The organism is Chitinophaga horti (assembly GCF_022867795.2).
GTDB classification, from domain to species: Bacteria; Bacteroidota; Bacteroidia; order Chitinophagales; family Chitinophagaceae; genus Chitinophaga; species Chitinophaga horti.
Map to the genome: position 1 here is coordinate 3,978,532 of NZ_CP107006.1, position 57,671 is coordinate 4,036,202.

The window sequence follows — 57,671 nt, forward strand, 5'->3', positions numbered from 1 at the left end:
GCGCCGCCGGCAATACCCATGATCAGCAACGCGGAGCCCAGTTTGGTAAAGCGGCCCAGTTTGTTGATCGCCAGTGGCCAGATGCCAGGCCACATCAACGAATGCGCAAAGCTTAACAGGATCATAAACGCTATCGATGTGATGCCTGTCGTTAACAATGCACCAATGGTAAAGACAACGCCCAGTATCGCAGAAATCACTAACCCGGTTTTCTGTGACATGTATTTCGGGATCGTGATAATACCGATGATATAACCTACGGTGAAGCCGATCAGGCTGTAAATACCAAAGTTGTTGGCGACGTCTTTGCTAATGCCGTTATACTCGCCGTAAAGCGTCAGCGAGTCGATCGCCAGCACTTCCACGCCTACGTATAGGAACAGGCAAAGCACGCCCAGCATCAGGTAAGGGATCTGGAAAACGGAGGTACGGCCGTACGAATCAACATTGGAAACAGTCGGCTTCTCTTCTTCCTCTGTATTAATCTCCGGAAGGTTCGATTTTCTTACCATAAACGCCAGCAGCAGCAGTACACCCGCCATGATGAGGTAAGGTATGATTACACGTGACGCCAGCAGGTCCAGTTCGTTCTCCAGTTCAACACCCGTTAAACCTTTGATCTTTTCGGACAGTTCGTTGGTATCGCTGAACAGCAATTTACCCAGTACGAGAATGCCCGTCATACCCGCGATCTTGTTACAAATGCCCATGATGCTGATGCGTTTAGCAGCGCTTTCAATTGGGCCTAAGATCGTTACATACGGGTTAGACGCGGTTTGCAACAGTGCGAGGCCTGTGCCCTGTACGAACAATCCTAGCAGGAACAGCGGGAAAGTACGCAGCTGTGCGGCCGGCACGAAGATCAATGAACCGATCGCCATGGTGATCAATCCGAGTGACATGCCCTTGGTAAAACCAATGCGCTTTAAGATGCCGGAAGATGGGATGGCCATCACGAAATAAGAAATGTAAAATGCAAAGGTGACGAAGAATGCCTGGAGGTCGGTTAATTCACAGGCTTGTTTCAGGAAAGGTATGAGTACACTGTTTAGCCAGGTTACGAAGCCGAAGATGAAAAACAACATCCCGATAATAAACATAGCTTGCTTGTAACCACCTGCGTTTGCGCCTGACGTGGCCGTTTTACTTGTCATAGATCCAATTTGGTTAATAAAAAGGTATAATTCTAGTGCTAGCTGCTAACTTAACTTTTAAAACCCGATTTTCATAGTTATTTTCGCTAAAACGTTTTTGCTTTAAGAAAATAAGGCATTACATTTGGATTTTTCCATGTTTCGAAAAAAAATATTTATACATTTATTGACTTTAAATTTCACAAAACTAACATTAACAGGACTATGTCGTCGACGCAGCAAGTTAAACGGGGTACTTCCCCGTCGTTCTTTGTGCTGGTAATGGTTTTCTTCTTTTGGGGCTTCGTTGCCGCCTCAAATGATATCCTGATTCCACTGTTCAGAGAAAAATTCAACATTCAAGGCTGGCAATCACAATTAGTAGGTTTCGCCTTTTACGTGGCCTACTTTGTAGGCGCGGTCATCTATTTCCTCGTTTCAAGTGCTATTAAAACAGATCCGCTCAACCGGATGGGGTACAAAAATGGGATTATCTACGGCCTCATATTTTCCGGCCTCGGTACACTCATCTTTTACCCGGCTGCAGAATTACAGTCCTTCCCGCTCATGCTTACCGGCCTGTTCGTGGTGGCGCTTGGTTTCGCTCTGCAACAGATCGCAGCTAACCCATTCGCTATCGCGCTGGGCGACCCGGCAGATGGTGCTAAACGTCTGAACCTGGCAGGTGGTATCAACAACTTCGGCGCCACCCTCGGCCCCGTTGTAGTGAGTGCGGCTATCTTCGGCGACATTGGTCCGGATGCTGCGAAAAACGCATCTATCAACGATGTAAAAATACCTTACCTGGTACTGGGCGCGTTGTTCGTACTGGTAGCTGTGTTCTTCAAAATTTCCAAACTGCCTGCTATCCGTAACGACGAAGCAGTGGAGAAAGGCTTGGGCGCCTTGAAGTATCCGCAGCTGGCATTGGGCATGGTGGCCATCTTCACCTACGTAGGTGTGGAAGTTACCATCGCCGCTAACCTCGGCGACTACCTGCGTCATACCCAACAGCTGGATTCTGCGAACATCTCACAATACGTTTCCCTGTTCTGGGGCAGCATGATGATTGGTCGCTGGACGGCTGGTTCCAGTGCCTTCAACCCATCACCGAACCTGAAAAAAATACTGACGGTCATTATTCCTTTCGTAGCTTTCGCAGTGTTCCTGGGTATTAACATGGCACGTGGTACAGATGTATCTGACCTGTATGTATATGCTTACTGTATTATCGCGCTGATCATCGCATTCTTCCTGAGTCAGGACAAACCTGCAAGGCAGCTGCTGATCTTCGCCAGCTTCGGTATTATCGCGATGCTGATCGGTTTGTTCACTACTGGTAAAGTAGCACTGTTTGCCTTTATCAGCGGCGGTTTGTTCTGCTCCGTAATGTGGCCTTGTATTTTTACACTGGCAACTGCTGGTTTGGGTAAATATACCAGCCAGGGTTCAGCCTTCCTGGTGATGATGATACTCGGTGGTGCGATCATTCCTGTATTACAAAGCCTGCTCGGCGGTGTAGAATGGATCGGCATTCACCACTCCTACTGGTTACCGGTAGCATGTTTCGCGTACCTCGCATTCTTCGCAATCAAAGTTAAAAACATATTAAAATCTCAAGGCATCGATTATGAGTCAGCAATTAGCGGTGGGCATTGATATTGGCGGCACCAATACGAAATTCGGCATTGTAGATCGCCGCGGTAATATTATTTCAGATGGCAGAATGCTCACCGGTGCACATCCGGAAGTATCGATGTTCATCGACGAACTTCACGGCCACCTGTCTAAGCTGATTGATGCTGCAGGAGGTATGTCACAAATAAAAGGTATCGGCGTAGGCGCTCCTAACGGCAACTATTACACGGGTAATATCGAATACGCACCAAACCTCCGCTGGCACGGTGTAATTCCTTTGGCCAACCTGCTGAACGAAAAATTCGGTGTACCTACCCGCCTCACCAACGACGCTAACGCAGCGGCCATCGGTGAAATGCAGTACGGTGCGGCGCGTGGCATGAAAGATATCATTATGATCACCCTGGGCACAGGCGTGGGCAGCGGTATCATCGCCAACGGTCAAATGATTTATGGTCACGATGGTTTTGCGGGCGAACTGGGTCACTGCATCGTAGTGCCTGGTGGCAGACTGCACCCCGGTACAGGTATGCGTGGCTCCCTGGAGTCATACGCTTCCGCTACCGGCGTAACCAATACGGCGATCGAGTTCCTCACAGAACGTACGGAAGAAAGCCTGTTACGTAAGTATCAGAAAGAAGAGATCAACTCTAAAGTGATATTCGATGCAGCTATGGCGGGCGACCACCTGGCGCAGGAAGTATATGCGTTCACCGGTAAAATACTGGGTGAAGCACTGGCGAATTTCGTGATGTTCTCCAGCCCCGAAGCGATCATCCTGTTCGGCGGCCTCACCAAGGCGGGCGACCTGATCATGAAGCCGGTGAGGGAACATATGGAGAAGAATTTACTGCCGATTTTCCAGAATAAAGTGAAGCTGATGTTCTCTGAACTGAGAGAAAGTGACGCGGCTATCCTGGGTGCAAGCGGCCTTGCATGGGAGATACAAGAATCGTAACTGATGTGAATATGCAAAACAGACGTAAATTTTTAAGCAGCGCCCTAGTTGGCGCTGCTGCCTTTTCACTGGGTTTGCCCGCAGCGGAAGCGCAGGAAAAAAAGAAAAGGAAACGTGCCGGCAAAGCTTCCGGCCCGATCGTGATATCTACCTGGGACTTCGGCCGCGCAGCCAACCGTGCTGCCTGGGATGTGTTGAAGACCGGCGGTACTGCGCTCGATGCGGTAGAAGCCGGCGTTAAAATACCCGAAGCAGATCCGAACAACCATACCGTGGGTTACAGCGGCTTTCCCGACCGCGACGGCCGGGTTACGCTCGACGCCTGCATTATGGACGACAAAGGCAATTGTGGCTCCGTAGCGGCCCTTGAGCACATTGTACATCCGATCTCCGTGGCACGCGCCGTGATGGAGAAAACACCGCACGTGATGCTCGTAGGCGATGGCGCCTTGCAATTCGCACTGGCACAAGGTTTTGAGAAAACGAACCTGCTCACGCCGGAGTCAGAAAAGGCCTGGAAAGAATGGCTCATTAAAGCGGAATACAAACCCGTTATCAACATCGAAAACAAATCGTACGACAAAGGTCCGTCGGCGTTCAATCCGCTGATGCTGCCGGGCAACGTATACAATCACGATACGATCGGCATGGTCGCGCTGGATGCCAATGGCAACCTTTCCGGCGCCTGCACGACCAGCGGCATGGCGTTTAAAATGCACGGCCGCGTAGGCGACTCCCCTATCATTGGGGCGGGATTGTATGTGGATAACGAAGTGGGCGCGGCTACCTCTACCGGTTTAGGCGAAGAAGTGATCCGCGTAGTGGGCAGCTTCCTCGTGGTAGAACTGATGCGCCAGGGCTATTCTCCCGAAGCGGCCTGTAAAGAGGCAGTTACCCGCATCGTGAAGAAAAATCCGGAACGCGCCAAGGGAATACAGATCGGGTTCCTGGCGCTCAACAAAAAGGGCGAGCATGGCGCTTACTGTTTACACAAAGGTTTTAACTACGCAGTATGTACCGGCGATACGGAAGATAAAAACATCCTCATCGACGGTAAACAATACTTTTCATGAAGATAACGCTTGAAATATGTGCGGCCTCCGTGGCATCATGCATAGCCGCGCAGGAAGGCGGTGCAGATCGTATTGAACTGTGCGACAACCTGCTGGAAGGCGGCACCACGCCCAGTTATGCAACGATCTCACTGGCGAGGGAAAAAGTGAACATCGCACTGTACCCTATCATTCGTCCGCGTGGCGGCGACTTCCTGTACAGCGACCTGGAATTTGAAACGATGAAACGTGACATTGCGATCTGTAAACAACTTGGCTGCGATGGCGTCGTAATCGGCATACTCACGCCGGATGGCAAGGTGGATATCGGGCGTAACAAAACGTTGGTAGCACTGGCCTGGCCGATGGGCGTTACGTTTCATCGTGCGTTTGATATGACCGACGATCCCATGCAGGCATTGGAAGATGTGATTGCCACCGGTTGCGAACGTATACTTACCTCCGGGCACCGCAACACCGCGATCGAAGGCGCTTCGCTGATCGCGGAACTGGTACAGAAAGCGGATGGTCGCATTACAATCATGGCAGGTTCGGGCGTACGGTCGACCAACATCGCGGAGCTGATCTCCACTACCGGTGCGCAGGAGTTTCATACCACTGCGAAGGCTTACAGCGATAGTGGCATGGTTTATCGCAACCCGAATGTTAGTATGGGCGGCATACCCGGCGTACCTGAGTATGGTATTTCCCAGACACAGGCAGCGGAGGTGAAACTCATCCTGAGCATCGCAGGCGAAACAAATAATTAATAATACATCCTACAGATAGGCTTGCAGGCCCGTTCATTCACTGGACGGGCCTGTTGCTTTATATCATCACGCGGCGACCTCCTCCGGTAGGAATGATTACTGTCGGCATGCATCCCTGTTGGTAAGGTAATTGCAGTACTAATGAGACGAGCCGCCGGCCAAGCGGCTACATTTAAACTCAACGCACATGAAAAAGTTCACTATCCTGCTTTTTACCCTCGCAGCCAGCTACACACATGCCCAGCAACGGATCAAAGTATTGACGTATAACATTCATCACGGCGAGAATGTGAACGGTGAACAGCAACTGCAGGGCATCGCAAACGTCATACTGGCCACCGACCCGGACCTTGTGGCTTTGCAGGAGGTAGATAGTGTAACCAATCGCTCACGCAAGGCCGATCAGCTAAAGGAACTGGCGGCACAAACGGGCATGTACATTTACTTTGGTAAGGCGATGAACTTTGACGGGGGCGGTTACGGTACAGGCATCCTGTCTAAGTTCCCGATAAGGGAGCGATATACGTTGGCCTTACCTGGCAATGGCGGCGGCAGCGAGCCACGCGCGGCGGCAATTGTTACGGTTCGTGTACCCGGCAAGGATAGTTTACTTCAATTCGTCAGCACCCACCTCGATCACCTGGATGATCCTGCGGCACGCTTACAACAGGTAAATACGCTTTTACAGCACCTTAAAACCGGTTACCCGGCCATTATCGCAGGCGACTTTAACGCGCATCCCGAAGCGAAGGAAATTGCGCTGTTGAAAGCGCAATTCACCGATGCCACGCATCAACTGGGTGGCACCTGGCCATCTGCCAAACCGGAAAAAAAACTGGACTACATCTTCCTCCACGGGAAAAATAAATGGGAGGTCAAAAATGCAATGGTAGTCGGCGAAGCCATAGCGTCCGATCACCGTCCCGTACTTTGTGAGCTGGAACTGAAATAATTTTTATACAGATGCGGTAGTTCTATATTAACCAACCCGCATCTCCCGCTAAAAAAACTGCTTACGTTAGCAGTCTGAAAACAGCTGATTATAAGGCAGATACATCCAAATGTGCGATGATCTGCCTTTTTTTATGTGATATGCAGCTGGTACTATCTTCTCCCTATGTCAGCATGGGCGTAATAAATACGCTTTCCTTACCCGTTATTAAACGTTTTAGCCTGATCTTTTTAACACTTCAATCTTTATCTTAGCCAATTATTAATAACCAACGGCCTTCAATGCAGGCAAAACTTTGTTAAGATGAAAAAATGGCTGGTCGCGCTTACCATGGGGTTAGCGTCTGTTGCGCAGGCACAGGAAAAAGATTATTCCACGATCGTAAATCCCTTTATCGGCACCGGCGGTCACGGGCACACGTATCCTGGTCCCAGTATGCCTTTCGGCATGGTGCAGTTAAGTCCGGACACCCGTCTGAAGGGTTGGGACGGCTGCTCGGGTTACCACTATTCCGACTCCATCATTTACGGCTTTTCACACACGCATTTGAGCGGTACGGGCATCGAGGATTATTGCGATATCCTCTTAATGCCTACCACCGGTAAATACGAGTGGAATAATGAAAAATATGCCTCTCCCTTCTCTCATAAAAACGAAAAAGCACACGCGGGCTTTTATAGTGTTAAGCTGGACAAGTACAATGTAGAAGCCTCGCTCACGGCGACTAAACGTGTGGGGCTGCATAAATACCAGTTCGCGGCCGGCGCTAAAGAAGGCAACGTACTGCTGGACCTTTACCATCGCGATATCGTAAAAGACTCGCATTTGAAAGTCCTGAACGACTCCACCATCGTGGGCATGCGTCGCTCCACCAGCTGGGCGCAGGACCAGGTAGTATATTTCGCACTGAAGTTCTCCAAGCCATTTAAAAAGCACGTGGTGGCTTTAAACGATGCAGAGAAAGGTGCGTTGAAAGAAGCGCAGGGTTTGAACATCAAAAGCTATTTTACTTTTAACCTGGACGGCGCACCGTTGTACGCGAAAGTGGCCATCTCCGGTGTAAGTGAAGAAGGTGCGATGCGCAACCTGGACGCCGAGCTGCCGGACTACAACTTTGCCAAAGTGGTAGCCGACGCCAAAACCGCATGGAATAAAGAGTTAGGCAAGATCGAGATCAAAGGCGGCACACCCGATCAGCAGGTAATTTTCTACAGCGCATTATACCACGCCTGCCTCAATCCAAACCTGTATATGGATGTGGACGGGCAGTACCTGGGCACCGACAAAAAAGTACATAAAGCAGAAGGCTTTGAGAACTATAGTGTATTCTCTCTCTGGGATACGCATCGCGGCTTACACCCGTTGATGACCATCATTGACCCGAAGCGTACCAACGACTGGATCAATACCTTTCTGGCGCAATACAAGTACGGTGGCATGCTGCCTGTATGGGAACTGAGCGCGAACGAAACGTTCTGCATGATCGGTTACCACGCGGTGCCGGTAATTGCAGATGCATATCAGAAAGGCATCAGGGGTTATGATGTAAATTATGCACTGGAGTCCATGAGAAGCTGGGCCGAAAGCGATCGCTTTGGCATACAGGATTACATTCGCCAGGGTTACCTGAATACAGAAACACAGGCTGAATCGGTATCCCGCACGTTGGAATACTCGTACGACGATTGGTGTATTGCACAAATGGCGAAGGGTATGGGTCAACAGGATGTTTACAACACATACATACAGCGGGCGCAATCTTACAAGAACTTGTTTGATGCATCCACCGGCTTCATGCGCGGCAAAACGGGCGGCAGATGGTATTCGCCCTTTACGCCAACCGAGGTAAATAACTTCTTTACAGAGGCGAACAGCTGGCAGTACAGCTTCGCCGTTCAGCAGGACGTGAGCGGACTGATGAAACTGCAGGGTGGCAGGCTACCGTTTACGGCTAAACTGAACAAGCTGTTTACGACGAACGAAAAGCTTTCTGGTCGTGAGCAATCGGATATTACCGGGTTGATTGGTCAGTATGCTCATGGCAACGAGCCCAGTCACCACATTGCTTACCTGTTCAACTATGTTGGCCAGCCTTACCGTACGCAGGAACTGGTGCACGAAGTATTAACGGGCCTGTACCATAACCATCCCGATGGTTTAAGTGGCAATGAAGATTGCGGTCAGATGAGCGCATGGTATGTGTTAAGCTCCATGGGCTTCTACTCCGTAACGCCGGGCAGCGGCATTTACGCGATCGGTACGCCACTGTTCGACGAGGTAAAAATCAACCTGGAGAATGGCAAAACATTTACCGTGAAAGCGAACAACAGGAGCGCCAAAAACTTCTACATCGCATCTGCCCAGCTGAATGGCAAAGCTTACAACAAAAGCTACTTTCAGCATACAGATATTACCGATGGCGGCACACTGAGTTTTGATATGAGTGCTACACCGAATAAGGTATGGGGTGCTACAGAAGTGCCCGTGAGCAGCATTACCGATGAACTGATCGTTCCCGTTCCGTTTGTGGTCGCAACATCCGACAGGTTTAAGAGCGCAATGCCCGTAACCCTCAAAACCGTTGAACCCGGCGCGGCGATCTATTACACACTCGATGGCAGCCAGCCTACTTCGGCTTCCAAAAAGTACGTGGCACCCATCAGCGTAAAAACATCCTGCACACTTAAAGCGGTGGCCTTTAAAAACGGCAAGTACAGCAAAGTGGCGGAGAACGAATTCCATCGCATTCCCACCGATAAAAACATCACCATTCTTTCCAAAATACACCCGCAATACACCGGCGGCGGCAACGATGCGCTGATCGACGGCATTCGTGGTAAAAGCGACTTCAGACTGGGTGGCTGGCAGAGTCATTACCCTGGCAACCTCGAAGCCGTGATAGACCTGAAAGCGCCACGTAAAGTGAACAAACTCGGACTGAGCGTGCTGCAGGACCTGGGCGTGTGGATCTGGTATCCTACGCAGGTGGAGTTCTTCAGCTCTGCGGACGGTAAAAATTTCACCTCCCTGGGTGTGGTGAAAAACAACTTCTCCGACAAAGAATACGGCTCGCATCTGCAGGTGTTAAGTCTGCCGGTAAACCTCACTACCCGCTACATTAAAGTGGTGGCGCAGAACCATGGGGTGATACCTGACTGGCACCCTGGCAAGGGCGAACACGGGCATATATTTGCAGATGAAATCATTATTGAGTAGTTTGTATTATTCCAGAAAACACGCATTACCACAACGCAACTTACTATGAGATTAAACGCATTTTTTAACGTCATGATGCTGGCCACTATACTGGGAGCAACTGCCTGTAGCGACAGTAGCCAGAAAGCGCCGAAAGGCACACTGGCCGTTATTCCGCTGCCGGCTTCCATGAAGCCAACGGCAGATTCATTTTTGATTGACAAACAAACAGTGATCGTCGCCACGGGTGCGCAGGCACAAACGGCTGCGCTGTTCAATGCTTATTTAAAAGAACTCACCGGCTACGAGCTGAAAGTGGCCGAAACCGGCGACAAGAACGCGATCATCCTGAAAGCAGGTAATGATACCAATGCGAAGGAAGGTTACAGCCTCGAAGTGAAAGCCGACCAAGTATTGGTAACGGGTAACGATGCTGCCGGCGCCTTTTACGGCGTACAAACGCTGATACAACTGCTGCCCGTAGAAAAAGGCAATTCGTTGTGGATACCCGGCGTAACCATCAAAGACCAGCCCCGCTTTGCCTACCGTGGCATGCACCTGGACGTTGGCCGCCACTTCTTCCCGGTGGATTTCCTGAAGAAGTACATCGACCTGCTGTCTATGCACAAAATGAACACCTTCCACTGGCACCTCACAGACGACCAGGGCTGGCGCATAGAAATCAAGAAATATCCGCGCCTGCAGGAAGTTGCTTCCAAACGTAAAGAAACCATGGAAGGCCACTACAACGATCAGAAGTATGATGGCAAACCTTATGGCGGATATTACACCCAGGCAGAAGTGCAGGAGGTGGTGAAATACGCGGCCGAGCGTTATGTAACAGTGATCCCCGAAATAGAAATGCCCGGACACGCACTGGCCGCATTGGCAGCTTACCCGAGCTTCGGTTGTACCGGCGGCCCGTACGAAACAGGCACCCGCTGGGGCGTACTGGATGATGTGTTTTGCGCAGGCAACGATTCGGTGTTCCTGTTCCTGCAGGACGTGATCGATGAAATACTGCCGCTGTTCCCCAGCAAATACATTCACGTAGGTGGAGATGAAAGTCCGAAAGTACGTTGGGAAAAATGCCCGAAATGCCAGAAGCGGATTAAGGACGAGCATCTGAAAGACGAGCATGCGCTGCAAAGCTATTTTATCCAGCGTATGGAAAAATACATCAACAGCAAAGGTCGCCGCATCATCGGCTGGGACGAGATCCTCGAAGGTGGTTTAGCGCCGGATGCTACAGTAATGAGCTGGCGCGGAACAGAAGGAGGCATTGCTGCCGCGAAACTTGATCATGATGTGATCATGACGCCTGGGAGCCATGTATACTTCGACTATTATCAATCCAAAGGCAAAAACGAACCAGTGGCCATCGGCGGTTATTTGCCGGTAGAAAAAGTATATAGCTTCGAACCTGTACCCGATGCCAGCCTGCTGGACCCATCCAAAGCGAAATACATCATCGGCGCCCAGGCTAACCTGTGGACGGAGTACATTAAAACGCCTGAACACGTAGAATACATGGTTTATCCACGTGCCTGCGCGCTCTCCGAAGTACAATGGACACAGCCTTCGCAGAAAAACTACGAAGACTTCCTGAACCGCCTGAAAGTGCACCTCAAGCGCCTCGATATTAAAAAAGTAAACTACGCGAAACATATTTTTATGGTGAAGGGCGTGGTAGAAAATGATGCAAAAGGCAAGATGAGCATCAAATTGAGCAGCGAACTGGATGGCGGCAAACTGGTGTACACGCTGGACAGCAGCGCACCTACTGCTAGCTCCACCGCTTATACGGGGCCGGTTGCCATCACGAAAAGCGGCACCTTCCGCGGTGTCGTGTTGCAGGACGGCAAGCCATTTGGCGATGAGTTCGAGCAAACTTTCTCCTTCAACAAAGCCACCGGTAAAGCGGTTACATTAAAAACGCCCCCGAATGAGAAATACAATCCGGGTAGTCCGTTTTCCCTTGTGAATGGCATACAGGGTGTGGAGAAGTTTAACGATAACCAGTGGACGGCCTTCCAGGGCGACTTTGAAGCAACGGTAGATTTGGGCGACAGCATCAGCATTTCCCGCCTGGGCCTCAGCACGCTGAAGTACAACGACCAGTGGATTTACGAACCAAAAGAGTTGATCTTCTACACTTCCGGCGATGGCCAGCAATGGAAAGAGGTCGCGAAAACCAGTTCGTTCCCCGCCAAAGGCATCAACAAAGTGCGTTTGGGTGTGAATAATGTGAGCGCGAGATATGTGAAAGTAGTGGCCAAACATTATGGCAAGATCCCGAAAGGCGCACAGGGCGAAGGTAACCCAGCCTGGCTGTTCGTGGATGAGATCGTGGTGGAATAGTATTGTAAAATATATTTTGATAAGGGGGCTGGCCGAAAGGACCGGCCCTTTTGATTTTCAGGGCGCTGTATGATGATGGCGGCACCTGGTACCTGTCGTATAGCCATACGAAGATTGTCGTAGCAACGTATAAGCCGCGCCCCTCAGCCTCATGGCAACATCAACGCCAACCGGTAAAAGGCAGGAACGGCAATGCAGATGACCTTGGGAGAGTACTCGCAACATCGGAGAGCAACCGGCACAAGGCAGGAACGGCAATGCAGATGACCCTTAGTGGGTACTCGCAACATCGGAGAGCAACCGGCAAAAGGCAGGAACGGCAATGCAGATGACCCTTGGTGGGTGCTCGCAACATCGGAGAGCAACCGGCAAAAAGGCAATACCCACAGTCGCAGACGCACACAGGAAGGGCCGGCCAAAGGCCAGCCCTCACTCCTCTTTGCTAAACTGATTCGTAACTATTTATTTACCCACAGCGTCCACTTGTCATCAAATTTGTACCACTCGCCTTTAGGGCCTTCCCATTTCCACTCGGGTACTTCTGCCCATTTCTCGCCCTTGTCGGCGCTCCACCATAGTTTACCGTCGCCTATTTTGAGCCATTTGCCGTCCTTATCGGCCCACATGCCACTTTCTACAGCCGCCCATTTTTTACCATCGGCGCTCCACCACAATTTGGCACTTTTGTCCAGCTTGTACCAATATGTTTTGCCATCCATTTTACCTTCCCAGATGCCGTTCGGGCTTTTCTTGAAGTCAGCAACGGATACTTCTTTAGTAAGATAGGTCATCGCTGCTGTTGGCGCTACGTTTACGGCAAGCAGCATACAGATCGCTGAAGCAGCGAAAAACAACTTTTTCATCGGATCAAATATTTTAAAGTAGATTAATAAAAGTGATGTGAAGGAGCAATACGCCATCCGGAAAATGGCATGTTGCGGCCTGTGTTCTTTTCTCCTACTGCCAGGTTTCCGGTCTGGCAGCCAGTACATGCATGTTTGCTGAGGGGAGGTACTTTAATAAACGACACTTATTGCCGGTTGGATTGCAAAACCATGCAAAGTTGTTTTAGCACCTGACCTAGTTTCATTCAAATAATATTGATTTTGGTGAAATACTTTCTAAGTATATCGATGTATATTAAATAAATCTAAATTTAGCTAGAGAATCGCCTTATTTTCTTTAATTTTCCGGCTCGTTTTTTCAAACGCATATCAAAAACAAATACGTCATGACCATCAATCACCAGGAAATTGAACTGATAGACAGTTTCGAACAGATTGCCGTGGAGATACACCCTACCGCCAAAGAGGGTTCTAAAGCAGTCGCAGCTGAAATTGCGGCGCTGATCCGCCAGAAGCAGACAGCGGGCGAGCCATGTGTATTGGGCCTTGCCACCGGCTCTACACCAAAGTACCTTTATGCAGAACTTGTACGTTTGCACAGAGAGGAAGGCCTGAGCTTTAAAAATGTTGTTACGTTCAACCTGGACGAGTATTACCCGATCGAACCGGATGCGCTGCAGAGCTACAACCGTTTCATGAAAGAACAACTGTTCAATCACATTGATATCAAAGAAGGCAACTACCACGTTCCGGATGGCACTGTGCCCAAGGAAAAGATCAAAGCCTACTGCGAAGAATACGAGCGCAAAATTGAATCTGCCGGCGGCCTCGACATCCAGATACTGGGCATTGGTAACAATGGTCACATTGGTTTTAACGAGCCTGGCTCAAGCATCAATTCACATACCCGACTTATTACCCTCGACAACTCTACCCGCCTGGCCAATGCGTTCGACTTCCCGAACATGAGCCAGGTGCCACGTTTGGCTATCACCATGGGTATCAATACCATCCTGAAGGCTAAAAAAGTAATACTGCTGGCTTGGGGTTCTCATAAAGCCAAGATCGTAAGACGCTCTGTGGAAGGTCATAGCACCGACCAGGTTCCGGCTTCCCTGTTGCAGCAACATCCGAACACCAAGTTTGTGATCGATGAACAGGCAGCGCACGATCTTACCAGGAACAAAGAGCCATGGCTTACAGGCGACTGCGAATGGACGCCTGCCCTCATCCGCAAAGCCGTTACCGGCCTGGCGATGAAGCTCGACAAGCCTATTCTCATGCTCACCGATAAAGATTATAACGAGAATGGTTTGAACGACCTGGTAGTGCAATACGGTTCCGCATATGAACTGAACATCAAAGAATTTAACGCGATCCGCGATACCATTACCGGCTGGCCCGGCGGCAAACCTGGTCCGCAGTTGCCTAACCACCCGGAACGTTCAGAACCGGCTAAAAAGCGGGTACTGATCTTTTCTCCGCACCCGGACGATGACATCATCTCCATGGGCGGCACCTTCATCCGCCTGCACGAACAAGGTCATGACGTGCATGTGGCTTACCAGACTTCCGGCAACATTGCGGTAACCGATGAATTTGTACTTCGGTTTATCGACTTCGCTGTAGGTTTCGAAGGTATGTTCGATATCAGCAACAAGAAAAGTAACGAAATACTGGAAGAAGCGAAGGCATTCATCCGTTCTAAAAAGACCAGCCAGAAAGACACCCCGGAGATCCGTGCTATCAAAGGCCTGATCCGCCGTTGTGAAGCCAAAGCTACCTGCCGTTATGTAGGTTTACCCGATGGCAACGAACACTTTATGAACCTGCCCTTCTACGAAACCGGCCTGGTAGAGAAGAAGCCGATGGGCCCGGAAGATGTGAAGCTGACCGTTGACCTGCTGCGTAAACTGAAGCCTCAGCAGATCTATTGCGCAGGCGATCTCGCCGATCCGCATGGTACCCACAAGGTATGTCTCGACATCATCTTTGCCGCACTGGAAGAAGTGAAAAACGAAGACTGGGCGAAAGATTGCTGGGTATGGCTGTACAAAGGTGCCTGGCAGGAGTGGGATATCCACGAAATCGAAATGGCGGTACCCATGAGCCCTGACCAGATCGTGCAGAAACGCCTGGGTATTTTCATCCACCAGAGCCAGAAAGACGTGGTGCCTTTCCAGGGCAGCGATATGCGTGAGTTCTGGCAGCGTGCGGAAGACCGTAACGCCAACACCGCCGATCTTTACGACCGCCTGGGTCTGCAGAAATACGCAGCGATCGAGGCTTTCGTGCGGTATCACTTCATGTAACAGCTTGTAATTACTACAACATACCAACGCCTCTGCATCGCAGGGGCGTTTTTGTTATCCCCATACAGGCAACCACTACAACATACCAACGCCCTCTGCATCGCAGGGGCGTTTTTGTTATCCGCATACAGGCAACCACTACAACATACCAACGCCTCTGCATCGCAGGGGCGTTTTTGTTATCCCCGTACAGGCAATAATGTGTAAAGAATGTGCGTTGCACTATCACCGCATTGGTTAACTTTGAAATATGATGGCCTTGAACCTCTTACTTACCCTCGTAGCGGGGCTTGTAGCCGGTAGCCTGACTGGCTACTTCGTCCTCCGCAACCTTCTCCGTAAACACTACACCCCGAACAGTGAAGCCGAGCAATTACGCATCGCACTCGCCCAGCGTTTAACACGCGAGCAGGTGGAAGAACGATACGTATCGCGCGAGGTGTACGCCAACGTGCAAAACAGTGTGCGGGAAAGGGACGGGCAGCTCGCCAACCTGCAAAACCACATCTTCCAGAAAGATAACCAGATACTGGAACTGAGCACGCAACATACCGCCCTGCAAAAAGCAAACGAACACCTGGAAGATAAGCTGGACAATGCCAAAAAGGAGCTGGACTCCCTCCTGCTCAATGCCCGCGAACAGTTTAAAGTACTGGCCGAGGAAATTGTGAAAGAGAAAGGAAAAGACTTGTCAGACGCCAACCGCACTTCGATGGATGCATTGCTGAATCCTTTGAAGACGGACATCCTCAGCTTCAAAAAAACGATAGAAGATACGCGCAAAGAAGACATACAGGACCTCACTTCCCTCAAAAAAGAAATCGAATCACTCCAGAAAATGAATACCCGCCTGAGCGAAGATGCCCAGCGACTGGCAGGCGCCTTACGCTCCGACGTAAAAGTACAGGGCAACTGGGGCGAAGATCGTTTAAAGTTGATACTGGAAGCAGAAGGCCTGCAAAACTATATCGACTTCACCAACCAGGGCACCTACCGCGACGAGGAAGAAGGCCTGAACCGCCGCCCGGACTGCATCCTGCGCCTGCCGGACGGTAAACACCTCGTCATCGACAGTAAGGTGTCCCTGAACGCTTATATCGAATACTTTAACGCGGCTGATCCGGTCGTGAAGAAGGATTCACTAAAGCAACTGGTACGCAACATCAACGATCACATCGACCTGCTGGCCAATAAAAATTACCAGTCACTGTCCGGACTGCAAACCCCGGATTTCGTGTTTATGTTCATGCATTTTGAATCGGCACTTACACTTGCCATGAATGAGAGCCCGGATATATTTAACCGCGCACTGCAACGTAAGATCGTGATCATCACCCCTACTACTTTAGTAGCCACCATGAAGGTGGTAAAGCTGCTCTGGCAAAAAGAAAACAGGGTGAAAAATGTGGAGGAGATCTTTCGCCAATGCGGCTTGCTGTATGATAAGTTCGTGATGTTTACGGAAGAAATGCAGAAAGTGGGTAAAAGCATCAGCGATGCCGATCGCGCCTATCATGATGCGATGAACCGCCTGCGCGACGGCGCCCGTAAAAGCGATACGATCATCGGTAAATTCCAGCTTATACAGCAGCTGGAAGCCAAGACTACACGTAAGTTACCAGACAACATCCTGAATGGCATATCGATGCTGGAAGAGAATGAATAAGCTGAAAAAACAGGCATCGTATTAAAGCGCTCAACCCTTATCTTTATAGAAAATAAAGAAAGATGCAAACGATACTTGGGGCTAATGGGATAATAGGCAGGGAACTTTCGAAAGCATTGCAGCCCTACGCTTCTGTCATACGCCAGGTAAGCCGCAACCCTAAAAAGGTGAACGATACCGACCAGGTACTGGCAGCAGACCTTACCGACTACCAACAAACCGTGAAGGCTGTAGAAGGATCTGCGATCACCTATCTTACTGCCGGCCTGCCCTATAACCATAAAGTATGGCAAAAACAGTGGCCGTTGATCGTGCAAAACACGATCAACGCCTGTAAGATCGCCGGTTCCAAACTCGTTTTTTTCGATAACGTATACATGTACGGCCATGTGAAAGGCTGGATGACAGAAGATACGCCCTACCGCCCTTCCAGTAAAAAGGGAAAAGTGCGTACCATGATCGCGCAAATGCTGCATGATGAAATGCACCGTGGCGCACTACCTGTACTCATCGCCCGCTCTGCCGATTTCTACGGCCCGGGCGCCGATAACAGCGTACCTAACATACTGGTGCTGAATAACCTGGTGAAAGGTGGCAAACCGCAATGGATGGGTAAATCCACCGTGCCCCACTCGTTTACTTATACGCCTGATGCGGGCCGAGCCACGGCGCTGCTCGGCAATACACCATCTGCCTACAACCAGGTGTGGCACCTGCCAACCGATAAAAACGCGTTGACGGGCAAAGAATTTATCCGCATCGCCTGCGAACTATACGGCAAACAAGACGCGAAGTTTTCCATCATACCCGACTGGATGCTGCGCGTAGGTGGCATCTTCAAAAAAGAACTGGCGGAATTGATAGAAATGAACTATCAATATGAATACGATTACCTGTTCGACAGCAGTAAGTTTGAGAAAGCGTTTCACCTGAAGCCCACGCCTTATCGCACCGGACTACAGGAAACGATCAACGCACTCAAAAAGAAATAAAAAAAGAGGCTGCTCAAACGAGACAGCCTCTTTTCTTTACGAATTATTTATCAGGCAACAGCCGGCGGACGGCCAAGCTGGCGAATGAAACGGAAGTGAGAGATCACAGCGCTTGTCATAGTGGGCAGGCAGTGATATTGCAGGTTGAACTTTTTACACTCCGCCGCCACAATTTTGCTCAGCGCAGGGTAATGTACGTGACTAATACGCGGGAACAGGTGATGTTCTACCTGGTAATTCAGTCCACCTACATACCAGGAAATAATTTTATTATCCGGTGCAAAGTTAGAAGTAGTCTTAATCTGGTGTACCGCCCACTCGCTTTCGATCTGCGTATCTTCCAGACCCGCTGCTTCAAACTCAGTTTCCTCTACTACGTGTGCCAGCTGGAACACGATCGCAAGCGTAAAGCCAAGGGTAACGTGCATAGAAGCAAAGCCGATCAGCCAGGCTTTCCATCCTACCACAACGATAGGAATCACTACATAGAAGGCCACGTATAACACCTTACTCAGCCAGAATACCAGGTGATCGCTGTTTGACATGGTTTTCAGAGGCGTGGTGTTTACTTTCTTCGCAAAATACTTCTGAAAGTCGTTACCGAACACCCATGCAAAAGAGCTGATGGCATACATAAACGGCACATACAGGTGCTGGATGCGGTGTACAGGCACCCAACGCTGCGTTTGACAGTGGCGCATGAGCGGGCTCTTGGCAATATCGTCGTCGATACCGTCTACGTTTGTATAAGTATGGTGAATGATGTTGTGCTTGTGTTTCCAGATGAAGGAGTTGCCGCCGAGGGCGTTGAGTGTTAAACCCAGGGTTTCGTTCACCCAGTTTTTAGTGGAATAGCTACCGTGACAGGCATCGTGCATTACGTTAAAGCCGATACTGGCCAGGATGAGGCCCAGCAGTGCTGAAAGACCGACACCAAGCCATACGGGCATCGTAACCGTTAGCAGCACTACGTAAATCGCAATAGCCGAAGGAATGAGCACCGCTGTTTTGTGATACAATTTCCAGTTGCCCGTTTTCCGAAGTTTGGTTTCCTCGAAATAAGCATCTACCGACGCTTTAAGCGATTGGAAAAATACGGCGTTCTTGTTGTTGAAAGTAACTTTTGACATGTTTAACAGTTGCCCGGTCTTCTGCATAATTTTTACCGGCATTGAAAGATAGAATGGTTTAACTGATGGCGGTTTCTAAACTAATCCACAATTGCGAGACCCATAATTGAATGTAAGTTATGCATTTAAACGCAGATCCTTTGTACATCCCATCGAATTATGATTAATTTAACAGCGTTGTGGCGTTCGACTTAAAGGTTTAGACGCATATTCAATATCTTTACAAAGGAACTAATCGTTAGCCACATGCATATTCATTATTTTCAGCACGTACCGTTCGAAGGATTGGGTTGTATAGCAGACTGGATAGCCAGGAAAGGCCACCAGGTGAGCGCAACGCACTGGTATAAACAGGAAACGCCGCCAGCATTGGATGCTGTGGACTGGCTGATCGTATTGGGCGGCCCCATGGGGGTTTACGACCAGGACCGTTATCCCTGGCTGGAGGTGGAGAAAAACTACATCCGCGACGCCGTGGCGCAGGGCAAACGTGTACTGGGCATTTGCCTGGGCGCACAGCTGGTAGCAGCCGCGCTTGGTGCCAAAGTATATCCCAATAAAGAAAAAGAAATCGGCTGGTTCCCGGTACACTTCGAAAAGGCACACCCTTTGGTAGATTTTATGCCGGTTACCGAAATGGTATTCCACTGGCACGGCGACACGTTCGATTTGCCGGAAAATGCGGTCCGCTTCGCTTCCACCCCGGCCTGCCGTAACCAGGCCTTTATTTACGGAGAGCGCACCGTCGGCTTACAGTTCCATTTTGAAGCAACCGCCACCTCGGTGGATGACATGATCCATCACGGGAAGGAAGAATTGATAGAAGCAACGTATATTCAACGGGCAGAAGAGATCAGGGCTGGCAACGGGCACATCGCCATTAATAACCAGCTGATGTTTACCTTGCTCGACAGGATGGAAAAATAACAACTTATGAACGTACAGTTACTGATCGTAGGCGGAGGCCCCATCGGGTTAGCCTGCGGCCTCGCGGCACAACAGGAAGGGATTGATTATGTGATTATTGAAAAGGGCTGCCTGGTCAACTCGCTGTACCATTACCCGCTGAATATGACTTTCTTTTCCACCTCCGAAAGGCTGGAAATAGGCGGCATCCCCTTCGTGTCCATCAACCCGAAACCCACGCGACCGGAAGCCATGGAGTATTACCGCCGCGTAGCCACCTCCAAAGAATTGAAAGTGCATCTCTTTGAAGAGGTGGAAGGTGTAACGCCACAAGACGGCGGTTATGCCGTACAGACTTCCAAAACCACTTACCAGGCCAGGTTCGTCATCCTCGCTACTGGTTTTTATGATATTCCGAACTTACTGAACATCCCCGGCGAAGAACTGCCTAAAGTAACGCACTATTACAAGGAGCCGCACTTCTACGCCATGCAAAACGTACTGGTGGTAGGCGCCAACAATTCCTCTGTGGATGCAGCGCTGGAAACGTACCGTAAAGGCGCGCAGGTTACCATGGTCATTCGCGAAGGCGAGATTGGCCGCCGGGTGAAATACTGGGTAAAACCGGATATCGAAAACCGCATTGCAGAAGGATCTATAAAAGCTTACTTCCATTCGCAACTCAAAGCCGTCCGCGAACACGAGGTCGACATCGAAACGCCGGAAGGCATCGTCACTATTCCCAACGATTATGTACTGGCAATGACCGGCTATCAGCCCAACTTTGCCTTCCTGGAAAAGTGCGGGGTACAGTTATCGGCTGATGCTAAAAAGTATCCCAGCTACAGCGGTGAAACGATGGAGACGAACCTCGGCAATGTTTATCTGGCGGGAGTAGTTTGCGGCGGGATGGATACACATGTTTGGTTCATAGAGAACTCACGCGAACATGCCATCAGGATCGTGAACAATATTGCAGGAAAAATAAAAAGGCTGCCGGCATAACCAGGCAGCCTTTTCATTTTAAATTATATTTACTTCTCTCTCAAGCGATACGCCGAATTTACTACGCACGGTATCCAACACGTGGGTGGAAAGGTCATAGATCTCCTGTCCGGTGGCGCCACCATAATTCACCAATACCAACGCCTGTTTCGCATGCACGCCTGCATCGCCTTTGCGGTAACCTTTCAGTCCGCATTGCTCGATCAGCCAGCCTGCCGCCAGTTTATACCTGCCATTGGCTAACGGATAGGCCACCAGTTCAGGGAACGTAGCTTTCAGCGATTCGTATTGCGAAGCTTCTATCTCCGGGTTTTTGAAGAAGCTGCCTGCATTGCCGATCTCCGCCGGGTTAGGCAGTTTGGAACTGCGGATGTTGATCACCGCCTGGCTGATCGCCTGTAACGACAGGTGGTTAATTCCCATATGCGCCAGCTCCTGCTCAATGGCGCCGTAAGTGGTATTGAAGTGATGCTTTTTATTCAGCTTGTAAATCACCGATAAGATCGCGAACTGCCCTTTGTACTGGCGCTTGAACACGCTTTCGCGGTACCCGAAATCACAGGCGGCGTTGTTGAAGTTTACCACCGAATGATCATTCATGTGTAAAGCCGACAGTTCATAGAACGTATCTTTTATCTCTACACCATACGCACCAATGTTCTGCATCGGGCTGGCGCCTACGTTACCGGGTATGAGCGACAGGTTCTCGAGGCCGGACAAATTATGCTGAATACAGTATTGCACAAAGCCATGCCAGTTTTCGCCAGCGCCGGCCTTTACATACACATGATCCTCATCTTCCCTAACGGCATGTATCCCTTTGATCTCGTTTTTGAGAACGAGCCCATCGAAATCCTTTGTGAGCAACACATTGCTGCCTCCACCCAGGATCATGCGCGGCACATTTTTCCATTCATTGCTTTCCAGTATTTCGCGCAACGCTTCTTTAGAATCGAAGGCCGCGAAATAGCGGGCTTTGGCGTCGAGGCCGAAGGTATTGTAAGGTTTCAGTGAAACATTTTGCGCTATCGTCATAAAGGCGTGTTCAAATGTGCTATCTTTAGTAAACCGGACAAAGATAATTAACAAAACTATGTCACAAACAGCCATTGTGATAGGCGCTACGGGACTCACCGGCAGCAGCCTGGTAACCGCACTTCTGGATGATCCTGCGTTTTCCGTCGTGAAAACGGTAGGCCGCAAGCCGCTGACGCTTACACATCCCAGGCTACAGCAAATGACCCTCTCGCTTACGGATATACCGGCTTTACAGGGCGCATTGCTGGGCGATGTGATGTTTTGCTGCATCGGCACCACGATCAAAAAGGCGGGCAGTAAAAAGGCCTTTACGGAGGTCGATCTCGATATTCCCGTTCGATGTGCGGAAATCGCATACCGTAATGGGGTAAAACAATTCCTGCTCATTTCCGCGATCGGTGCCAACGCTGCTTCGCCTAACTTCTACCTGCGTACGAAGGGACAAACGGAACAGGGCATTGCCCGCACGGGGTTTGAGGGCGTACATATCTTCCGGCCGTCTATCATCCTGGGCGAACGCCAGGAGTTCCGGCTGGGCGAAAAGATTGGCGGCGCCATCATGCAGGGCCTCCGCTTCCTGTTACAGGGAAAGCTGAAAAAATACCGCGGCATATCCGCAGAAGTAATAGCTGCCGCTATGCAAAAAATAGCCCGGCAAAAAGTAAAAGGTACCCACATCTACGAATCAGACGAAATACAGGCCATTGCCGACAATACGCCCGCTACCTGATTTTTTATCTATTTTGATGCTCAGCATCTCTTGTTTAGTATGAACAAACTTATCTGCCAACTTGCCATCTTCCTGTGCTTCGCCTTACCTGTTAGTCTGCACGCGCAAACTAACCGCCACTTGCCAAGTGACTGGGAGCAAGCCAGGATGACGCTCACCACAATTACCGACAGCTCGCTCTTCCGCGACGATTTTACCATATTGCTACACAACGTAACCTGCGATTTTATACTCACGCCCCCCGAAGAAGCGGAAGGTGTTGGTTATTACCGCCAGGTGCACCGCCGCCTGCGGGTGAATACCCAAAAGGGAAGCGACAGTCTTTCGTCGATCGTACTCCCGCTCCTGCCCAACGAAACGATCGTATTTATGCGCGCCCGGGTGTTACGCCCCGGTGAGGAACCGGTAGAACTTTCGGGACGCCTGCAAGCTGCGGGTACCCGCCAGCACCCGACGTCGGTATTACAGATCGATCCGGTCCCGGTGGGCGGGGAACTGGAGTACGAGATAAAGTCGGTGGTAAGTAATGACCTGGCCGGCAGCGAATACATGCAGGCGGAATACCCTATCCTCGAAACGAAATTCACACTCCTCTTCCCTAAAAAATACCAGATAAGGACGGTGAGCCGCAATGGCTATCCCGACGCAGCACTCACCGCTGCAAAGAACCACCGCGTGTGGGAAGTCAGCACCGGCCTCATACCGGGCAAAAAGCAACACGTATTTAACTACTACCAGCCGCAATTGCAGGGCATCCAGTTCTCGCTACAAAAATTTGTAACGGATACAGATAAACGAAAGAGAGACACCGTGCCTTACAACTGGCAGATTTATGGCGAAGAGCAGTTTTTTAAATACTTTTTCCTGGATAAAGATGAATTTAACCGCCTGCAGAAGGAGATGGATACCTGGGCATTCCTGAAACAGCAAAAGCCTTTACCACTGCTGATTTACCAGATCGAACACTTCATCAAAAACAAGTACCAGGTAAGCAAGTTTTATGACTTTGACCAGCTGCAGGATATCTCGAGCATCCTGCGTACGAAACAAACGAACGAAATAGGCATCACCAAACTGATGGCCGCCGCATTTTACATGATGCGCATCCGCTGCCAGCTGATGATGGTCAATGATCGCGAGCGCTACCCGCTGGACAGTGACATTGCCAACTTCAGCGCCGCCAGGAATGTGCTGCTCTATTTCCCGGACATCAACCAGGCGCTCGCTCCCACCGAAACGTCTTACCAGTTACCTTATTACCCACCCGCCTGGGCCAACATCCCGGCACTGATCGCCTCCGACACGGTAATTGACGGCACCTCGAAAGTACGCACCCGCTTTGGCAGGTCGCCTATGCCCGACTATACGACCAGCGGCATCCGTAACGAAACGGAAATATGGGTAAACGACAGTTCGGCCAATACCTTGTTACGCAGCAAACAGTCGTTCTCCGGCTTTGCCGATGCACAGGTAAAAATGCTGCTCGGCCACCTGGACGCCAATTCCAAAACGTCGTTCAACAGCACCATCCTGCTTAAACCTGAAAGAGAAAACATCGTCAGCGTACAGGCCGTAAATACTACCTGGTCGCCTGTGGACATGAACGCGCCTTTCACGCTCAACAGCCAGTACCGCGTACCGTATTTCGTACTGGGCGAGGACAAAACGCTTACGGTAACAGTAGGCTCCCTGCTGGCTTACCAATATCAGCCTGTACGCGGCCTGCCGCCTTCCGATCAGCCGGTGGAGCTGCCCTACCCCTGCTACTTCGAAAAGAAAGTGATCGTACACATCCCCGCGGGGTATAAAGTAAAAAACAAAGCCGACTTCAACGTCGACCTCACGAATATCGATTCCATATCCGGGCTCAGGCTCGGTATGTTGCAGAGTGGCAACACCGTTACGTTACTGGCAACAGAGTGGTACAAGCAACCGCTTATTACCGGCAGCTCACGCGCGGCATTCGATCGCGTTCAAAAAGCGATTGCGTTTTTAAGGAGTAAAAATTTAGTACTGGAAAAAGAATAGTGGGCCAGCTTTTGTAATGCTATCAGCCGCCGTTGTGTCACTCACTTCGGCGGCTGATTCGCTTCTATACATAATCCACATCGGGGATAATCACCACCGAACGGAACTGCTTTTCTGTTTGTAGCTTAATGAAAAACTCCCGCAGCATGTCTTTCGTACGCGCAATGATCTGCGTATCGCGGGGCAGCTTGATCATCATTTCCTGTAAGTAATTGTTACGCACGCGGCTTACGATCGGCGTAGCCGGCCCCACCAACTGCTGCTCGAGGTGAGGGCGCAACCAGTTGCCTAACACCTTGGCCGCCTGCTCCACCGTTTGTTCGTTTTTATGACGCAACGTGATGCGCAACATGCGTACGAACGGCGGGTAACCAAAATATTGCCTTTCGGCTATTTCCGCGTCATACATGGCGCGGTAGTTATGATCAATCACATATTGCAACACCGGGTGGCGGGTATTACTCGCCTGTATCAGCACGCGCCCTTTGCCATGCTTACGGCCCGAACGGCCACTCACCTGCTCCATCAGCTGGTACGCGCGTTCATTCACCCTGAAATCGGGGTAACTCAACAAGCTGTCGGCACTCAATATACCTACCAGATCTACGTTCTCGAAGTCGAGCCCCTTCACCACCATTTGCGTACCAACCAATATATCAATATGCTGCTGCTCCAGCTGCTGGATCATCTTATTGTGGCTGTCTTTATTGCGCACCGAGTCCATGTCCATACGCGCAATGCGGGCATCGGGGAATACGGCATGCAGATCATCTTCCACCTTTTCGGTACCAAAACTTTTAGGCAACAACGTCTGGCTGCCGCAGGCGGCACAGGTGTAGATGTACGGGTAACGCGTGCCGCAGTAATGACAATGCAGTTTGTCCGCCTGCCGGTGATACGTAAGCGAAACATCGCACTGTTTACAATGCGGTATCCAGCCGCAGGTGGTGCATAACAGGAACGGCGCATAACCTCGCCTGTTCTGGAAAAGGATCACCTGCTTCTTATTCGAGATCGTTTCGCGGATGGCATCTTCGAGTGCGGCAGTCAGGTTGCCCTTCATTTTTTTGGCCGCCATTTCCGGCTTTACATCCACTACTTCAATGGCCGGCATTTCAATACCGCCGTATCGCTCACCGAGGTTCACGAGACCATATTTCCCCTGCTGCGCGTTGAAGTACGATTCTACGGCCGGCGTGGCCGAGCCCAGTAACACTTTCGCTTTAAACAAAGCAGCGTAGTAAATAGCCGCATCCCGCGCATGGTAACGCGGCGCTGGTTCCTGTTGCTTAAAGGAGCTGTCATGTTCCTCGTCCAGGATAATAAGTCCGAGGTCGCGGAAGGGCAACAGCAGGCTGGAACGGGCACCCAGTACAATACTAAGTTCACCGCTTTTAACCTTGTTCCATATTTCTACGCGTTCGTTATTACTGAAGCGGGAATGGTAAATGCCAATCTTGCCGCCGAAGTGTTTCTGCAACCGGCGGATGATTTGTGCGGTGAGGGCAATTTCCGGCAGCAGGTATAATACTTGTTTGCCCCGCTGCAGGCAGTCCTCTATCAGTTTAATATAAATCTGTGTTTTACCGCTGGAGGTAACGCCGTGCAGCAAGGTTACCTGCTTCTCTTCAAAGCACTGGTATATTTCCAGCAACGCCTTAGCCTGCGCGGTACTTAACTCAAAGTCTACTTTTATCTCGCCCTTCCCCATCTGTATGCGGTCGACGGTGCGCTTCTCCACCCAAAGAATATCCTTCTCTACCAGCCCTTTTAGTTGGGCAGCGCTGGCACCCGACTTCTTCAGCAATTCGCTTTGCAGCACATCGCCCTGCGTTTTGGAAAAGTGCAGGTACGCCAGTAACAGTTCCATTTGTTTGGGTGCGCGTCCCAGTTCGTTGAACAGGGCCGACATCTGCTCGTCGGTACTATATGTTGGATTAAGCGTAATAAAGTTTTCCTTCTTTTCGCGGTAGGATTCTTTCAACTCCTCGTACACCAGACACACCCGCTTTTCGATCAGTTGTTTGATCACCGAGTACACATCTGCCTTATCCAGGATCATCTGTATCTCATCGATCCGCAGCTCGTTGCGTATTTGCAGGGCTTCGGCCAGCATGTATTCGTCGTCGGAAAGCATGGTGTAATCGTCACCGAACGCCTCATTGTACTGTAACACTGTTTCGCTGCTCAGTTTGAGGTGAGCGGGCAAGGCGGCGTTCAGCACTTCGCCTTCGGTACACATGTAATACGACGCCAGCCACGACCAGAAGGCCGTTTGCGTGGGGTATACCACCGGTTCCTTATCCAGCTGGTCCAGGATGGGCTTACACTTGTAAGCACCCGGGGCCTGACTGTGAATGGATTTAACGATGCCGGCGTACTTTTTTTGTTTACCCAACTGTACGGCCACGCGGCTGCCTACCTGCAAAGTAGCTTCCATACTGGCGGGCACTTCATAGGTGTAATTCCTGGGCAGCGCCAGGGGTATTATAACGTCGGCAAACTTCATGCAGGCTGTAAACTCGGGTAATTGTGATATTTTCTTAATTCAGCGTCCATCATGTCGTACACCTGCTTTTTAAGCGCGGGTAAGTCCTGCAGGGTTAACCCTTTCACCGATACTTTCGGCAGCCACACCACGCGGTTAATGCCCGGCGTGAGCGACAGCAGGCCTTTCGCACGCAGGCGGTGGTTACTGTCTACATACAGCACCGGCCTTATATCTGTTTCCATCTCGATCGCCATCCGAAAGGCACCGTCGTGGAAGTTGCGGAGAGGCTGACCAGTATAATTGGTCGTGCCTTCCGGGAATACCAGCATTGACACACCTTCTTTCAACGTCGCCTTCATCGTGCGTACGCTCTGCGCGCGGGCGCGGGCATCTTTACGATCTACCAGCACCACCGACTGCCGGTAAATAAACCCGAAAGCCGGGATCTTCACCATTTCGATCTTGCCCAGCGGTCGGAACGGGAGGCGCATCACTTTAACAGCGATAGCGGCATCCAGGTAAGAAAGGTGATTGGCGACGTAAATCACCGGCTCCTTATCTTCCTGCTCGTAACGAATGCGTTTGAACCAGATGCCTACCAGCGGGAACCAGGTATGCGCCCAGAAGCGGAGGAAATAAAACACCATGTTACCGCCACGGATCTTGCCGAACAGGGATACCAGGAAGATACCGGGTAAAATGAGAAACATAATGGCAATGAACCATATAGCGGCGTGGATGTTATAGATCGCCAGCAAAAAATTCCGGATTAAACGCATAGTTGAACGCTGAGTATTTGCAAAATGCGAAAATAAACAAATTGGGCTGATCCGTGGCGCCCTTTTCCTTACCATGCCATGACATAAAAAGTTCCTACCTTTGCCATCCTTATGACACAGGCTAAATCAGTAGCATTTCATACACTAGGCTGTAAGCTTAATTTCTCCGAGACCTCCACAATTGGCAGGATGCTGGAGAATGACGGGTTCGTTAAAAAAGATTTTGACGATAAGGCCGACGTGTACGTAATCAACACCTGTTCGGTGACCGACAATGCAGACAAGGAGTGCCGCCAGCTGGTACGCCGCATCCAGCGCCGCTCGCCGGAGAGCCTGGTGGTGATTACCGGCTGCTACGCACAGTTGAAACCACAGGAAATTGCCAGTATCGAGGGGGTTGACCTCGTACTGGGCGCCGCCGAAAAGTTTAACATCGTAGAACATATAAAGGAACTGACCAAAGGCGATAGCGCCAAAATCTGCTCCTGCGACATCGAAGATGTGAACACGTTCCACTCCTCCTACTCCGTAAACGACCGTACCCGTACCTTCCTGAAGGTGCAGGACGGCTGCGATTATAACTGTACCTTCTGCACCATTCCCATGGCGCGCGGCATCAGCCGTAGCGACAGTGTGGCCAATGTGGTGGAGAATGCCCGCGAACTGGCGGCCAATGGCGTAAAAGAGATCGTACTCACCGGGGTTAACCTGGGCGATTTTGGTAAAGGCTTAGGTGGCGGTAAAAAACGCGAAGAAAGCTTTTTCGAACTAGTACAGGAGCTGGACAAGGTGGAAGGCATCGAGCGTTACCGCATCTCTTCCATAGAACCAAACCTGCTGAGTAACGAGATCATCGAATTTGTGGCCAACAGCCGCAAGTTTATGCCGCACTTCCATATTCCGCTGCAAAGTGGTAATAATGAAATATTGGGGCTGATGCGCCGCCGGTACCGCCGCGAGCTGTACGCCGAAAAGGTGGCCATGATCAAACAATTTATGCCGCATGCCTGCATCGGTGTGGATGTGATCGTAGGCTTCCCTACAGAAAGCGACGCGCATTTCCAGGATACTTACCAGTTCCTGCACGACCTCGACATTTCTTACCTGCACGTATTTACTTATTCAGAAAGGGATAATACCGTGGCAATAGACATTAAACCTGTGGTGCCCGTAAACATCCGTCATGAAAGAAATAAATCACTTCGTAACCTGAGCCATAAAAAGATGCAATACTTCACCGAACAGCATGTGGGTGAAACCCGTAAAGTATTGTTCGAAGGGCATGGTAAAGACGGAATGATGGAGGGTTATACCGACAACTACATCAAGGTAACAACACCTTATCGTACCGAGTGGGTAAACAACCTCGTGGAATGGGAGCTTCGCTAGAACGCTTTACTGTAAAGTGTTAGCGGCGATCATCCATCAAAAGAAGAAAGATTATTTCAGAAGATTTTGAAAAATTATTTGGCAGAATAAAATACTTTTCTACCTTTGCAATCCCAACGAACGAAAAGCGATCGAAAAAAGGGGAAAAGAAATTTTGGGAGTTTAGCTCAGCTGGTTCAGAGCATCTGCCTTACAAGCAGAGGGTCGGCGGTTCGAACCCGTCAACTCCCACAAAATACCTTCGGGTGTTTGTTCTTAGAAAGTAGAAAATTGGTGAGGGAGTTTAGCTCAGCTGGTTCAGAGCATCTGCCTTACAAGCAGAGGGTCGGCGGTTCGAACCCGTCAACTCCCACTGAAGCCGTTTAGATGATATCTAAACGGCTTTTTTGTTTTATGTCGTTTCCTCCCTCATTACAGCTGCGCACGATTATTGCTCCCACTCCGTACATACCATTAACCTAAAAAGCCCACCATGACGAATCGACACCTTGCTTATGCACTGGCCCGTATCACGCTTGGCATTAACTTCCTGGGGCATGGCCTCGTACGCCTCCCCAAACTGGAAGGCTTCCGCAACTGGATGGTCAAACTATTCGAAGGCACGATGATGCCCCCATCACTGGTAGCGCCGTTCGCCACCATCCTCCCCTTTATTGAATTTGCACTGGGCATGTTCCTCATCATCGGGTTGTTTACCCGGCAATCGTTAGTGGCATGCGCTGTGTTGATGATGATACTGTTGTTCGGCACCTGCCTTCGCGAAGCGTGGGACGCTGCCGGCTCGCAGATGTTGTACGCGCTGTACATCGCACTGCTGCTCTTTTTCATAGAGTACAATGCCATGGCGATCGACACCCGCAAAAGGACCAGTGATTACTGATGCTTCGGCGGATTTTTGAAGATGCGTTTCACCACCTTACCGATCTTATTCAGGTTGGTCAGCTGTTCTTCGATCGGTGAAAGGGTTAGGTCTTCCGCCTGTACGCCAGGTTCACTGATCTGCACCTCCGTTTGTTCCGGGTACACCAGCATGAGGTTACGGTCTTTGAAGTATTTAACAAGCCGGGTAGGCAGGTTTTCCATATAAGCCTGGTACGAGAGCGTGCCTTTGCGGGCGGTAACCACTACCAGCAGATCGTCGCGGGTAATATTGCGCGCCAGCGTGGCCAGGTCCTCCATATGATCGAAGCGCTGAAAGCTCATTTCAAAGGTAGATTTGGTGCGTCGTAACAATTCGTTCACCGCCTCCTGCGTGCTGCCCGTACAGTACACCTGCAGCCTCGCTCCGGCCTGCCTGGACAACAACATCATTTTCTGCATATAGTGGGCAAATCCCTGCTCGTACTCCGTGTTCTGAGGTAAGAGCAACACCAGCCTGCGGGAGGTGTTTAAAGGGTATAAAAACTGGCAAACATACACGGTTTCCCAAACGCCCTGCAACACATTGTCGAGCGTAGTACCGAACAGCGTGCCGAACAGGCGGTCTGTCGTTGTATTTTTATCGCTCCAGGCGAGCACCACATCTGTCACCATCAGCTCCTTCACCGTACGGGAAATACCATCGGCCACGTTCAGGTCCACACGGGTCACCAGCTGCACATTACTTTCCGTAGCGGCTGCACTTACGAGGGCCTTTTCCACCATCTTGTTACTGATAAAGATCTTTTCGCGCGCTTCCTCATCATCCTTTACCACCACCAGCGGATGAATAGGGCTTGGCTGTCCTGCGCTACGCATCAGCATAGAGAAATCAAGTAACGGCTCCAGCTTTTCGAAGTTGGCGAGCGGAATGAGGGTACGTTCCGGCCCCGTCGGTATTTCAGGGATCTTTTCTGATTCGATGATGGCCAGCTTACGACCGGCGTTCTGGGTAACGAACGAGCCCACCATACAGGTAATGAGGATGAGTACCACTGTACCGTTTAACACACTTTCATCCACGATACCCATGTTGTAACCGATCAGGATCACCGCGATGGTAGCAGCTGCGTGGGCGCTGCTCAAACCGAAAATTACGTTACGCTGTGCCGGTGTATACTTAAATGCCAGCTGCGTAAAGAACGCCGCCAGCCACTTGCTGAACAACGCCATCGATGTTAAAGCACCGGCAATGATCAATGCTTCCGGGCCTTTCAGCAGTACGCGTAAATCCACGATCATGCCTACACTGATCAGGAAAAAAGGAATGAATAAAGCATTACCCACAAACTCTACTCGATTCATCAGCGAAGAGGTATGCGGGATCAGTTGATTCAATGCCAGCCCCGCGAGGAACGCGCCAATAATGCCTTCAATACCAGCCAGCTCGGCCAGGAAGGCAGCCAGGAACACCAGGGCCAGTACGAATATAAAGTGAGATGTTTTATCGTCTTTTATCTTCCTGAAAAACCATCGTCCTACCGCAGGAAATACCCAAAGGATGATCACTGCGAATACACTCACCGAAATACCCAGCCTAAGCCAGAATGCCGTATTCAGGTTGCCCTGCTGCGCACCGGTAATTACCGCCAGTATCAACAGCACCGCCGTATCTGTAATAATGGTGCCACCTACGGCTACGGTCACGGCTTCGTTTTTGGTAATACCTAGCCGGCTGGCCAGCGGATAAGCCACCAGCGTATGCGTAGCAAACATGCTCGACACCAGCAGCGACGCCATCAGGTTAAAATGCAGCACATAGGTACACACCACGAAACCCAATATCAACGGTAAAAAGAACGTAAAGGCGCCGAACACCATGCTGCGGTAGCGGCTTTTGCGAAACTCGGTCATATCCAGCTCCAGGCCGGCGAGAAACATAATGTATAATAGCCCGGCCTTGCCGAATAAATCAATACTTCCCTTTTCAATAATTTTAAACCCGTGATCGCCGATGGCCATACCGGCCAATATGAGCCCGATGATGCTGGGAATACGGAACTTGCGCAGGATAATCGGCGCCAGCAGGATGATAAATAATACCAGGGAGAAAATAGGAATAGGATCCTTCAAAGGCAGCCTGAAGTCCATCAATAGTACAGTTCCAATCATAACTCGTTAATTTTCTGTCTTCTATAATCAAGCTCGGATATGCAACTTACAAAATTTCCTTTGTGTAAGATGGCACAAAAATTTCCAGCCACTTCCCTTGATCCCGCCGAATTATGTTTAATTTTGTACAAAATACCCGGAATAAAAAATGAACCATCAAACACAAACAGGCGGAAAAACAAAAGAATGGGAAGATGTGCTGGTAGCGGAGGAAGAGGAATTCCCGTACAGCCTTGTCGTGTGGAACGATGACGTTAATTCTTTTGACTGGGTGATCAAATCCCTCATTGAAGTGTGCGGCCATTCTGAAGAACAGGCTGAACAATGTGCCGTCATCATTCACCACAACGGTAAATATGCCGTGAAGATGGGCAGCTATACAGAACTTCGTCCTATGTGCGACGCCCTGCTCGACAGAGGCATCAGCGCTACGCTCGAAGAAACCGTGCCTACCTGAGATGCCGGTATTCCCCCTCGATAACAGATTGGTTTTCCCCCCGGTACAACTTGCCGAGCCAGATGGCCTGCTGGCTTACGGCGGCGATCTTCGTCCCGAAAGGCTGCTGCTGGCTTACCGTTCCGGCATTTTCCCCTGGTATTCGGAAAAACCAATTCTCTGGTGGTGCCCGGACCCTCGCTTCGTACTTCTCCCCCGCGAACTGAAGATCTCTGCCAGTATGAAACAGGTCTTGAAGAAAGGCCAGTTCGAGATTACCGTCAACAAAAACTTCAGCGCCGTGATGAGCAATTGCGGCCGCATTGCGCGCCCCGGACAGGACGGCACCTGGATTACCAAAGAAATGCTGAAAGCCTACGAAAAGCTGCATGAACTGGGGTATGCCGTATCTGTAGAATGCTGGCAGAACGGCGAACTGGTAGGCGGCCTGTACGGATTGCGCATCGGCCGCTGTTTCTTCGGCGAATCCATGTTCGCCAGGGTAAGTAATGCCTCTAAAGCGGCCTTTATCACCTTCGTAAAACAACTCGAAACAGAAGGGGTTGTGCTGATCGACTGCCAGGTGCATACGGAGCATTTGGAGTCACTGGGAGCGCGGTTTATGCCGAGAGCGGAGTTCCTCGGGATACTAGAGGATCACTTGTAGGAACAATCCGTCATGGCGACCGCACGGAAGCCAACTTCCGCGCTGATCTTCGCGTTCTCAAACATACGATGACGATTTTCTCCATAAAAAAAGACCCCACCTTCCGGCGGGGCCTTTTCGTATCATACAACCGCAATTAACTATTGCAGCTTAGCTTTCAGTGCTTTGTCCAGCTCTTCCAGGAACTCTTCAGTATACAGGAAGTGTTTGCCATGCTCCACTTTGTTGCCGTGGATACAAACAGCCAGATCTTTTGTCATCTTGCCGCTTTCTACTACTTCGATACAAACCTGCTCCAAAGTCTGGCAGAATTTGATCAGCTCCTGGTTGTTGTCCAGGCGGCCACGGAATTCCAGGCCACGGGTCCAGGCGAAAATAGAAGCGATCGGGTTGGTAGACGTTGGTTTACCAGCCTGGTGGTCGCGGTAGTGACGGGTAACGGTACCGTGGGCAGCTTCAGCTTCCATGGTTTTGCCATCAGGCGTAACCAGGGTAGAAGTCATGAGGCCCAGGGAGCCAAAACCTTGCGCTACGGTGTCGGACTGTACGTCGCCATCGTAGTTTTTACAAGCCCATACGAAGTTACCGTTCCATTTCAGTGCAGAAGCCACCATGTCGTCGATCAGGCGGTGTTCGTACACCAGGCCGTTTTTGTCGAACTCGGCTTTGAACTCCTGCTGGTAGATCTCTTCGAAAATATCTTTGAAACGACCATCGTACTTTTTCAGGATGGTGTTTTTAGTGCTCAGGTACAGCGGCCATTTTTTAATGAGCGCCTGGTTGAAACACGCACGTGCAAAACCTTTGATAGACTCATCGGTGTTGTACATGGCCAGGGCAACGCCGTCGCCTTTGAACTGGTAAACTTCGTGCTCGATAACAGTACCGTCTTCACCTTCAAATTTGATAGTGAGTTTACCTTTACCTTTTACAACGAAATCGGTTGCACGGTACTGGTCGCCAAAAGCGTGACGGCCGATACAGATCGGTGCAGTCCAGTTAGGAACGAGGCGTGGTACATTGCTCATCACGATAGGCTCGCGGAACACAGTACCGTCCAGGATATTGCGGATAGTGCCGTTAGGGCTCTTCCACATTTGTTTCAGCTTAAATTCTTCTACACGGGCTTCGTCGGGCGTGATAGTTGCACATTTGATACCTACGCCGTATTGTTTGATAGCGTTGGCGGCATCTACAGTAACCTGGTCGTTCGTCTGATCGCGGTATTCAACACCCAGGTCGTAATATTTGATATCAAGTTCCAGGTAAGGCAGAATCAGTTTGTCTTTGATAAACTTCCAGATGATGCGTGTCATCTCGTCTCCATCCAGTTCAACTACCGGATTAGCAACTTTAATTTTTTGAGACATTGGTTACAGTTTCAGGTTTTTATAAAGGTGATATAAGTAACGGGAACATGGCTACGCGTTCGGCGGGCCATGTTCCCGGAATTGGCTAAAATACAAACTTTCTGCTGATCCTCCTCACCAATTAATTGCTTAACCGGTTAATCAGCAGTTTTTACATATGTTTGATAATCTCGTCGGCAAACTCGCTACATTTCACCAGCGTGGCGTCGTCCATCAGTTTGTAGAAGTCGATGGTTACACGCTTACGCATGATGGCGGTGCTGAGGCCGTGCACGATAATGTCTGCCGCTTCTTTCCAGCCCATATACTCCAGCATCATTACACCGGAAAGGATAACGGAAGAAGGGTTCATTGTATCGGTGTTAGCGAAACGCGGTGCCGTACCGTGCGTAGCTTCGAATACCGCGTGGCCGGTAGCGTAGTTGATGTTGGCGCCTGGCGCAATACCGATACCACCCACCGCTGCTGCCAGGGCGTCGGAAATATAGTCACCGTTAAGGTTGAGGGTAGCGATCACAGAGTAATCCTGTGGTGCCAGTAATATCTGCTGGAGGAAGTTGTCCGCGATCACATCGTTGATCAGGATTTTCTTATGCGCCAATTCGATCTTCATTTCTTTGTTCGCCTCTTCCTCGCCTTTCTCTTTCTTGGTATTTTCCCACTGTTCCCAGGTGTACACCTTATCGCCAAACTCGCGTACCGCCAGCTCGTAGCCCCAGTTTTTGAAGCCACCCTCGGTAAACTTCATGATGTTGCCTTTGTGTACGATGGATACAGATGGTTTGTTGTGATCTACCGCGTACTGGATAGCCGCGCGTACCAACCTTTCGGTACCCTGGCGGCTAACGGGTTTAATACCGAAGGATGAAGTTTCAGGGAAGCGGATCTTTTTAACACCCAGTTCCTCCTGCAGGAACTTCAGCATTTTGTCGGCCTCGGGAGTGCCGTACATATATTCGATACCAGCATAGATGTCCTCGGTATTTTCGCGGAAAATAACCATGTCCACCTTTTCGGGATGTTTAACGGGAGAGGGTACTTTGTTGAACCAACGTACAGGACGAACACAAGCGTACAGGTCCAGCTCCTGGCGCATGGCCACGTTGAGCGAGCGGATGCCGCCGCCAACAGGGGTGCTGAGGGGGCCTTTGATAGATACGAGGTACTCTTTCAGATCGCGCAGGGTGTCTGCCGGCAGCCATTCACCGGTTTGCTGGAAGCTTTTTTCACCTGCCATTACTTCCTTCCACTCGATTTTGCGCCCTTGTCCATACGCCTTTTCAATCGCGGTGTCGAATACACGCACACTTGCGCGCCAGATATCGGGACCTATCCCATCACCTTCGATAAAAGGAATAATAGGGTGATTCGGGACCTGAATCTGTCCATTGCTCATCGTTATTTTTTCTGCCGGCATAAAATCAATTTATTGATGCATTTACGAATATTAAAACAGCAGCGCAAAGGTAAGGGTTTATGCCAGCCCGATCACATAAAAATTTTGTATGGATGACTCGTTTCATGTTAATTTTGGTGCTTCTTTCCACCGCCTTAAAACCATTAAAAAAAGTGAATTTTTCCTACCTCGCCCTGGGCGATAGTTACACCATCGGCGAGGCCGTGCCTGCCGACGAGCGCTTCCCAGCTAAACTGGCGTCGCTCCTGCACATCGCGGAGCCCAGGATCGTAGCCGTTACCGGGTGGACGACCGACGAACTGGCCGCAGGCATCGAAGCGGCTGATATTCAGGCCACTTACGACCTGGTGACCCTGCTTATCGGCGTTAATAACCAGTACCGCGGCCGTTCCCTGCCCGAGTACCGCGAACAGTTTACTTCCCTGCTGAAACAGGCCATTGCCTTTGCCGGCCACAAAGCCGACCATGTGATCGTGGTATCCATCCCCGACTGGGGCGTTACCCCCTTCGCCGCCGGCCGCGACCAGCAGCAGATCGCCGCAGAAATCGACGCATTCAATGCCGCCAATAAAGAGATTGCCCTGGCCCATGGCGCTCAGTGGATCGACATCACTCCCTTTACCCGCGAAGCGACTGCCGATCCCGCGCTGGTGGCAAGCGATGGACTGCATCCCTCCGGGAAGGACTACGCCCGATGGGCAGCAGCGATCGCTCCACTTGTAAAACGATAATAAGCAGACCGGGTAACCGGTCTTTTTCTTTATAGCCGGCCTCCCCCAACTTCTGCAGTAACGCACCACTGGCGGGCGGTCGTGCAGCGTGCATCTATTGCCTTACCGGCCAAGATCCTACCAACATCCTCCGACAATCCCTCCTACTCCCTAGGTTCATCCTAGGTTCAACCTTCGTTCATCCTTCGTTCAACTTACGTTCACGAGCCTAGGTTGAACGTAAGTTAAGCCTAAGTTAAGCCTAGGATGAACCTAGGGAGCAGCATGGATGCAGCATGGATGCAGCATGGATGCGGCTTTAAGGGGAGAGGATTCCCTGAAAGCCGGAGTAAAGCCGGAAAATGCAACTCGGTCGAGTGATAGTATTTTATCGAAGTTTGTGCTGGCGCGCGCCACCGTCCGCCATCGCGAATGAAATGAAGCGAGCCTCCGCTTTAGTCTCGTTTGGTGTCAGTTGTGCGGCCATGGGCACAGGAGCGAAGACTGCACACGAGGATTGCTTCGCTTCGCTCGCAAAGACGCAGAGTTGTCGCTCGCAAGGGCGGCGAGTCCCAGACTACACACGCCGGTTGCTTCGCTTCGCTCGCAAAGACGGCGAGTCGTCGCTCGCAAAGACCGCGACTCGCACCGGTAAAAAACGACCGCCTCCCATTTCACCGGCGATTTACCCGGTTTCACCGGAAAGGGGCGGTTTCCTGCCTAAACGGCGTTGTAAGGCGTGATAATCCGGAATATTTTTGTTGCACAATTAAAATATATGAACAGTTATAATCGTCAACAAGAAAGAAAAAGTAGTTTATGGGGTGGACTGATCCTGCTGGTAATAGGTGCATTTTGGCTCCTGAGACAATTAGACCTCCACATTCCTCACTGGGTATTTTCGTGGCAGACGGTCCTGATTGCCGTTGGCATTCTGTTGGGTGCCAAAAGAAACTTTACCGGCGCGGCATGGATAATCCTGGTGTGTATCGGCAGCATTTTCCTGATAGACGACATTTTTGACTGGAATTTTAGCATGTCACGTTTTATCTGGCCGCTTGTCTTTATATGTGCAGGCATTTTCCTGGTGGTACAGTCGACCGAAAGAAGACGCCGCGAAATTATCCTGCAGCCGGGTGAAAATGCAGACGACTACATTGCCAATACCTCACTTTTTGGCGGGAGCACGAAAGTGGTATTCAGCAAAAACTTCCGGGGCGGTTACATTTCCGACACGTTTGGCGGATCAGAGGTTAACCTGAGCCAGGCGGACTTTAACGGCATCGCGGTACTGGATGTACAATGCCTGTTCGGCGGCTCCGAAATTACGGTACCTCCACATTGGGAAGTACGCATTAACGTGAGCTCGATCTTTGGCGGTGTGGATGATGCCCGTACCAAACCCGTGGCCATCAACCCGGACAAAATACTGATCATCAAAGGCTCCTGCACCTTTGGCGGCGTAAGTGTTAAGAACTAACAGCAGCGCAGGCTGCGCTTATTGTGACAAATTATTAAAGCATATTTTATGAATTGGTTCGTTGCAAAAATTGTTTACCAGATCATCTGCGGACAAGGTGTTCATCAGCCGCAGTTCGATGAGCAGCTGCGCCTTATCAGCGCGGGCAACAAGCAGGAAGCCTGGCAGAAAGCCGCTTCCATCGGGCAACAGGAGCAACACTCGTTCCTGAACCAGAAAAAGGAACTGGTGGAATGGCGCTTTATCAACGTGCCGGAACTGTACGCGCTGGACGATCTGAAAGATGGAATGGAAATTTATTCCCGCGTGGAAGAACCGGAAAATGAAACTTCCTACGTAGCGCTTTTACAGATGAAAGCATCGCAATTGCAGGTACCAAAGGTTTTAGCACTTAACTTGTAGGAAATTTTCACAGGTAGATGGCAAAACCATTATCAACCCAACCCGCTTTCCGGTTTACGTTCATAATCTCCTGGACCGCAGGCGTACTGGCCCTTACCGCGCTGATCTACTTCTGGTTCGGATTCGGTTTGCTTCCCGCCCTGGTCGACGGATGGCTGAACGTATCACTGCTGGCGCTCGACGCCCTGCTGATCGTACATAACCTGGCGTATTACCGCCCTACCAGCGGCCGCTTCCTGTTCGTCATTGCTGTTAACGCCACGCTCGCCGCCGGCTGTTTGTACTTCGGCTATTACATTTGCGGCCTGTTATTCAAAGATCAGCCGCTGTACCTCGACTGGCTGAAGGCCTCTCTCTGCCGGTACGTTTCCTGGTCGCGTGGATCTTTTTGTCTGCTATCAGCCTGCTGAGTTTCTTCTGGTACGAAATAAAAGCGCAGCAGGAAACGATCGAAAAGAAAGACACGGCGGAAAAGCTGGCTACCGAAGCCGAACTGTTTAAACTCAGGCACCAGCTGCAGCCGCATTTCCTGTTCAACAGTCTTAATTCTATCAACGCACTCATTGGTATACGACCAGAAGAGGCGCGGCAAATGGTGCAGAAGTTATCTGATTTTCTAAGGGGTACGCTCAAAAAAGAAGACCAGGCTTCCACCACATTAAAAGAAGAAATTCAATACCTGCAATGGTATCTCGATATAGAAAAGGTGAGGTTCCGGCATCGCCTGAGCACCGAAATTGATTGTAGTGAAGAAAGTCTGAACACCCAGCTGCCGCCGCTTTTACTGCAGCCAGTCGTTGAAAATGCCATCAAGTTTGGATTGTACGACACCATCGGCGACATTACCATCCGCATCAAAAGCTGGACGGCCGACGATATGCTGTTCATCAGCGTCGACAATCCGTTTGATCCGGAATTGCAGCATTCGACGAAGGGCACCGGGTTTGGACTATCATCCATACAACGCAGGCTGTTCCTTTTATTTGGCCGGGCCGACCTGTTAAGCACACAAACTCACGATACTACTTTTACCACGCTTATAAAAGTACCGCAATCACAATGATCAAAGCTGTAATTATAGACGACGAACCGCTGGCCCGCGAACTGGTACTGGAGTACCTTCGCAACTGGCCACAGGTAACCGTTTTACAGGAATGTAACGATGGCTTCGAAGGCTTAAAGGCCATCCAGCAACATCAACCCGATCTTATTTTTTTAGATATACAAATGCCGAAGATCAACGGCTTCGAAATGCTGGAACTGGTGGAAAAACTGCCGGCCGTTATTTTCACCACGGCGTTTGAAGAATACGCCCTGCGCGCCTTCGAAGTGAGTGCGGCCGATTACTTACTAAAACCTTTCTCCCGCGAACGTTTCGATAAAGCGATGCAGAAGCTGGCAGATGCAACAGCTGCCCCCGCTGCCCTGCCGGAAGTACTGGATGCCGCCGCCCGTGAAATGCCCGCGCAACACAACCGCATAGTCGTTAAAACGAACGGTAAAATTAAGATCATCCCCATGGCTGATATTCATTACATAGAAGCAGCGGATGATTATGTGAAGATCGTTACACAGGAAGGCAGTTTCCTGAAGAACAAGACCATGGCCTTCTTCGAAAAAACGCTCGATGCGCTACAATTCATTCGCGTGCACCGCAGTTATATTCTGAACGTTAGCCAGATCACGCGACTGGAGCCTTACGAGAAAGAAACTTATCTCGCTGTATTACGCGATGGCAATAAGGTACAGGTAAGTAAAACGGGATATCCTAAATTGAAAGAGGTATTGGGTTTATAAATCACAAGCTGGAAAATAAACGTTCCAGCTTTTCTTTTTTAAGCACCTTTTGCCCTTGTTCACCGCTGGCAATAAGGCGGCCGTTGGAATAAGCTTCATAAGTACAAATGATTTCGTGCTGATACAATGCCTTTACCATGGCGGTAAACTCCACCACCGCGCCTTTTAACGCAGGCGCATGATGGGTGACGGTAAGGCTGGTACCAATGCCCTCTTCCTCCTCCTCTTTCATTTCGAGTACGAACAAACGGCAACACCATTCCGCATCGCGGGCCAGTGCGAATGTGGCGTATACCGGATGCACCGCGCCGCTGTCAAACGCCGCACAATCTTCCTCCCGCACATGGCGCGTAAAGTGTTTGGTATCGCCTGGTTGAAATATGGCTTTCATCTGCAGTTTATTGAACAACCAGCACCGGGATGCTTACATAGTGCCGCACAAAATTCACCGTTTCGCCGTACAGCCAGTCTTTAATGCCTTTGTGCCCATGGCCGCCGAGTATGAGCAGGTCGGCCTGTTGCTCCTGTACGATCCTTACGATGGATTTAGCGCGATGCCTGTACCCTAATATCCCCTGCGCTTTAATATTTCTATCTTTTAATAACGAGAGATAAAGATCCAGTTGCTCCTGGTCCTTCTGCGTTTCGTGGTCGTCTGACTGATTACCGAAATAGCGGGCAGACGGACTTTCCACGATATGTATGAGAATATATTCTGTATCCGGGTTGCCCTGGCTGAGCGCATTGGCCAGTACTTTTTCGTCGCTGCTGCTGAAGTCGAGTGCAAGAGCAATACGTTTGTAGATAGGGCGATCGAGGTTACCAAGCGTGAGCTGTGGTGTATGCATGTTCACCGAGGCATCGCGGTTGCGGTAGCCCATTAAAGGATAGATGATAGTGATGACGAGCAGCGCCATAAAACCGGCACACAGGAACATCACCAGGGCAGATACCCACCAGCCGCCGGAGCCCGTCATGAGATCGTATACTTCGTCGAACACCATGCGTACGTTGAGGTACACAAGTATGGCGGTAATGATCCAGGCGGCTATTTTCGTCCAGGTGCCGATGGCGAAGTTGCCCATGGTATTTTTATCGCTCACAAAATGAATGAGTGGGATAACGGCAAAGCCAAGCTGGAGGCTCAGGAGTACCTGGCTGAAGACAAGCAGTTCACCGATCTCACTTTCGCCGTAAATCATGATCACGAACAGTGCGGGAACGATGGCGAGCAAACGGGTAAGCAGGCGGCGTAACCAGGGATTGATGCGCAGCCTGAGGTAACCTTCCATCACAATTTGTCCGGCCAGTGTGCCCGTTACCGTGGAGCTTTGTCCGGCCGCAATCAATGCCACCGCAAATAAGATCGGTGCGAGTTTACTACCGAGCAGGCCTTCGAGCATCTGGTGTGCCTGGGTAATATCGGCCACCTCGGTATGACCACCTTTATGAAACACCGTGGCCGCCAGTATAAGGATGGCTGCATTCACGAAAAACGCCAGGTTAAGGGCGATCGCACTATCGGCGAAGTTCATCTTCAACGCCTGTTTAATGCCGGCATCATCCTTTTTGATCTTACGCGTTTGTACAAGTGCGGAGTGCAGGTAAAGATTATGCGGCATGACCGTTGCGCCAATGATACCGATCGCGATGTACAGGGCCGCTTCGTCGGGCAAACTGGGCACAAAGCCCTTTACCACCTCGCTCATCTGCGGCTTCGAGATAAATAGTTCTACCAGGAACGACATGCCTACAATGGCTACCAGCGCGATAATGAACGCTTCCATTTTCCGGATGCCGTAACGTTGTAATACAAGCAGCAGGAAAGTATCCAACACCGTAAGACCGACGCCCCACATAAGCGGAATGCCTGTTAGCAGCTGTAAACCGATCGCCATACCCAACACCTCGGCGAGATCCGTGGCGGCAATGGCGACTTCCGCCAATATGTACAATAAGAAGTTTACTACGGGTGGATATGTTTCCCGGTTGGCCTGTGCCAGGTCACGGTTACGAACAATGCCAAGGCGGGCGCTGAGGCTTTGCAGCAACAGGGCCATGAGGTTACTCATCAACAATACCCAGATGAGGGAATAGCCATATTTACTACCACCTGCCAGGTCGGTGGCCCAGTTGCCGGGGTCCATGTAACCCACACTTACCAAATAGGCCGGACCAAAAAATGCAAGCAGTGTGCGCCAGCGTGACCGGGGTTTAGTGGTATCCACACTTTGATGCACTTCGCTTAATGATGCGGCCGAGTTCTGAATCCTGCTCATAATGCTTCTGATCGTTTTACCGGGGATGGGCTGCCATGCGTTTACAGCGGCCTTACCAGTATATTTTTAGCCACCTGTTCACTGATCGTAAAGGCAGGCTGGTTCTTTATTTTGATTTCTACTGAATTGTCAAATTCATAGCGCTCTATCACTTCAATCTGCGTGCCCAGGCGAATACCCTTGGCCTTCAGGAACTCCAGCAGCGCCGTGCTCTGATCGTTGACCGCCGCTACTTCCAGGCGTTTGGCCGTGGCTTTGTCCAGCGGGTGATGCGGTCTCGTTTTATTCATCCGCCCCTGCGCGTCCGGTATAGGGTCGCCATGCGGATCGGTGGTGGGGTTACCCAGGAAGTCGCTCAGGCGGGTAGTCAGTTTCTCACTACGTACATGTTCCAGCTCTTCGGCCAGTTCGTGTACTTCTTCCCAGCTAAAGGCCAGCTTATCCACCAAAAAACACTCCCATAAACGATGCCTGCGGATGATTTGCAGCGCAATGCGGCGACCGTCGCCGGTAAGCGTAATGCCGCGGTACTTCTCATAATCGATGAGCTTTTTCTCCTTCAGCTTCTTGGCCATATCCGTCACCGAGGCCGGCTTCGTGTCCAACTCATACGCTATGGCGTTGGTCGACACGGTCTCCTGCCCCTCCTGTAGCTTAAAGATCGATTTGATATAGTTCTCTTCCGCGATCGTCAAATTCATAATACCTAAAATAAAATTTAGACAAATCTAAATATTCCGCCCGAATCATCCAACAAGCGGGCCTATTTTTTGTGTGGGTAGATGATAATCAAAAAGAATAATGTTACTTTTCCAGCCAATTAGCGACAAATTATGAGCAGAATCCGCATCCTGTTAGTGATCATGGCAGGCTTATTTTTAGCCTCCTGTAAAGACAAATCAAAAAAACCGGGAGACGAGGACCGTCCGCTCACCTTCGCGGAATTCAGCGAACTGTTTCCTGCGGCGAAGCTGCCTTATAAAGTTTCCATCGAAACGTTAAAAGAGAAAACGGCAGATTCCCTGGCCCTCAAACCCAAAGTAGCGGCCCAGTTCCTGCCCGATACGCTGACTGCGGGCGTATTCCAGAAAGAAAAGCCGCGCATCTACCCACTGGCCTATTTTAAAACAGACGATCTGCATTACGTCCTGGTAAAGGCGGCGGGCAAATCGTCCAGCGTAGCTTACATCTGCCTCTTTACACCCAAAGGCGCTTTCCTTAACAGGCTGCTGGCCGGACAGGTAAAGCCAGGTAATACAAAAGAGATCACCACCAATATCGACAACCGTTATAACATTAAGGTGAACACCGCTGAAAAACGCAGCACTAATTATACCGCTAACCGGGAAGATACCTATGGTGCCTACCCGGATGGCAACATTGCCCTCATTATGACCAACTCCACCGACCCGGGCAGCGGTGGATTATACAACCCGATCGATACGTTGCCGCGCACGCACAAAGTGTCCGGCGACTACACTTCCGGCGAAAGCAACCTGGTATCTATCCGCGACGGCGAAACGGCGAAGGAGTTCCTTTTCTTTATTTCCTTTTCGAAGGATAAGGGTGCCTGTCACGGCGAGCTGGATGGCACTGCAAGGTTCACCGGAGCCAATACGGGTCAGTTCCGTGATAAGAACAGTGAATGTATCCTGGAGTTTAAATTCTCCGCCGGCAGGGTAAGCATCAGTGAAACGGGGTGTGGGGCGTACCGGGGGATTAAATGTATGTTCGAAGGTAGTTTTGTGAAGAAGAAGGAACCGAAGAAAAAGAAAGCCTAATAATAATGAAAAAGGCCGCACTCTGACGAGGCGGCTTTTTTAATGTATAAACCCAGCGCGCTGGTAAAGATGATATTCAGAGACAGGTGCCATATGGATGTCTCGCGAAGCACCGGCAACAGCTTCCTATGCTGCAATCTGCTTTTATTTATACCCCAGGTACTTCCTCATCACTTTATCCTCCCCATAAATATCATCATAGAACTGCATCTTCCCCTCTATTCCTTCCGCAGTAAAGTAACGGAGATAGATAGCAATGCGGTTCGTCAGCGGTATTGCTTTTTTCTCCCCGCGATCTAACCAAACACGGATGCTGTCGTGCGACTTCGGGTCGTTGCGAACGAGGTAATGCGCCAGGCTATCCCACTGCTGCACCCGTACGCAGCCGTGGCTGAGGGAGCGAAAGGCATTGTTGAACAGGCGGCGGTTATTGGTATCGTGCAGGTACACGCTGTACTTATTGGCAAAGTTGAATTTCATGATGCCGAGGGAATTGTCCAGCCCGTCCATCTGCCGCAATACATAAGGGAAGTTACCTTTACCCAGTTTGCTCCAGTTGATCGAATCCGGACTTACCACCTGGTTGTCTTTATCTACGACTTCCAGGTTTTTGGATGCGAGATAACCGACATCTTTTTTGATGGCGGGCAGCATTTCTTTGAACACGATGCTGTATGGTACGCGCCAGTAGGGATATAGTACGAAATTCGTCATTGTACTATTCAGTATAGGCGTTCGCGTTCTGGGCGTACCTACAATGACGCGGGAGCTGAGTTGTAAGGTATCGTTCTCAAACACATCCATGCGGTAGCCGGGAATGTTTACCCATATGTAGCGGCGCGTCATGGTATCCGGCAGTTTACGCCAGCGGTCGAGGTTTAATGCTACCTGTGCCACCCAGTCGCTGGCAGGTCGGTTAAGGGCCTGCACCGTACGTTTACCGGCTACACCATCAGGATACATATTAAATTCCTTCTGGAACGCTTTCACCGCGGTTTTGATCACGTTGGTATCGATCACGACGCCGTTCGTATCCAGGTGCCGCGATTGTACCAGGCGATGGGCGAGGCGCATGCGGAAGTCGGCGGTGTCGGTATAAGTTTGCGGGAGGGTGTCCCAGGACAGGCTGCCGTATTGCTGCTGAAAGCTCACGAGGGCTTCCCTGAGCGAAACATAACCCTGGTGGCGTGGCTCCAGTTGATGCAGCACCGTCAGTACACGCCTGTCTGCCAATGCAGCGCTCAGCATTTCTACCATGGATGTATCTGAAAACGTGGAATCGGTGCGGAAGGTAACGCTGTCCCGGGGCGCTACCCCGTAGTGCAGGTGTGTCGCCAGTTTGAAGAACGCATCGGTGAGCATCACATCCATTTTTGCCCACAGTGCTGCGTCCTTACGCGCTTCTTTATTCGACTTCAATTGGTTGAGCCCTTCGAGTAAGGCCTGGCTGTGGTAGTGTGCGGGGACCAATCCGTAGTTGGCGGCCTCGCCGATGAGGCGGATGAGAGAGTCCATATTACTGCTCACCGCACCGCTTTTAGACCATTGCGCGGCGTTGCCTGTACGGCTGTAACTCATTTGCAGCGCGGATACACTTCGTACCGGCACGCTGTCTTCCATCTGGCCGTCATTGCCGGCCACATAATCCAGTCGTTCCGCAATATTTTCTTTGATCACTTCTTCCAGCTCACGTTCGTTCACCACGATCTGTTTCTCCCGGGGTGGAGTCTTTCGGTGACCACAGGCTGTTATAAACAAAACGAGTACGATCGGTAAGTGTCTGAGTATTTTTTTCATTTCCGTTAACAGCTGTATAGTTGGTGCAGCTAATGTAGGTCATTTGCAAATACCGTGCTGCACGAAATATGTTATTTTATACCCATACAACTAAAATGGGCCGGCGTACAGGTACACCGGCCCATTATTGGCCTTAACGTGTTATTGTGCGGCAGGCCGCTGCAACAACTTACTTACAACAATTCTTCTTCACGAACAGCGATTGTAAAAAACGCAGTATCCCCATCATCACTTTGGCCATTGTTATTTGTGTTTAAAGGCATTAAAAATGTTATGCTCCATCCTTACAGTAAAGGAATTAGGCATGTTGCGCACCATGTTGCCGGCCAGCTCCCAACGATAGGAAAGGTCGAGGCGGGTGGTGCTGTTAAAGATGAATTGCACGGCGGGTGCAATGTCTACATAATTCCCCTTTACCCCATTATCCACATTCGCCTTACCCAGGAACTCCACGTACAGGTTCATGTTGGTTTGCTCGTAGCTTTTGTAAGTAACGGGCAGGGTAAGGTATCCGAACGACAGGCTGTAATTCATCATATTACGCGAGAAGTTGTCGGTCAGGTTGTTTTTGATATTGTTGGTAAAGCGGTTATAGCCCAGGGTACCCGAAACGGCCAGCTTGTGTACCAGTTTAGTAGCGATAATGCCACCTGATACGCCGGAGGCATTGCCTTCCAGGTCCAGTTCGTCGTTGGCGAAGTTGAGCTCATTATGCTGCCCGTCCGCAGCCGGTACAAACGGATTATCGATCACCGACCCTTTCACGTAAGCGGCCATACGAAAATGCGAATGCGGCTCATCCTGTGAAAGGAAGCGGTATTTCGCGTATACGGACCCGCCTTCGAATCGGGTGCTTTGCTGCATGGCGTTAGACATATAGCCCGTAACGCGAACCATGAGCTGGCGATTGATGCCGTACATCAGTTCCGGTTCAAAGCGGAAGGCGTTGCGGCCATCGTGCTCCATTTTGAAAAACTTATTGGTAAGCCGCATACCGAGCGACTTTGCCGGCACGTTACTAGCCGGGTCACTGGATACGTACAGCTCCTGCGCCTGTGCCGCGATGGTAACACAGGTAAAGAACGCGATCAGGATTTTTTTCATGCGAGGCTATTAAATAGTTACATGGATCACGCGTTTGGAAGTAGCACCGGACTTGCAGCAATCGGCCATTGTACCGGTTTTGTAGCAGGCCATTTTTACCTGGCTGCTGTACTTCTTATATTCTTTGGCAGATACGAAGGATTTGTCGATCAGGGTAATGTCTTTTTCACCCTGCAACACCTGGTCTTTCACGTTTACGAAGTGTAAGGTCTGCCCTGCGAAAGGAACGTGAGCATCGTTACTCACTTTCACTTTGTTAAAGTCGGCCGTTACTACCACTTTGGCAACGAAGAAGCCGGCATCCTCCACCTTTTTGCTGATCGCGTCGAGATCAACGGTGGCGTTGGGCTTGAATACGAGGATAAAGGAAGTGGCATTCAGATCGGTGTCGATCTTATCAACGAAAGGCAAGGTTTCGAGCGACTTGAGGGTTGCGCGGGAACACATGGCGCAGGTAAGGCCGGATGCCTGAACGACTGCTTTTTTATATTGAGCCTGGGCGCCAAAGGCGATGGCGATAAAACTGATAAGTGCGATTATTTTTTTCATGACTGATTTATTTTTTCTGATAAGTAAATGGATACAATTACGCGCAGCCGAAGCCGCAGCGTTAACACATTAAACGTTGCAGAAAAAATCAGATCAGGAATACGCAGTTGCGCAGGAAGAGCGGCTGACTACCGACCGGGGGCGGCGCATGTTGCTGGTAGCTGAACTTCGCCGCCGTGGCTACGGTAATAGCCGGCGTTTGCAATACCGCTACCGGGAGGTCCAGGTCGAGCGGAAGCACGTTGTGGGAGAAAAATACTTTGGCTGCCTGGTGCGACTGGTCCACTTTCAGGAACTTGTGAACGTCCTTACAGCAATCGGCGCCCTTTGTACCGGGACGACCACATTTGCCGCAGGCGTCATCGTCTTCCGCATGCAGTTTTACAGATGCCACTTTGCCCATGCAATAATGCACGTTTACCGTAAAACCACTCGTGATGGCTACGTATAAAACGGCGATAAATATGGTGAGCAATTTCTTCATCTGGTACAAATGTAGGGTTTTTACTGTTAACGTATCTGTTAAACGGATGAAATCGCATGTTCCCGGGATGGCGCGTAAAGGAACAGCCGCCGAAGTGAGTGACACAACGGCGGCTGAAAAGAGTTGCTAAAGATGACTAAATCAATGATTTAGTTCACAAACCACCAGCGGATACCCAGGCGGAACGCAAAGTTGTTACGCGGATAAAGCGGGGCCGACATGTTGTTCTTCCACAGGAACGTGTTCAGGTTCTCACCGCGTACAAATGCGTTGAACGACTTGATGCGGAAGTGCACAAACGCGTGCACATCGGGGTAATTGGAGATGCGCTCCGTATTCTGGTAGAAGAACTGCCCAAGCAGCGGCGAATAATTATCGGCGTTGTAATCGGTATTGTAGCTGGCTTCCAGGCCGGTAACCAGGTTCAGGTTTTTGTAGAGTACATCTTCATAAGTGAAGCGGTGGCGCGTCCATACGGTAGGTAACTGTATAGGCGAATTGCCATGCAGCTGCTGAAAGGCCAGGTCGGCGTACCAATGCAGGTGATTGGCGGAAAAACGTTTGCTGAACACTACTTGTAACAGGTTAAACAGCGAGTTGAACTGCTGTGCCTCCGCGAAGTTGGAAAAGTAGTTGAACTTATTGAAAACAAAGTAATTAGCGGTCAGATCATACTGCAGCCGTTCGTTTCTGGCCGCGAACTGGAACTGGGTGATATTTTCCTTTCCGTAATCCACGGTGCTTTCCCAGGCTACGCGGTTGGTACCGAAATAGCGGTACACGTACGACGGTTCCCGGTTTACGTTGCGGAAACTCAGGCTCACATTGCCTAACATGGGATTGATGTAGCGGCTGAGCGTACCACTCACCACGTAATCGCCGGCGTTCTCGCCAAAGAGGTACAACTCACCTTTGGCTGACAAGTCCCACTTCTGGTTCTTCGTCTTATTCCGATATTCCCCGTGTATACTAAAGTTCTGGAAAGAGATGTTGCGACTGGTATCCAGGAACTCCCCTATCGTGTGATCGAACCTGGCCCCTGCACTGATAAAGTGCCCCAGGTTGCCCCGCACCGGGAACTGGATGAGCGACAGGTCGTTGGAGATCGTTCGCCAGAAGTGGCTGGCAAACAGCGTGTCGGTATCAGCAATATCGAACCCGTAATTGTTCTTGTAAAAATTACTGTCTACCTGCTGGTCGATAAACTCGTACCGCGACGACGTGTACGTGAGCGTGTGCTGCACCCGGAAGAACGGGTCATATTTATAATAATCGGTGGTATCGTTCACATGGACCGTATCGCCCTTGCCCCAGTCGTAGTGGTGCAGGAAGCGGATGCTCGCTTCTTTATAGGTATTTTTGGTAGAAATGGAATTGTTGAAGAACGAGAAGGACCCGCCTTGTCCGCCCAGGTTCACCGGTATGGTACGCCGGCGTTTGAAGTCTGGGTTGGTTAAGAAGGTATCGCTGGGGATGCCGCCGTTTTCGCCGCCGGTCAATTTGTTATTATAGAAGCTGGCGAAAGCGTGGTAACGTTTGTTCTTGCTATTGAAGCGGGCCGTGAGGCGTACACCGTTATGGTCTGTATTCTGATTTTTGAAGAAGCCGGGCGCACTTACCTTCCTGAACTCGAAGTTAAAGTTGAAACGCTCCGTACGGTTTTGCGTGTGTTGTGCATTGATCAACTGCTCCTGCATGTTGCCGATCAGGTATCCCAGCTCCGTGTACGGACGGTTGGTGTAGAAGAAACGGGCATCGTCGTGCGTGAAACGGTAAATATCGTAAGCGTGAAAACCAGCATCGAAGCCGGCCGTCATGCGGGGCGTAAATATCAGGTTACGGGCGGCGGATCCGCTGTTACCCAGGGTTACGTAGCTGTTGGGCACGCGTAAAAAGCTGCGGTACCAGTCGTTCAGTGACGAATCGAGCATAAAGTCCGTAGGCTCGCCGAGGTAGCGGTAGCGAATCGTGAGGGTATCGGGCTCATGCTCGTGACGGCTGGTGTCGCGTTGCATGGTACCTCCGCCGCTGCCCATACCGGAAAAGCGGCCGCTGTTAAACTGGGCCAGCAGGGTGTGGCTGCAAAATATCAACAGAATTATTATCCCTAATTGCCTCATCCTAAAGTTGCTACTAATTACAATTGTGCTATCAATTCCCTGAAAATCAATGTTAATTTGGGTTCTGCCGCATTGGCCGCTTCGAGCACCTCTTCATGTGTGATGGTATTCTCTTCTTCGCGGATGCCAAGGTCGGTGATCACACTCATGGCGAACACTTTTAGTCCGGCATGGGCGGCTACGATCACTTCCGGTACGGTGCTCATACCCACGGCGTCGCCGCCGATGATGTGCATGAACTTGTATTCGGCGCGCGTTTCGAAGGTGGGTCCCTGCACGCCCACATAAACGCCCGTATGTACGGGAATGTTATGAGCGGCGGCAATCTCTTTCGCTTTCGCGACGAGTGTTTTCGCATAAGGCTCGCTCATATCCGGGAAACGTGGCCCGAAGCTGCTTTCATTTTTTCCCCTCAGCGGATGCTCGGGTTGCAGGTTGATATGATCGGTGATGATCATGAGATCGCCTACGTTGAAGGCGGCGTTCATACCACCGGCGGCATTGCTGACGAGCAGCGTACTAACCCCCAGTTCCTTCATCACACGCACCGGGAAAGTAACCTGCTGCATGCTGAAGCCTTCATAATAATGGAACCTGCCGGCCATCGCTACCACCGGGCGACCTTTAATTGTACCCACGATCAGTTTGCCATGATGTCCTTCAACGGTAGCTACAGGAAAGTGCGGAATGTTACCATAAGGAATTTCCTTACGGTCGTCGATATCGTTTACCAGGTTGCCAAGGCCACTACCTAATATAATACCTGTTTCGGGCACCTGTGCGGCGAATTGCCTGATGTAGTCTGCCGCTTCCTTTATTTGCTGTATTATTCCGCTCATATGTGGGTTGACGCTAATTTAACATGTAGCCGGCCGCAGCGTCTGCTGCCAGCATGCGGGCAAAGTTAATCCTATAAACCATACTAAAAATCCTAAATCCGAAATATGGTTCTGATTTTCGAGCATAATACCCTATTTTAGCACCCAAAATTTAGTCCGATGAACTTACACGAGTACCAGGCGAAAGAACTGTTGAAAAAATATAATGTACCGGTACAGGAAGGTATCCCTGTAGATACCCCGGAAGCAGCGGCAGAAGCTTACAAGCAATTGAAGGTGCAGTTCGGTAACGAATTTGCGGTAGTAAAAGCCCAGATCCACGCAGGTGGCCGTGGTAAAGGTAAAGTAAGAGGCACAGAGCAACGTGGTGTAGCGGTAGGTAAAAATTCCGAAGACGTTAAAAAGATCGCAGGCAATATATTGGGCGGTACACTGGTAACCATCCAGACCGGCGAAGCGGGTAAAGTAGTAAATAAAGTACTGGTTGCACAGGACGTTTACTATCCCGGCGCTAACCCCGTAAAAGAGTTTTACCTCTCTATCCTGCTCGACAGAGCGAAAGGTCAGAACGTAATTATGTATTCTACCGAAGGTGGTATGGACATTGAAGAAGTGGCCCACAACACACCTGATAAAATATTCAAAGAGTGGGTACACCCAGGTGGTCCGCTCCAAGGTTTCCAGGCACGTAAAATCGCTTTCAACTTCGGTTTAAGCGGTGAGGCGTTCAAAAACATGGTGAAATTCGTAACCAGCCTGTATAACGCTTACGTTGGACTGGATTGCGCGATGCTGGAAATCAACCCGCTGTTCAAAACCAGCGACGAGAAAATTATCGCGGTTGACTGTAAAATGAACCTGGATGATAACGCCCTGATGCGCCATGCCGACCTGGAAGCGCTCCGCGACATCACCGAGGAAGATCCTACAGAAGTAGAAGCGAGCAAATTCAACCTGAACTACGTGAAACTCGACGGTAACGTAGGTTGTATGGTAAACGGCGCTGGTCTGGCCATGGCTACTATGGACATGATCAAACTGAGCGGCGGCGAACCTGCTAACTTCCTGGACGTAGGCGGTACTGCCAACGCACAAACTGTAGAAGCCGGCTTCCGTATCATCCTGAAAGATCCGAAAGTAAAAGCGATCCTCATCAACATCTTTGGTGGTATCGTTCGTTGCGACCGTGTTGCGCAGGGTGTAATCGATGCTTACCAGTCTATCGGTAACATCAACGTACCTATCATCGTTCGCCTGCAGGGTACCAACGCTGCCGAAGCGAAAGCGCTGATCGAAGAAAGCGGTCTGAAAGTACAGTCTGCCATCCTCCTGAGCGAGGCGGCTGCACTGGTAAACAAAGCAGTGACTGCGTAAGCTTCTTACGCCAAACGATAAACGAACGCCGCAGGACTTCCTGCGGCGTTTTCTTTTCCCCTGATCCACGTTTTTTCCCTATCTTCGGAACATCCATCCTGCCTTTATTATTTACTGTTTTATTTTTTGTTAGATGCAACGCATTCGCAGATTCTTTTTATTCTGTTCCGGCGCCCACATCCCTATGCTCGAGCGCGCACCGGTGGAAACCAACAAGTACGCAGGTATTGGTGGCACCATCTTTTTTACGGGTTTGCTGGCCGCTATTTCCGGTGGTTATGCCCTCTGGACTGTTTTTAACCAATGGTGGGCGGCGCTCCTGTTCGGCGCCGTATGGGGACTCATGATCTTTAACCTCGACCGGTACATCGTATCCAGCATGAAAAAGCGGGAAGGCTTTTGGGATGAATTTAAAATGGCCCTGCCCCGTTTGGTGCTGGCCGTGATTATCGCCATGGTTATTTCGAAACCGCTGGAGCTGAAGATCTTTGATAAGGAGATACAGGCGGAGCTGATCATCATGGAGCAAAAGACCTTCAAAATGCAGGAAGACAAGGTGAAGGAACGCTACCAGGCACGCATTACCGAATTGAATGCCGCTATTGACAAAGCAAAGAAAGAAGTAACCCAACAGGGCGGCCGCCGCGATACACTCATGTTACTCGCGCAACAAGAGGCCGATGGCACCGGTGGATCCCGCATCCGCAACCTGGGCCCTATCTACAAAGCAAAAAAGGCGGATGCTGATGCAGCCGGCAAATCTTACGATACCCTCAGCGCGCACAACCAGCAACTGATAACGCAATACCAGCAGGAAATAGCCGCTACAGATTCCACCATCAAAAACACCATCGCTGAACTAAAACGTGACCGGCTGGACGGATTTGCGTCGCGTATGGACGCCCTGGGCCATCTGACCGATGCGAGCGCGCCTATCCGGTATGCAAACTGGTTTATCATCCTGCTTTTTATCGCCATCGAAACGGCGCCGGTATTTGTAAAGCTCATCTCCCCCCGCGGACCGTATGACGATTTGCTCGAGCAGCACGAATATGCCTTCCTCGTACATAAAAAGGAACGCAAAGCCATGCTGGACATGGAGTCGGACGAACGGCTCACGATCGCCGGTGCAGAGAGTGAGCAGCGGGTAAAGGAAGTAACAGGATAATTTTTTAACCCGCTTTATGGAAATGGTACCTCGCCGTGCATCCTACAGGAAATAAGAACGGTATGAGACTGCCTATATGGATGGCCCTGTTGGCCACAATGCCTGCTTTTGCTCAAAAGCGCCAAACAGTAACTTCGAACGTCGATAAGGTGACAGTATTTTTATCCGGTGCACAGGTAACGCGCTCCGCCACCACCAGTTTGCCGGCCGGTACCACTACACTGGTGTTTCAACAGGTATCGCCGCAGCTGGAACAACGAAGCATACAGGTACAGGGACAAGGTGATTTCACCATCCTGTCGGTATCGCGTGAGTTGAATCTTTTAAAGACACAGCAAAAGCAGGAAAAGGTGCAGCAGCTGGAAACAGAGATACAAGTGCTGGAAGAAAAGCTTAACCGGGAAAGGAACGCCTTAGCGGTGTACCGGCACGAAGAAGAAATGCTGAACAAAAACCAGGACATCCGCAGTACACAGAACGGTGTTAAGACCGCCGATTTGCGGGAGGCACTCGACTTTCATCGCGCCCGCCTTGCCGAGGTGCTGGATAAACAGGCACAAGCTGCAAAAGCTGTATTGGTGACAGAAAAAGAATTGAAGACGATGCAGCAACAGCTGGTGTTGGTGAACAATCAGCACACACAGGCCACCACCGACCTGCTGGTAACGATATCTTCCAAAGAAAATATCAATGGCCGCTTTACCCTCAGCTACCTGGTAAAAAACGCTGGTTGGTACCCGCAATATGATTTAAGGGTGAAGGATATAAAACATCCGATGGAACTGGTGTACAAGGCAAACGTATACCAGTCGAGCGGGGAAGAATGGAAGAACGTGAAGCTGTCGCTATCCACCGGCAATCCGTCGGAGAATGGCACCAAACCAACGTTGCAGCCATGGTACCTGCGCGCATCGACACCCGATTACCAGCAGCTGAATGACGTAGTGGTGGTCGGTTATGGCGCGGCTAAAAGAATACGCGGCGTAGCAACTATGGAAGTGGCGGCAGCACCTGTAAAAGCAGAATTTAAAGAAGCCGAAGCACCAACGGTTGCGGTGTCTTACAGCGCTACGACCATTAACTTCGATATCGCCAATCCCTATACGATCGAATCGGATGGCAAACCGAATACCGTGGCTATTAAAGAGCAGGAAGTACCGGCGTTATATCAATACTATGCAGCACCCAAGCTGGATAAATCCGCTTACCTCATCGCCCGTATTACCGGCTGGGAATCGCTTAATCTGCTGGAAGGAGAAACCAGTATATATTTCGAAGGCATGTACGTAGGTAAATCACAACTTGGTCTGCAACATGCGGGCGACACGTTACAAGTGTCGTTGGGCAAAGACAAGAACATTACCGTAAACCGTACATTGCAAAAAGATTATTCGCAGCGGCAGTTCATCGGCAACTACAAAACAGATACACGTAATTGGGAAATCAGTGTAAGGAACAGTAAACGCGATGCGGTGAGTATTGTATTACAGGACCAGCTGCCTGTCACCACTACAAAAGATATCGAGATCAACCGCGTGGAAGTGGAAGGTGCGCAACAGGACGAAATAACCGGCTTACTCACCTGGAAGCTGGAGGTAGAGCCGGGCAAAGAAGTGAAGAAACACCTGAAATATGCGGTGAAATATCCGAAGGCACAGGTGATTAACCTCGACTAAATATCAACGCCTAAACGACTACAGGCGCTGAATAAAAAAGGCTGTATCAACAGTAGTTTGATCGTTGCCAGCATCGCGTACGCTAATTCTCTTCCTGAATAAAAAGGCTGACCATTACTGTTGGTCAGCCTTTTTATTTTTAATCTTTTTTCTTCTTGAGAAACAGCTTTTCCAGCGAGCGTGCATATTGCGTATTCGCATCAACCCGCGTAATGTCATCGAAAGAGATCATGCTGTACTTACGATCGAGCGTTAGTTTAGTACCAAACTCGTGCAGCACCAGCGTTTCGCCATCCATTTCATGAATTTCACCGATGAAGAAAATATCATCGTTTACATCCTGCACGTGGATGGTTACACAGCCATAACGTTCATTGAAAACGCGCAGCATATCTTCCAGCGATGTTACTGCAAATTCATCGTTCTCTTCGCGTAGTGAAGGGTCGATGAGTTTTGATACGCTGCTGATCTCGTTGCCACCCCAGCGAATGCGTGATACGCGATCGCGGCGCAGCAGGCTCAAACCATCGTAAGCGCCTTCACTTTCGAAGCGTTCGATGAGCAAAAATTCGTCATTAAAATCAACCACGTAACCAAAATCGAAATCGTTGTAACGGTCGATACTGATGTCCACTAAGGTTTGGTAGTGTTTAAGCTTGCCGAGGTATTTAGTCTCTAAGCTCATAAGCATAATTTTTAGGTATAAGGAATCCTCTCAAAGTACTGGCGGTGTTATCGTTTCATCAGGCGTCTTCGGTGGGTACTTCTACTTCGTACACTGGACTAAAGAGATACATTTTTCTGGTGGCTACTTCTTCGCATTTAAATCGCTTTCGCACCTTTTCTCCGCGTTTGAATATGCGGCCATCTTTGGTACGGAAGAGTTGATTCATCGCCAATTGTTCTATAAGGTAATGATTTTCTTTCTTACGATCATAGTTACGTAATACACGCATGAGATTTTCGTCTGCACAGGAGCTTGCTGCAAGGTCATGCAAACTGTTACGCAGCGCGGTTTCCACATCACCAGGTAAAAAATTTTTCCCCAGGAACTGGCGAAGGATAACAGCAAACTCATGCTTCCATTCTTTGCCATGTGCGGGTACGGAATGCGCGTATAAATTGAACGTAACGAGGTGAGCGAGTTCGTGGAGTAAAGTGATGAGGAAGGCGTATTTGTTGAGGTTACCATTTACGCTGATGCGGTGCCCTTTACCCTGGAAAGGATGCCTGTAATCGCCCAATACACTGGCGCGTTCGCGGGTAAGGGTAAGATGCACTTTGTAATCCGTTAAATAAGCCACTACCTGCTCGAAGGTTCCTTCGGGCAGGTAGGCGGCCAACGCACTTAAGGGATGCTCCTTTTTCACTGTCCTCTTTCCTTTATTTCTTACGCCGCAGTAATTTCTGCAGGCTGAATGTCTCAAAAACGGTATACACTACATACATGCCCATCAACATAAAGATGGTCGATTTGCTGATGCGTTCGCGGTTTACCAATACATAGATGCCGATGCCTACGAGGCATAACATCAGCTTGGCAAGCGTAGAGGCGTACACGCTGCGCACAAATACCTGGTTGTTGGCATTGGCGAGCCCGTTACGCGTATTAAAGTAGGAGATGGCAGATACTACGGCCAGTATTGCGTTACCGCCGGCTAATACCCAAATATGATTTCCTCCGCTCTCCAGCTGGCCTTTAAACCCGAAAATCAACCCGTTCAGGATGGCGAAAACGGAAATCAGGTTCCAAAAAAACTTATCGGTCATTATTTGCTTGTATCTTTTACAATTCGCCACAAAAGTAGCGCTATTGCCAGT

At 50.2% G+C, this 57,671-nt stretch carries 50 protein-coding genes and 2 tRNA genes (2 of these 52 only partly in view); 30 read left to right on the forward strand and 22 right to left on the reverse strand.

Annotation, left to right across the window (positions count from 1 at the left end):
* On the reverse strand, positions 1-1,154 hold the 5' portion of the coding sequence (locus MKQ68_RS16055; protein ID WP_264280002.1) for a sugar MFS transporter. 148 nt of this gene lie to the left of the window's left edge; the window shows 1,154 of its 1,302 coding nt (coding positions 1-1,154); the start codon lies at positions 1,152-1,154; the stop codon falls past the left edge of the window.
* Between the two features lie 204 nt (positions 1,155-1,358).
* Between MKQ68_RS16055 and MKQ68_RS16060 the strand changes: the two genes are divergently transcribed.
* The 7 genes from MKQ68_RS16060 to MKQ68_RS16090 all read left to right on the forward strand — a co-directional run bounded on the left by MKQ68_RS16060 (position 1,359) and on the right by MKQ68_RS16090 (position 12,059).
* The gene (locus MKQ68_RS16060) at positions 1,359-2,792 is read left to right on the forward strand and encodes an MFS transporter (protein WP_264280003.1); all 1,434 of its coding nucleotides are present in this window, start codon (positions 1,359-1,361) and stop codon (positions 2,790-2,792) included.
* Entirely contained in the window at positions 2,764-3,729 is a 966-nt protein-coding gene (locus tag MKQ68_RS16065; protein WP_264280004.1) for an ROK family protein, read from the forward strand. Before MKQ68_RS16060 ends, MKQ68_RS16065 begins: the two co-directional genes overlap by 29 nt.
* Positions 3,730-3,740: 11 nt before the next feature.
* On the forward strand, positions 3,741-4,802 hold the full coding sequence (locus tag MKQ68_RS16070) for a glycosylasparaginase (RefSeq protein WP_264280005.1): 1,062 nt from the start codon (positions 3,741-3,743) through the stop codon (positions 4,800-4,802).
* Positions 4,799-5,551, forward strand: a complete 753-nt coding sequence (locus tag MKQ68_RS16075) for a copper homeostasis protein CutC (protein WP_264280006.1) — start codon at positions 4,799-4,801, stop codon at positions 5,549-5,551. The genes MKQ68_RS16070 and MKQ68_RS16075 overlap by 4 nt, the downstream gene beginning before the upstream one ends.
* A 187-nt stretch (positions 5,552-5,738) precedes the next feature.
* Positions 5,739-6,503 carry an endonuclease/exonuclease/phosphatase family protein gene (locus tag MKQ68_RS16080; protein WP_244840470.1) on the forward strand — a complete coding sequence of 255 codons (765 nt, stop codon included), beginning with the start codon at positions 5,739-5,741 and terminating at the stop codon, positions 6,501-6,503.
* 303 nt (positions 6,504-6,806) lie between these two features.
* Positions 6,807-9,719 (forward strand): GH92 family glycosyl hydrolase, encoded by a 2,913-nt coding sequence (locus MKQ68_RS16085; RefSeq protein WP_264280007.1) that lies wholly within the window; start codon positions 6,807-6,809, stop codon positions 9,717-9,719.
* A 45-nt stretch (positions 9,720-9,764) separates the two neighbouring features.
* Entirely contained in the window at positions 9,765-12,059 is a 2,295-nt protein-coding gene (locus MKQ68_RS16090; RefSeq protein ID WP_264280008.1) for a glycoside hydrolase family 20 protein, read from the forward strand.
* Positions 12,060-12,517: 458 nt separating this feature from the next.
* Here MKQ68_RS16090 and MKQ68_RS16095 read toward each other — a convergent pair whose 3' ends face one another.
* Entirely contained in the window at positions 12,518-12,922 is a 405-nt protein-coding gene (locus MKQ68_RS16095; RefSeq protein WP_244840475.1) for a hypothetical protein, read from the reverse strand.
* Positions 12,923-13,272: 350 nt separating this feature from the next.
* Between MKQ68_RS16095 and nagB the strand changes: the two genes are divergently transcribed.
* From nagB to MKQ68_RS16110, 3 genes are all read left to right on the forward strand, one after another.
* Complete coding sequence (gene nagB / locus MKQ68_RS16100) at positions 13,273-15,216, forward strand: glucosamine-6-phosphate deaminase (RefSeq protein WP_264283652.1); 1,944 nt, start codon at positions 13,273-13,275, stop codon at positions 15,214-15,216.
* A gap of 250 nt (positions 15,217-15,466) precedes the next feature.
* Positions 15,467-16,882: a DNA recombination protein RmuC gene (locus MKQ68_RS16105; RefSeq protein WP_264280009.1), complete on the forward strand. Its 1,416-nt coding sequence runs from the start codon at positions 15,467-15,469 to the stop codon at positions 16,880-16,882.
* A gap of 62 nt (positions 16,883-16,944) precedes the next feature.
* Positions 16,945-17,874, forward strand: coding sequence for an NAD-dependent epimerase/dehydratase family protein (locus MKQ68_RS16110; protein WP_264280010.1), 930 nt, complete (start codon positions 16,945-16,947; stop codon positions 17,872-17,874).
* Positions 17,875-17,924: 50 nt separating this feature from the next.
* Here MKQ68_RS16110 and MKQ68_RS16115 read toward each other — a convergent pair whose 3' ends face one another.
* Positions 17,925-19,004, reverse strand: coding sequence for a fatty acid desaturase family protein (locus tag MKQ68_RS16115; RefSeq protein WP_244840483.1), 1,080 nt, complete (start codon positions 19,002-19,004; stop codon positions 17,925-17,927).
* A gap of 246 nt (positions 19,005-19,250) precedes the next feature.
* Between MKQ68_RS16115 and MKQ68_RS16120 the strand changes: the two genes are divergently transcribed.
* A complete protein-coding gene (locus tag MKQ68_RS16120) occupies positions 19,251-19,931 on the forward strand; it encodes a type 1 glutamine amidotransferase (RefSeq protein WP_264280011.1) in 681 nt (226 codons plus the stop codon).
* Between the two features lie 6 nt (positions 19,932-19,937).
* Positions 19,938-20,915, forward strand: a complete 978-nt coding sequence (locus tag MKQ68_RS16125; protein ID WP_264280012.1) for a YpdA family putative bacillithiol disulfide reductase — start codon at positions 19,938-19,940, stop codon at positions 20,913-20,915.
* Positions 20,916-20,933: 18 nt separating this feature from the next.
* Here the strand turns inward: MKQ68_RS16125 and murB are convergent, their stop codons facing one another.
* On the reverse strand, positions 20,934-21,950 hold the full coding sequence (murB, locus tag MKQ68_RS16130) for a UDP-N-acetylmuramate dehydrogenase (RefSeq protein ID WP_244840486.1): 1,017 nt from the start codon (positions 21,948-21,950) through the stop codon (positions 20,934-20,936).
* A 58-nt stretch (positions 21,951-22,008) separates the two neighbouring features.
* Between murB and MKQ68_RS16135 the strand changes: the two genes are divergently transcribed.
* Together MKQ68_RS16135 and MKQ68_RS16140 are read left to right on the forward strand one after the other, a co-directional pair.
* On the forward strand, positions 22,009-22,683 hold the full coding sequence (locus tag MKQ68_RS16135) for an NAD(P)H-binding protein (RefSeq protein ID WP_264280013.1): 675 nt from the start codon (positions 22,009-22,011) through the stop codon (positions 22,681-22,683).
* A gap of 39 nt (positions 22,684-22,722) precedes the next feature.
* Positions 22,723-24,711, forward strand: coding sequence for a DUF3857 domain-containing protein (locus tag MKQ68_RS16140; protein WP_264280014.1), 1,989 nt, complete (start codon positions 22,723-22,725; stop codon positions 24,709-24,711).
* A gap of 64 nt (positions 24,712-24,775) precedes the next feature.
* On the opposite strand, the gene priA is transcribed toward MKQ68_RS16140, so the two are convergent.
* Positions 24,776-27,220 carry a replication restart helicase PriA gene (gene priA, locus MKQ68_RS16145; RefSeq protein WP_264280015.1) on the reverse strand — a complete coding sequence of 815 codons (2,445 nt, stop codon included), beginning with the start codon at positions 27,218-27,220 and terminating at the stop codon, positions 24,776-24,778.
* Complete coding sequence (locus tag MKQ68_RS16150) at positions 27,217-27,981, reverse strand: lysophospholipid acyltransferase family protein (protein WP_264280016.1); 765 nt, start codon at positions 27,979-27,981, stop codon at positions 27,217-27,219. The genes priA and MKQ68_RS16150 overlap by 4 nt, the downstream gene beginning before the upstream one ends.
* Before the next feature lie 111 nt (positions 27,982-28,092).
* Here MKQ68_RS16150 and mtaB point away from each other — a divergent pair, with 111 nt between their 5' ends.
* From mtaB to MKQ68_RS16170, 4 genes are all read left to right on the forward strand, one after another.
* Positions 28,093-29,370, forward strand: a complete 1,278-nt coding sequence (gene mtaB / locus MKQ68_RS16155; protein ID WP_264280017.1) for a tRNA (N(6)-L-threonylcarbamoyladenosine(37)-C(2))-methylthiotransferase MtaB — start codon at positions 28,093-28,095, stop codon at positions 29,368-29,370.
* Between the two features lie 156 nt (positions 29,371-29,526).
* A tRNA-Val gene (locus tag MKQ68_RS16160) sits at positions 29,527-29,601 on the forward strand.
* Between the two features lie 46 nt (positions 29,602-29,647).
* Positions 29,648-29,722 (forward strand) — tRNA-Val (locus MKQ68_RS16165).
* Between the two features lie 120 nt (positions 29,723-29,842).
* On the forward strand, positions 29,843-30,250 hold the full coding sequence (locus MKQ68_RS16170) for a DoxX family protein (RefSeq protein ID WP_244840497.1): 408 nt from the start codon (positions 29,843-29,845) through the stop codon (positions 30,248-30,250).
* Here MKQ68_RS16170 and MKQ68_RS16175 read toward each other — a convergent pair.
* Entirely contained in the window at positions 30,244-32,400 is a 2,157-nt protein-coding gene (locus MKQ68_RS16175) for a cation:proton antiporter (RefSeq protein WP_264280018.1), read from the reverse strand. The two genes, MKQ68_RS16170 and MKQ68_RS16175, sit on opposite strands and share 7 nt — an antisense overlap.
* A 148-nt stretch (positions 32,401-32,548) precedes the next feature.
* Here MKQ68_RS16175 and MKQ68_RS16180 point away from each other — a divergent pair, with 148 nt between their 5' ends.
* Positions 32,549-32,857 carry an ATP-dependent Clp protease adaptor ClpS gene (locus tag MKQ68_RS16180; protein WP_264280019.1) on the forward strand — a complete coding sequence of 103 codons (309 nt, stop codon included), beginning with the start codon at positions 32,549-32,551 and terminating at the stop codon, positions 32,855-32,857.
* Position 32,858: 1 nt separating this feature from the next.
* Positions 32,859-33,503 carry a leucyl/phenylalanyl-tRNA--protein transferase gene (gene aat / locus MKQ68_RS16185; RefSeq protein ID WP_264280020.1) on the forward strand — a complete coding sequence of 215 codons (645 nt, stop codon included), beginning with the start codon at positions 32,859-32,861 and terminating at the stop codon, positions 33,501-33,503.
* A 140-nt stretch (positions 33,504-33,643) separates the two neighbouring features.
* Here the strand turns inward: aat and MKQ68_RS16190 are convergent, their stop codons facing one another.
* A complete protein-coding gene (locus tag MKQ68_RS16190; protein ID WP_264280021.1) occupies positions 33,644-34,873 on the reverse strand; it encodes an NADP-dependent isocitrate dehydrogenase in 1,230 nt (409 codons plus the stop codon).
* 151 nt (positions 34,874-35,024) lie between these two features.
* Complete coding sequence (gene icd / locus MKQ68_RS16195) at positions 35,025-36,290, reverse strand: NADP-dependent isocitrate dehydrogenase (RefSeq protein ID WP_264280022.1); 1,266 nt, start codon at positions 36,288-36,290, stop codon at positions 35,025-35,027.
* 152 nt (positions 36,291-36,442) lie between these two features.
* Between icd and MKQ68_RS16200 the strand changes: the two genes are divergently transcribed.
* The 6 genes from MKQ68_RS16200 to MKQ68_RS16225 all read left to right on the forward strand — a co-directional run bounded on the left by MKQ68_RS16200 (position 36,443) and on the right by MKQ68_RS16225 (position 40,679).
* Positions 36,443-37,021: an SGNH/GDSL hydrolase family protein gene (locus MKQ68_RS16200; RefSeq protein WP_264280023.1), complete on the forward strand. Its 579-nt coding sequence runs from the start codon at positions 36,443-36,445 to the stop codon at positions 37,019-37,021.
* A gap of 757 nt (positions 37,022-37,778) precedes the next feature.
* Complete coding sequence (locus MKQ68_RS16205; protein ID WP_244840503.1) at positions 37,779-38,480, forward strand: LiaF transmembrane domain-containing protein; 702 nt, start codon at positions 37,779-37,781, stop codon at positions 38,478-38,480.
* 48 nt (positions 38,481-38,528) lie between these two features.
* Positions 38,529-38,882 carry a DUF4288 domain-containing protein gene (locus MKQ68_RS16210; RefSeq protein ID WP_244840504.1) on the forward strand — a complete coding sequence of 118 codons (354 nt, stop codon included), beginning with the start codon at positions 38,529-38,531 and terminating at the stop codon, positions 38,880-38,882.
* Between the two features lie 17 nt (positions 38,883-38,899).
* Positions 38,900-39,292 (forward strand): hypothetical protein, encoded by a 393-nt coding sequence (locus tag MKQ68_RS16215; protein ID WP_264280024.1) that lies wholly within the window; start codon positions 38,900-38,902, stop codon positions 39,290-39,292.
* Positions 39,271-39,945 (forward strand): sensor histidine kinase, encoded by a 675-nt coding sequence (locus tag MKQ68_RS16220; protein ID WP_264280025.1) that lies wholly within the window; start codon positions 39,271-39,273, stop codon positions 39,943-39,945. The genes MKQ68_RS16215 and MKQ68_RS16220 overlap by 22 nt, the downstream gene beginning before the upstream one ends.
* On the forward strand, positions 39,942-40,679 hold the full coding sequence (locus MKQ68_RS16225; RefSeq protein WP_264280026.1) for a LytR/AlgR family response regulator transcription factor: 738 nt from the start codon (positions 39,942-39,944) through the stop codon (positions 40,677-40,679). The genes MKQ68_RS16220 and MKQ68_RS16225 overlap by 4 nt, the downstream gene beginning before the upstream one ends.
* A 1-nt stretch (position 40,680) precedes the next feature.
* Here the strand turns inward: MKQ68_RS16225 and MKQ68_RS16230 are convergent, their stop codons facing one another.
* From MKQ68_RS16230 to MKQ68_RS16240, 3 genes are read right to left on the reverse strand one after another with little or no spacing between them, the layout of a single operon-like run.
* A complete protein-coding gene (locus tag MKQ68_RS16230; RefSeq protein WP_264280027.1) occupies positions 40,681-41,070 on the reverse strand; it encodes a thioesterase family protein in 390 nt (129 codons plus the stop codon).
* Between the two features lie 7 nt (positions 41,071-41,077).
* On the reverse strand, positions 41,078-42,958 hold the full coding sequence (locus tag MKQ68_RS16235) for an Nramp family divalent metal transporter (protein WP_264280028.1): 1,881 nt from the start codon (positions 42,956-42,958) through the stop codon (positions 41,078-41,080).
* A 41-nt stretch (positions 42,959-42,999) separates the two neighbouring features.
* Positions 43,000-43,659, reverse strand: a complete 660-nt coding sequence (locus MKQ68_RS16240; RefSeq protein WP_264280029.1) for a metal-dependent transcriptional regulator — start codon at positions 43,657-43,659, stop codon at positions 43,000-43,002.
* A gap of 132 nt (positions 43,660-43,791) precedes the next feature.
* Here MKQ68_RS16240 and MKQ68_RS16245 point away from each other — a divergent pair, with 132 nt between their 5' ends.
* Positions 43,792-44,739, forward strand: a complete 948-nt coding sequence (locus MKQ68_RS16245) for a hypothetical protein (RefSeq protein ID WP_264280030.1) — start codon at positions 43,792-43,794, stop codon at positions 44,737-44,739.
* Positions 44,740-44,883: 144 nt separating this feature from the next.
* Here the strand turns inward: MKQ68_RS16245 and MKQ68_RS16250 are convergent, their stop codons facing one another.
* From MKQ68_RS16250 to MKQ68_RS16275, 6 genes are all read right to left on the reverse strand, one after another.
* A complete protein-coding gene (locus tag MKQ68_RS16250; RefSeq protein ID WP_264280031.1) occupies positions 44,884-46,536 on the reverse strand; it encodes a L,D-transpeptidase family protein in 1,653 nt (550 codons plus the stop codon).
* Positions 46,537-46,779: 243 nt separating this feature from the next.
* Positions 46,780-47,640 carry a hypothetical protein gene (locus MKQ68_RS16255; RefSeq protein ID WP_264280032.1) on the reverse strand — a complete coding sequence of 287 codons (861 nt, stop codon included), beginning with the start codon at positions 47,638-47,640 and terminating at the stop codon, positions 46,780-46,782.
* Positions 47,641-47,649: 9 nt separating this feature from the next.
* Positions 47,650-48,189, reverse strand: a complete 540-nt coding sequence (locus MKQ68_RS16260; RefSeq protein WP_264280033.1) for a heavy-metal-associated domain-containing protein — start codon at positions 48,187-48,189, stop codon at positions 47,650-47,652.
* 88 nt (positions 48,190-48,277) lie between these two features.
* Complete coding sequence (locus tag MKQ68_RS16265; protein ID WP_244840518.1) at positions 48,278-48,673, reverse strand: HYC_CC_PP family protein; 396 nt, start codon at positions 48,671-48,673, stop codon at positions 48,278-48,280.
* Between the two features lie 149 nt (positions 48,674-48,822).
* On the reverse strand, positions 48,823-50,766 hold the full coding sequence (locus MKQ68_RS16270) for a putative porin (protein WP_264280034.1): 1,944 nt from the start codon (positions 50,764-50,766) through the stop codon (positions 48,823-48,825).
* A gap of 44 nt (positions 50,767-50,810) precedes the next feature.
* Entirely contained in the window at positions 50,811-51,632 is an 822-nt protein-coding gene (locus MKQ68_RS16275) for a purine-nucleoside phosphorylase (RefSeq protein ID WP_264280035.1), read from the reverse strand.
* A gap of 159 nt (positions 51,633-51,791) precedes the next feature.
* Between MKQ68_RS16275 and sucC the strand changes: the two genes are divergently transcribed.
* The 3 genes from sucC (at position 51,792) to MKQ68_RS16290 (ending at position 55,850) form a co-directional block, all read left to right on the forward strand.
* Positions 51,792-53,006 carry an ADP-forming succinate--CoA ligase subunit beta gene (sucC, locus tag MKQ68_RS16280; RefSeq protein ID WP_264280036.1) on the forward strand — a complete coding sequence of 405 codons (1,215 nt, stop codon included), beginning with the start codon at positions 51,792-51,794 and terminating at the stop codon, positions 53,004-53,006.
* A gap of 133 nt (positions 53,007-53,139) precedes the next feature.
* Positions 53,140-54,174 (forward strand): DUF4407 domain-containing protein, encoded by a 1,035-nt coding sequence (locus MKQ68_RS16285; RefSeq protein WP_264280037.1) that lies wholly within the window; start codon positions 53,140-53,142, stop codon positions 54,172-54,174.
* A 62-nt stretch (positions 54,175-54,236) separates the two neighbouring features.
* Entirely contained in the window at positions 54,237-55,850 is a 1,614-nt protein-coding gene (locus MKQ68_RS16290) for a DUF4139 domain-containing protein (RefSeq protein ID WP_264280038.1), read from the forward strand.
* Between the two features lie 139 nt (positions 55,851-55,989).
* On the opposite strand, the gene MKQ68_RS16295 is transcribed toward MKQ68_RS16290, so the two are convergent.
* The 4 genes in view from MKQ68_RS16295 to MKQ68_RS25945 are tightly spaced (at most 58 nt apart) and all read right to left on the reverse strand, a layout consistent with a single transcriptional unit that may run on beyond the window.
* Entirely contained in the window at positions 55,990-56,535 is a 546-nt protein-coding gene (locus MKQ68_RS16295) for a hypothetical protein (protein ID WP_244840527.1), read from the reverse strand.
* 58 nt (positions 56,536-56,593) lie between these two features.
* Positions 56,594-57,220, reverse strand: coding sequence for a SprT-like domain-containing protein (locus MKQ68_RS16300; RefSeq protein WP_244840528.1), 627 nt, complete (start codon positions 57,218-57,220; stop codon positions 56,594-56,596).
* A 13-nt stretch (positions 57,221-57,233) separates the two neighbouring features.
* On the reverse strand, positions 57,234-57,620 hold the full coding sequence (locus MKQ68_RS16305) for a hypothetical protein (protein WP_264280039.1): 387 nt from the start codon (positions 57,618-57,620) through the stop codon (positions 57,234-57,236).
* A protein-coding gene (locus MKQ68_RS25945; RefSeq protein ID WP_432803726.1) for an AtpZ/AtpI family protein crosses the window boundary here: on the reverse strand, positions 57,620-57,671 show its 3' end. It continues 173 nt past the right edge of the window; the window shows 52 of its 225 coding nt (coding positions 174-225); the start codon falls outside the window, past its right edge; the stop codon is at positions 57,620-57,622. Before MKQ68_RS25945 ends, MKQ68_RS16305 begins: the two co-directional genes overlap by 1 nt.

Excerpts from the sequence above, each read along its gene's own strand:
- priA (WP_264280015.1), bottom strand. The coding sequence starts at position 27,220 with ATGAAGTTTGCCGACGTTATAATACCCCTGGCGCTGCCCAGGAATTAC.
- MKQ68_RS16235 (WP_264280028.1), bottom strand. The coding sequence starts at position 42,958 with ATGAGCAGGATTCAGAACTCGGCCGCATCATTAAGCGAAGTGCATCAA.
- MKQ68_RS16110 (WP_264280010.1), top strand. The coding sequence starts at position 16,945 with ATGCAAACGATACTTGGGGCTAATGGGATAATAGGCAGGGAACTTTCG.
- MKQ68_RS16120 (WP_264280011.1), top strand. The coding sequence starts at position 19,251 with ATGCATATTCATTATTTTCAGCACGTACCGTTCGAAGGATTGGGTTGT.
- MKQ68_RS16175 (WP_264280018.1), bottom strand. The coding sequence starts at position 32,400 with ATGATTGGAACTGTACTATTGATGGACTTCAGGCTGCCTTTGAAGGAT.
- MKQ68_RS16225 (WP_264280026.1), top strand. The coding sequence starts at position 39,942 with ATGATCAAAGCTGTAATTATAGACGACGAACCGCTGGCCCGCGAACTG.
- MKQ68_RS16125 (WP_264280012.1), top strand. The coding sequence starts at position 19,938 with ATGAACGTACAGTTACTGATCGTAGGCGGAGGCCCCATCGGGTTAGCC.
- MKQ68_RS16080 (WP_244840470.1), top strand. The coding sequence starts at position 5,739 with ATGAAAAAGTTCACTATCCTGCTTTTTACCCTCGCAGCCAGCTACACA.
- MKQ68_RS16290 (WP_264280038.1), top strand. The coding sequence starts at position 54,237 with ATGAGACTGCCTATATGGATGGCCCTGTTGGCCACAATGCCTGCTTTT.
- MKQ68_RS16170 (WP_244840497.1), top strand. The coding sequence starts at position 29,843 with ATGACGAATCGACACCTTGCTTATGCACTGGCCCGTATCACGCTTGGC.
- MKQ68_RS16085 (WP_264280007.1), top strand. The coding sequence starts at position 6,807 with ATGAAAAAATGGCTGGTCGCGCTTACCATGGGGTTAGCGTCTGTTGCG.
- MKQ68_RS16295 (WP_244840527.1), bottom strand. The coding sequence starts at position 56,535 with ATGAGCTTAGAGACTAAATACCTCGGCAAGCTTAAACACTACCAAACC.
- icd (WP_264280022.1), bottom strand. The coding sequence starts at position 36,290 with ATGCCGGCAGAAAAAATAACGATGAGCAATGGACAGATTCAGGTCCCG.
- MKQ68_RS16205 (WP_244840503.1), top strand. The coding sequence starts at position 37,779 with ATGAACAGTTATAATCGTCAACAAGAAAGAAAAAGTAGTTTATGGGGT.
- MKQ68_RS16135 (WP_264280013.1), top strand. The coding sequence starts at position 22,009 with ATGTCACAAACAGCCATTGTGATAGGCGCTACGGGACTCACCGGCAGC.
- sucC (WP_264280036.1), top strand. The coding sequence starts at position 51,792 with ATGAACTTACACGAGTACCAGGCGAAAGAACTGTTGAAAAAATATAAT.
- MKQ68_RS16075 (WP_264280006.1), top strand. The coding sequence starts at position 4,799 with ATGAAGATAACGCTTGAAATATGTGCGGCCTCCGTGGCATCATGCATA.
- MKQ68_RS16260 (WP_264280033.1), bottom strand. The coding sequence starts at position 48,189 with ATGAAAAAAATAATCGCACTTATCAGTTTTATCGCCATCGCCTTTGGC.
- MKQ68_RS16305 (WP_264280039.1), bottom strand. The coding sequence starts at position 57,620 with ATGACCGATAAGTTTTTTTGGAACCTGATTTCCGTTTTCGCCATCCTG.
- MKQ68_RS16060 (WP_264280003.1), top strand. The coding sequence starts at position 1,359 with ATGTCGTCGACGCAGCAAGTTAAACGGGGTACTTCCCCGTCGTTCTTT.
- MKQ68_RS16140 (WP_264280014.1), top strand. The coding sequence starts at position 22,723 with ATGAACAAACTTATCTGCCAACTTGCCATCTTCCTGTGCTTCGCCTTA.
- MKQ68_RS16210 (WP_244840504.1), top strand. The coding sequence starts at position 38,529 with ATGAATTGGTTCGTTGCAAAAATTGTTTACCAGATCATCTGCGGACAA.
- murB (WP_244840486.1), bottom strand. The coding sequence starts at position 21,950 with ATGACGATAGCGCAAAATGTTTCACTGAAACCTTACAATACCTTCGGC.
- MKQ68_RS16240 (WP_264280029.1), bottom strand. The coding sequence starts at position 43,659 with ATGAATTTGACGATCGCGGAAGAGAACTATATCAAATCGATCTTTAAG.
- MKQ68_RS16150 (WP_264280016.1), bottom strand. The coding sequence starts at position 27,981 with ATGCGTTTAATCCGGAATTTTTTGCTGGCGATCTATAACATCCACGCC.
- MKQ68_RS16215 (WP_264280024.1), top strand. The coding sequence starts at position 38,900 with ATGGCAAAACCATTATCAACCCAACCCGCTTTCCGGTTTACGTTCATA.
- MKQ68_RS16190 (WP_264280021.1), bottom strand. The coding sequence starts at position 34,873 with ATGTCTCAAAAAATTAAAGTTGCTAATCCGGTAGTTGAACTGGATGGA.
- MKQ68_RS16090 (WP_264280008.1), top strand. The coding sequence starts at position 9,765 with ATGAGATTAAACGCATTTTTTAACGTCATGATGCTGGCCACTATACTG.
- MKQ68_RS16255 (WP_264280032.1), bottom strand. The coding sequence starts at position 47,640 with ATGAAAAAAATCCTGATCGCGTTCTTTACCTGTGTTACCATCGCGGCA.
- MKQ68_RS16115 (WP_244840483.1), bottom strand. The coding sequence starts at position 19,004 with ATGTCAAAAGTTACTTTCAACAACAAGAACGCCGTATTTTTCCAATCG.
- MKQ68_RS16105 (WP_264280009.1), top strand. The coding sequence starts at position 15,467 with ATGATGGCCTTGAACCTCTTACTTACCCTCGTAGCGGGGCTTGTAGCC.
- MKQ68_RS16245 (WP_264280030.1), top strand. The coding sequence starts at position 43,792 with ATGAGCAGAATCCGCATCCTGTTAGTGATCATGGCAGGCTTATTTTTA.
- aat (WP_264280020.1), top strand. The coding sequence starts at position 32,859 with ATGCCGGTATTCCCCCTCGATAACAGATTGGTTTTCCCCCCGGTACAA.
- MKQ68_RS16070 (WP_264280005.1), top strand. The coding sequence starts at position 3,741 with ATGCAAAACAGACGTAAATTTTTAAGCAGCGCCCTAGTTGGCGCTGCT.
- mtaB (WP_264280017.1), top strand. The coding sequence starts at position 28,093 with ATGACACAGGCTAAATCAGTAGCATTTCATACACTAGGCTGTAAGCTT.
- MKQ68_RS16250 (WP_264280031.1), bottom strand. The coding sequence starts at position 46,536 with ATGAAAAAAATACTCAGACACTTACCGATCGTACTCGTTTTGTTTATA.
- MKQ68_RS16065 (WP_264280004.1), top strand. The coding sequence starts at position 2,764 with ATGAGTCAGCAATTAGCGGTGGGCATTGATATTGGCGGCACCAATACG.
- MKQ68_RS16275 (WP_264280035.1), bottom strand. The coding sequence starts at position 51,632 with ATGAGCGGAATAATACAGCAAATAAAGGAAGCGGCAGACTACATCAGG.
- MKQ68_RS16230 (WP_264280027.1), bottom strand. The coding sequence starts at position 41,070 with ATGAAAGCCATATTTCAACCAGGCGATACCAAACACTTTACGCGCCAT.
- MKQ68_RS16180 (WP_264280019.1), top strand. The coding sequence starts at position 32,549 with ATGAACCATCAAACACAAACAGGCGGAAAAACAAAAGAATGGGAAGAT.
- MKQ68_RS16285 (WP_264280037.1), top strand. The coding sequence starts at position 53,140 with ATGCAACGCATTCGCAGATTCTTTTTATTCTGTTCCGGCGCCCACATC.
- MKQ68_RS16265 (WP_244840518.1), bottom strand. The coding sequence starts at position 48,673 with ATGAAGAAATTGCTCACCATATTTATCGCCGTTTTATACGTAGCCATC.
- MKQ68_RS16095 (WP_244840475.1), bottom strand. The coding sequence starts at position 12,922 with ATGAAAAAGTTGTTTTTCGCTGCTTCAGCGATCTGTATGCTGCTTGCC.